The following is a 49,937-nucleotide window of genomic DNA, read 5'->3' as shown; positions in this document are numbered from 1 at the left end:
TAAAAAAAAACAACTTCTAAATTGTGAGTATAGTTTGATCCATAAGTTCAGAGTTAAATACTATATAAACGACTTGTGTGAATATATCGGAATTAGTAGGAGTGGATATTATAGATGGTTAATGAGAATAGATATTAAAACACCAAAACAAGAAACAAAAGAAACACTCAAACAGCTCATTAATAATTACCATACTATCCATCCTGAAAAAGGGTATAGAGCAGTTAGAAAAGATATATTCAATGATACAGGATGGATAGTATCAAGTTACTTAATGTATCAGTGTTTTAGAGAAATGGGCATCTATTCTAAAGCGCGTAGAAGAGCGTTTAGAAGACCAAAAGGTGTATCGGATAAGTTTCCAAATGTCATAGGTGGAAATTGGCAAACAAGAAGACCATTTGAGAAAGTATGTACAGATACAACCATAATTATACATCAGAAAAAGAAATATGATTTAAATCTTCACATCGATGTTTTTAATAATGAGATTGTAGGATATGACCTAGCTAATTATCATCATGGTAATGGTGTGATGAATCATTTAAGAAGTTTAGAAGATTTCTTACGCATCAAAGAACAAAGGGGATATGGTGAACACCATACCATCCTACATAGTGATCAAGGTAGAGTTTATTCATCCGTTAAGTTTGAGAAGACACATCAAACATATCCAATCACCAGATCAATGAGTCGAGCAGGAACGCCTACAGATAATCCAGTCATTGAATCACTTATTGGATGGATCAAAGGTGATTTGAAACACTATCTAAAATTACATGACTTTGTTGATATCAAAAAAGCTATAGAAATCTATGTAGATTATTTTAATCATCATAGAGTAGCTTATCGATTAGATTACTTAACACCAGTTGAATATCGAACTATAAAAGGCTTTAATTAAAAAAGCCACACATCTAGAAAATGATGTATGATAAAATATAAGTATCAAGGATATAATAATATCACTTTTTATTTCTCAAAGGTGGTACCTATGTGTCCTAGAAAATCATAGCAGTGCAGAGGATTTTGAATCATGGTTTATAAATGCTATAAATGGTTTAGGGTCTTCTTCAGGAGAATTAAACATTCCTGCAGAGCATAGACCTGATCTGAGTAGGGAATATAATTATTTAGTTTTACAAGGAATGAATGGAATTCGCTATTCGTATTTCTATTTGCTATTCTATCCAGAAACGATGACAGTTATCATCTGTAGTGAAATATCTCAGTATCAACATCAAACAAAGATAGGTCCATAAAAAGGAGTAATCTAATCAGCATTGTGCAAGAAATGTTAAAGTTTTAGATTTGCATTATCACACGATTTTAAAAAAGATGAAATCCACCTTACTTGACTAAGACTGAGATTATACAGCAAGTTAACGTGATACTTTATAAAATTTTATATATAAGATTCTACGATATGATAGAATAATCTTAAAGAAAGATGGTCAATTAAAGTCATATTATGTAAGCTCTCAAGAAGATACTATTGTATTTTGTGTTTAAGAATTGTTTTCCTTTTATTTTTGCAGATGATTGAAGACAATAATGAGTAATAATAGTATTAATATGCTTACGATACCGGGAGATAGGTTTTAATTTTAATAGGTTAATTATTTATTAAGATAAAGTTTACATTAAAGCGAGGATGAGTAATGAAAAAGATAGTTAGCGCAATAATGTTTTGCATGTTTCTAGGTTTGTTAACAGGATGTGGTCTCACAACAGATAATGATAAAGTCTATGATATCTTTTACTATAAAGAGGTTAATGGATATGCTGAAGTATATAAATTAACAGATGATGGATTGGAACGAACATTCATTGATTTTCCAACAGAAATAAATGGATTACCGGTCAAACTCGGATCAGTAGTCAGTTTATTCTTTACTGATAGTCATAAAAGTATTGAAAGCGAAAAGCTAGAAGTCATCATTGTCAGACGGGGTATAAAGATTTTATTGGGTGCATTTTCAAAATCACCTAATTTAAAATATGTCATTTTGCTAGATGATGAAAAAATTGATATAGAAGGTTCATTTGAACTAGATGCTGAAGTTATTGTTGTTGAATCATTACTTGAGATATATCAGAAAAGTCATCCGGTTTACTTCACTGCTTCGAAAGCAGCATTCTATGATGGTAATGAACTTTATTTTCTAAGTTATGATGATGAAGATCACGTTAAAGAACCAGAACCACCAACAAAAGAAGGATATACTTTTATAGGTTGGTCACAAACCAGCAGTGCTGATAACTTATATGATTTTACTAAACCCGCACCGAGAAGTAAATCCATTACATTATATGCCGTGTGGACGAATAATGAATGAAATCAATACAGTCCTTCAATATTTGAGGAGGTAACTATACATAATTGACTTAAATAGACCTGATAATACTATCAAGTCTTTTTTTTGCGTTTGAATTCAGAGAATAAAGTCAAATTTGATTATTCTACCTTTACATAATAATCAATTGAAAAACTATAGAGTATTATTATTTATTGATTTTGACACCGTGTTATTATGATGCGTTTATAGAATTTCATATCATATACTAGTGGTATATGTTAAAATATTAATAAAGATTACGATCATATAATTTTTATTATTACTATTATTATGTAGGGGCATAATGAAAAAAACAATTTTTGTTTGGATGTACATGTGATTTTATCATTGTTAAGCGATTTTTATAGAGGTGCTAAAATAGCTGTCAAGGGTGCTAATTTTCATTGAATTAGGTAGCATCACACTTGTTATGAATAAAATTATGGGGTACGATTTTTTTGAAGGGGTACGAAAATGCATCAAAATAGTCGCCCTAACACATTAGACAATGAAATAGTTTCCAAATCTTGGATAAAAGGTATAATAATACCTTCAATCTAAAGAGAAGGGGACTTTTTTTTATGAGAATCACACAAGCGTTAAAATTAAAGGATAAATAGTTTAGATTGCATTCAACTCTATTTAAAATTATTGAATATCGTAATTTATTTGGATATGAACTCTTTAGCGAAGTTAAGAAGATGAATCGGACTTATCACAAATTATCAATACATTATTGAATATTATTTATATATTGCATAGACCATTTACAGAGAAGAGTTATGATAATTTTTTAATGGATATTGATTTTAGTATTTTGTCAGACCAAAAAGAGCTTTAATCACTATCAACGCAATCACTGAAATGTTAGGAACGGTTGGTGGTAAACAATAGAATAACAACTTTAGATGATGATTCCACTTTTCATGTAACAGCATACATTATTTTTAATCTGACACATCTAGGAATATTAATTACTGATACTAAATATTTTGATATTTATATAAAACTTATTGAACTGGAGACTAAAGTGATAAACAGAGTTGAAGATACTAGGTATGATACTCAAATAGATATAGATTTATTCTTAAGTTAATATGGACTCTTTATTAAGATATAATCAGATTTATCAAAATAGTATGATAAAATGACGTAAATAATGAAAAGTTGTCACAAAAATCTCTCCTTGATTGTTTTATAGGTGAAGAAAGGTGAAAATGGATAAATGAACGAGAACATTTTTAGGGAAAAGTATCATAAGTATAAGCAGATGATCTTTAATATATGCTATTCATATTTGAAAATGCATGATGATGCAGAAGATGTAATGCAAGATTCATTCATCAGTTTTTATCATCTCAATAAATCATTTATAAATGATGATCAAGAAAAGTATTACTTAATTAGGATGACAATAAACAATTGTAAAAACATGATTAAGAAAAATAAGCATATTTATCATTTTAAAGATGACGAAGTGAACAATCTTAAATCATCGAACATTATTGAAGAATCAAATATTATAGATATAATTAGTTTCCTAGACAATAAATTCAAGGAAGTTATCATTTTAAAATATGCAGAAGCATTGTCCAATAAAGAAATTGCTAGTGCACTAAAAATTTCAGAAGAGAATGTTAGAAAGCGACTCGAAAGAGCAATTAAAACACTTAAAAATAAGTGGGAGGTAACTATCAAATGACAATCGAACAGAAATTAATGAATTTTAATAAAGAGATTCCATTAGTTTCAGACTATATGGAGCAAAGAATTCTAGAGAAAATTGGAGAATTAACACCAAATAAAATGAAATATCCCAAACTAAAATTGAGATATGCTTCATTGATAGTTGTATTTATTTCAATACTATCAGTTGGTGTAGTATTACTATTAAATAATGGTGGAACAGCAACTGGGGGTTTATCAGCTGGCTATAAAGTTGGTGGTGGAGCTCCAGAACTCTTTCCAGGCTATGTTGGTTTAAAGATGGAAAAGACAGAATATGAATTGAGCACTCCAGTTCTAGTTACTTTCAACTATGGACATCTATATAGTAATAACGAAGAACCTGAGATTTTGAACCATAAAATTACGGTTTATGTTGCAAATTATTTCACAGTAAACCCAGATTATACTCCTCAGCACCTATTTTCTCAATACGAAATGTACTTTCCTAATAGAAGTTTTTTAGATGAAGAAAATGAAATCTTAAATCCCAGACCATTAGCGTGGGGATCGACAATCGAATATCAAAAGGAGTTTAGTTTAGATATTGATTTTAAAGATATTCCTTTAGATAGGGGAGTGATTGCAATTGAAATTAGACGTACAATTGTTGAAACAGATGATCTACTAGGTGATTACGAAATAGAAGAGATTGACGTTTCATTTTTATTCTTCCTAAAAGAAGATGACACAATCAAGTTTGATTGGAGACAAATGCCTTATTGGTGGGAAATAGATTAAGCAAAAGATTATAATGAGTATTTTACATAATAATCAAATTTAACTGCGTTTTAAGATCTTTCTTCTAGAAAGTGAGTGTGGTTTATATGAGGGTTTAATATAAATAATATGATTACATTAAGGGACTTTGATTTAGTCAAAGTATAAGTGTAAGTTTCATAATGTTAGGAGATTTATATGGTTTACATGATTTTTGGCCGTCAAATCATAGCGCTGATATGAATTTAATCGATACTGAAGGAAAAAACATAGGTAGTATGTTAGCATGGGTAGAGGGATTTGGATCTTATTACTCCGTAGTTTCACAGCTAAGATATGGAACGGGATATGTTGGCGTTAGAAATGCAGGTGATAGTGCCTGTATGACTAGAAACATAGAAACTCACGGTAGTTATTTATATGGCGAAGGAAACGAGTGGGTAGTATCTAGATTATTATATGATTTGATGGATGATAGTCCATCAGAAACACGAGATTCTGTATACTATGGAGAAATAGGATTATTTAATAAGGTTAGGGATGCCGTTCCATTCTTTCCACCAATACTATGGAACCTGTCAGATTTTATACAAACTTTAGGAATTGATGAAAGTGATGAATCTCTAGGAAAATTGTTATCATACTATAATATTGCTGCTCAACCAATAAGTCCTGCAAACAATTCGACTGCAACTTTCTATCGACCAACATTGACATGGGATAATTATAACGGAAGTACTAACCATCCAAATAACCAATTCACTGTATATGTTAAAAACTCTGATGGAACGACTATATTTTCTCAAAATGTTGGAAATACTACAAGTTACACATTATCTACTACACAATGGCAATCCATCTTAAATTCAAACGCTGCTTCAATAAAGTGGAACGTTAAAGCAGAACAAACAGACTCACCTCATACTGGTCCATATTTTTCTGAAACATTCGTTTTAAATCTACCTACAGTAACAACTGTTTATGCTGGATCATCAACTTCAACTTTATACATTAAAGGTACGAGTTATTTGCATTGGTTTAAGTTCACTGCACCATCAAGTGGTCACTATACATTTAATACAACTGGAACAACTGATACATATGGTGACGTATTTAATAACATTGTGGCAGGTGAAAGCACCACTGGAAGAATAGCATATGATAATGATTCTGGCGTTGATACTAATTTTAGTATAACAATGTCATTAATGAACGGTCAAACTATTTATATCAGAGTAAAAGGATATTATTGGGAATCAACTGGTCCATTTGTATTTCATGTTTCTCCTAACCCACATGTTCACTCTTATACACATCATTATGTTAAATATAATAATCTAAAACATCGTTCTTATTGTTCAGATGGAGCATATATCTTAGAAAATCACGATTGGATTATGATACCTTATGATGATGGAGTTAATCAGGGACTCCGACAGTATTGTCCGGATTGTGGTGCAACTGGATTGATAATGTTAATGAGCAGGGGAGTAGTTAATCATATAATAGAAACAGAGCAGTCTCATTAAGGTAGTTTTTACTCAACACAAATACCCACAAACAGTTATTTTCAAGACTCCGCTTCGTTAAACCGCTTTTATAGGGTGCTAAAAAATAATGATGTGGTGCTAATTTTTTTCAATATAGGTAGCATCACACATATTGAATGCATAGGTTTGATACATTATCAGACCTTTCTTTTTTAGATTCACTTGGCTGCTTTAAAAAGAGCCAAATAAATCATCTAGCTATGCTATAATTAGGTAATAAACCTAAGTGTTAAATGATTTAGTTATAGTCTAAGTAGATTTTACTAGCAATTACTAATGATGTATAAATTTTCATGTAACACATCACTTAAAATACTATAAGATAATATTATAATGGGGGAATTAAAATGAAGAAAATCATAATTTGTTGTTTTTCGGTATTAATTATTGTTATTTCAGGTTGTACTCCTAAGGAAAATCTATTGGAGTCTGAGTTATTTTTTTATACAATTTATGATGAAAAAGCTACAATTATGGGGTTAACAGAAGCTGGACAATCATTAGAAACACTCATCATACCCATTGAGATAGACGGTTATAGGGTTACTGGCATAGGTAAAGAACCATCATTTATGTCAACTGGAGGAGGAAGTTTAAGTAGTAAAACAATAAAACGATTATACATACTTGGTAATATCTATATCTTTAGATATGCCTTGTCATTAGAAAACATTGAATACATTTTTAGTAATTATTATTTGCATGTATCATCACTTTATACAGGATATGACAGTAAATATATTGATATATTTTATCCTAGCTACGTTAAAACCGATTTAGATTTTTTAAATCGAGCTAATGTTCACTATTATTTCAATTTATTTGAGGATTCAAGTGAAGACTTATATTTGATTGATCACTATGAAAATCAACTTATTGAATTTATCCCTAATAACCCTAAAATTAGTAATAAAACATTTTTGGGTTGGTACAAAGATAAAGATGGTTTAATCCCATGGGATTTTACAAATGATATAGTAGTTTATAATGAAGAGGAACCTATATTAAACCTTTATGCCAAGTTTTCATGGTGAAAAATACCTTTTTAGTGCCAATCTATCTATCATATAAACTGTTAAATAAGACACATTCTTATGTTGACATTTATAGTTTCTATCGGTTTAATCATTGAATAAATTAAGAAACACAGATAATTGCTATTTACAGCCTCAGATGTTTTATAGGGGTGTTAAAATAATGATGTAGCGCTAATTTGTATTAAAATAAGTAGTATCACACATATAACAATGAACTGACTCCAAAAAGTTAGAGAGAAGGTATAGTCATAATACCTAATCTTGAGCAAAGGAGTCTTTTTTGTATATAAAGCAAACTAAACTAGTTTTTTTAATTTTTATTATTTTTAACCTTAACTACTCAACAAAATCTTGATTTAGGTCAAGGTTTTTATTTTTTAATATAGATATACTATAGGTAGAAAGGGTGAATAAAAAATGAAAAAAACGATGATACAATTAGAAACATTAACATGTCCATCATGTATTAGAAGAATTGAGGGAACTATGGGTAAACAAAAAGGTGTTAGTAGTGTTGAAGTGAAATTTAACGAATCAAAAGTAGAAATTCTCTATGATCCATCCATCACATCATCAGATGATTTAGGTCATACAATTTCTAATCTTGGATATAAAATACTCGAGATCAAATGAAATATCTAACGTGGACTAAAAAACATGTATATATCTTGAGTTTGTCCATCTTGTTCCTGATTTCAATCGTCTTCAACAAATTCGAGCAATCATTGATAGCGATTGCCTTAATGAGTGTACTGACGATACTTGCAGGATATCACATATTTAAGAAAGCTTTTATGGATTTATGGTATAAAATGATTGGTATTGACTTACTCGTAACCATTGCGGTTGTTGCTGCTTTTATAATTGGTGATTACTTTGAAGCAGCAGCAGTCACTTACCTGTTTACATTAGGACATATCTTGGAAAAATCAGCACTAGAGAAAACGAGAAGTTCATTAAAGAAATTATTAGATTTAAAACCGAGTGAAGCAAGAAGACTTCTTGATCATCAAGAAGAAATCGTTTCATTAGATTCTCTAAATATTGATGATATCTTGCTAGTTAAACCTGGTGAAAAAATACCTACAGATGGCATTATCATTGAAGGATCTGTCTTGATTGATGAGCAAATACTCACAGGTGAGTCCGTACCTGTTGAAAAAGGCATAGGGGATGCTATCTTAGGGTCCACATTGCTTCAAACAGGATACATGAAAATGAAAGTTTCTCATGTTGGAGAGGATACAACCTTAGCAAGAATGATTCATATGGTAGAAGAAGCTCAAGATAAAAAAGCTAAAACTCAAAAATTTATGGAAGTATTCTCAAGATATTACACACCACTGATTGTCATATTATCGATTGTGCTCTATTTTTTAACAAAAGATATCCGCTTAGCCATAACAGCGCTTGTTATTGCATGCCCTGGCGCATTAGTAATCGCTACTCCTGTGTCATTTGTTGCAGGTATTGGTCACGCTGCAAAGAAAGGTATCTTGTTTAAAGGTGGCGATTCGATTGAAAGATTAGCGAAGGGTAATCTATTATTTTTTGACAAAACGGGAACGTTAACTCAAGGAAAACCTGAACTGAAAAAGATTTACACCTTTGATTATGATGAAAATGAACTGCTTAGAATAGCATCGATTGGTGAATCATATAGTGAACATCCCTTAGCATCAGCTATCATTGATGAAGCAAGAAGAAGATCTTTAACAACTCATGATCTACCAAAGGAATCGGAACTCATCATTGGAAAAGGCGTCAAATTCAAGTATAATAACATTAGGTACATGATCGGTAACAATAAAATACTTGAATTTCCATTAAAGAATGAAGTCGCATCAACAATTGATGCATTTGAAGATATGGGCTATACTACATTAATCATGGCAGATCCACAAAGAGTTTTAGGTTTGTTTGCGATTGCTGATGGATTAAGAAATCATGCCAAGAAGGTTATCTCAGAAGTAAGATCATTAGGTATTAAAGATATTATCATGCTAACAGGCGATCAAGATCGTGTTGCTAAGCAAGTTTCAGATGAAGTCGGCATTAAGACATACCATGCAAAACTGTTACCCGAAGATAAAGCAAATATCGTAAAAAGTTATCAAGAACATCATCAAACCATTTTCGTTGGCGATGGCATCAATGATGCGTTAGCTCTTTCATATGCTACTGCATCTGTTGCAATTGGTGGTGTGGGAAAAGACTTGGCGATGGAAACTGCAGATGTAGTGTTGATGAGTGAAGATTTATCTAAATTATCAACTGCGATTAAAATCAGTAAAAAGGTTAAAATCAATATGTTTCAAAATATCATCTTTGCTTTAGTTATCGTTTCCTTTTTAATGATTGGTGTTTTATTTAAAAAAGTCACCATGTCAATGGGGATGTTAGTTCATGAATTATCAGTGCTTGTTGTGATTCTTAATGCAATACGATTATTAAAACATAAATCTAAGAAGTGAGGTTACCATGAGAAAAGATTTAGAGCCTAGCAACTGCATCAAGGCAGTCCCTATTTTCAAAAATTTATCAGTGGATGAACTCGATAAAATCATTATGATTTCAAAACACAAAAGATTAGAAAAAGGGGATTTCATCTATCAATCAGGGGATGTGCTGAATAGTTTATATGTGATCCATCAAGGTAAAGTTAAAGTTACTAGATATTCAGATGATGGTAAAGAACAAGTGATTAGGATATTATCTCATGGTGATTTTTTAGGTGAACTTGTATTATTTAAAGAAAATTCAGTTTCAACATATGCTGAAGCGATTGAACCCACGGTAGTTTGTTTGGTAGAAAATAGCAGTTTAAAAGAATTAATGGGTCAAAGTCCTGCATTAAGTATTAAGATGATGAATGAGTTATTAAGTAGACTCGATCGTGCTGAATCGATGATTGAACAAAGCAATCTTTATTCTGCAGATGCAAAGGTTGCAAGATTGCTTTTAGATCTTCAAATGCATGATTTAGTTTATTTTAAAACAACAAAGATAAATCTGTCCTCACAACTAGGGATTACACCAGAAACATTCAGTCGAAGACTTAAGAAATTTGAAGAATTAGGATATATTAAAATTATTAATAATAAAACGATTAAGATATTATCTAAAAATAAACTTGAATTGATTATTAATCCAGATTTAATTTAGTTGTGAGGAGGGTTGTCATGGGTATCTATTTCTATGGATGTATGACACTAGATGGCTATTTAGCTGATAAAAAACATAATCTCGAATGGCTTCATGAATCGGGTTCAATAGAAGAAACGAGTTTTGAATCATTTTATCAATCGATGAATATCACAGTGATGGGTAAAACATTTAATCTTTCTAGGGTTTTTCTTATGTTTGCATGATTTTTTATCAGTAGTTTTATAATAAAACTGTCCAAAAAAATAAATGCTTTTTACTAAGCTATAGTTTTGGGGTGTGCAAATTCATGCAGGGGTGCGTAATTGTATTAAAATAGGTTACACAACCCATATTGAATGCATAGGTTTGATACAATATCAGACCTTTTTTATTTGGTAATAAAAAAGATTCTAATTATCAGTTTAATAAAACTGTGTACTAAAATTAGTTTATGATGATGTGCAAGAAACTATTCGTTTTTATAGTTAAGGTGTGTATATAAATTAGAAAATAATTTGAATATCACGATATGATGGCTATAAATTATTGTGTTATAATGACTGTATATTTACGACTATTTTGGGGTAGTATATGCAAAGATTAATTATGCTTATATTTTTAATTTTAAGTTTGCTTACAATGATTGCTTTTACTGTAACATTAGATTCAGTATTTATAGCTTTTGGCATATCATTTGATTGGAATAATTTTGTAGAGTCACTAAAAACCGTTAATAATTTTAGAGCGTGGATGGCTGTATTTACGTTGATACTTGCACCATTCTTTAGAGTTTATGGTATACCACTTATTATTTTTCTAATAAGTTTCAATGGACTTTTTCAGGTAAAAAGAAGTCATTTAAGATGAAAAAAACATAACCAATTTAATCATTCCGATAGGTTTCATATAATTAAAGAATTAAGGTTTTTACAATAAAAAGATCAAACAACTTAGTTAATAAAAAACTTTATTGTTGGAAACGGATACTAAATGGAAGATTTAATACTTTTTATATTACAGTTATTTTTTGAGGTTTTTGGTGAACTTATTTTAACATTGATTGCTAAAGTATTCGGTTATTTCTTCAAAAAAATAAATTCCAATGTTATATTGAGAAGACGATTGAAATTTATTCTAACTTATATTTTTATTGCTTTTGTTATAACATTAATTGTAATATCAATGATTAACAGCACTAGATTCTTAGTTATTATCTCACTTTCATACCTTTTATTCCAAACAGTTATGTCACTTCTAGAGATTATTAATGTACATTGTGAAAGAAATTTTGGTATTAAGACAATTAAATATTTGAAAAAGATAAGTCATTATGCATATCCAATATTAATCATCATATTTACATCAATATATTTATCTAGTGTTTCATTAAAAACCAGTGTGATAGTTTTATCGAGTATCTGTTTAGTAGTGTTTTTATTTATTGATATCTTTAGAATATGGAGATATCAAAAGCATAAAAATAAATGATATTTAATTTACTATTGTCTAAACTTAATTTCAATTAACATATTGTAATTTGTATGATAAACCTAAGTAAATTATGTCTAGAGAAATTGCACTAAAAAATTTGATTTCACATTAAATTCAAAAATAAAAATAAGGTCTGTCAATTTACTTGTTAGACCTTATTTTGTTTTATATAAAAACTGTTTTAAAAATGCTATAATATGCTTATGTAAAGAGGGTATAAATATGCTATCATTAAGATCACTTTATCAAATTGGACACGGTCCATCTTCATCACATACTATGGGTCCTGCAAAAGCAATGAAAATTATTAAAGATGAACATCCTGAAATCACACACTTTCGTGTGACTTTATATAATTCATTAGCCTTAACAGGTAAAGGACATTTAACTGAGGATGCAATGTTACAATCAGTAGCACCAAGAACAATTGAGTTTGCAACAAAAATAGATTTAGAAAAGTTTGCAAATACAATTGTTGTTTTTGGATATAATGGTGATAAATTGATTTCAACTGATGAGGTTAAATCTACAGGTGGTGGCAGAATTGTCTTTGTTGGTAGAGAATCAGAAGAAGTACAAGTTTACCCACATAAATCTTTTAATGAGATTAAGGCTTATTGTAAAGAACATAAATTAAGTTTATATGATTATGTATTAAAATTTGAAGGTGAAGGAATCGTTGATTTTCTAAAAGAAATTTGGGAAGCAATGAAAGCTGCTGTTGAACGAGGAATTAAAACAGATGGTGTACTTCCTGGACCATTGAAAGTTCAAAGAAAATCAAAGACACTTTTTGAAAAAGCAATGAAGAATGAACCTGCTGAAATCACTGAGAATCGCTTAGTAAGTGCTTATGCATTTGCAGTATCTGAAGAAAATGCAGCCGGCGGAATCATTGTTACGGCACCAACGTGTGGTGCTTGTGGTGTTTTACCTGCTGTCTTATATTATATGAGACATAAACATAAGTTTATTACGGATGAAAAAATCATTAAAGCATTAGCGGTTGCTGGATTATTCGGAAATTTAATCAAACATAATGCGTCTATTTCAGGTGCTGTTGCTGGCTGCCAAGCAGAAGTTGGTTCAGCATGTTCAATGGCTGCTGCAGCACATGCTACATTATTTAATTTATCACTTAATCAAGTTGAGTATGCTGCAGAGATTGCAATGGAACACCACTTAGGTTTAACATGTGATCCCATTAATGGATTTGTTCAAATTCCATGTATTGAACGAAACGCAGTTGCAGCACTTCGTGCGATTGATGCATGTGGTTTAGCATACTTTTTAAGTGATTCTAGAAAGATTTCATTTGATACTGTCATTGAAACGATGTACCAAACAGGGTTATCAATGCACACTGATTATAAGGAAACATCCATTGGTGGACTTAGTAAGCATTATAAAGGAACAGATGAAAACTGTTGGTAATTAGAATCAAATACCTAAAAAAACAAGCTTTTGACGGCTTGTTTTTTATTTAAGTTTTAGTTTTTTGGTGCTAATGTGTAATTATCAATGTCAATTAATATTGAATTACTGAATTGTGTAACTTCTTGGTAGAAACCAACTGAAGCTTCATTTGACTCAAGGAAGTTAATTGCTGTAAATCCATTTACTTCATGTGATCTATTAAAGAAGTTATAGATGCTAGAAGAAATATGGATCGCATTCCAGGTTTGGAAAGATTCAAATGTACCATCTCCTTTGATAGCATTCGCTTGTCTTGTTGTGTGAGTTGTTGAATCTATACTAATTAAATAATCTAATAACCAAATCCATTTTGAACGATATATTGAATCATTAAAGAATTTGTAGATATTTGAAGCTGATAAATTGTAGTTGGCACTATTACCATCTGTTAAGCCAACTTTCATTTGATTATGGAAATTTGTAATGCTTGCACTACTATTTAAAGTATTTCCAAACTTCGTATTCCAGTCTTTAATAAATTCGGCTTTAAGTTTTAATCTATCCACTTCATATATTGAACCAGATACACTGATACCATCAACAGTTATTTGAGTTACATTAAAGTTTGCTGCTAATGATGCAATAATCGCGGAAGTTGTTGATGAAACATTGCCTGATTTTTCCATATTTATGGCAACTTGTCCAATTGAACGTGTTGATGATGAATTACTTAAAACTTCAACACCATTTTTAACATAGTAAGCGTACGCGGTAATCTTAGTTGCATAACCAATCTCAGGAATACCTGTTAAGACAACACTGTATCGATTATCCTCATCTAAACCACCTACATTTACTTTAAATACTTGCTTACTATTTACGATAATTTTTCCAGAAACTGGATTGTTAATAGCATTTTGAAGATTTGCGAATGTTGTAGCACCATAAACTAGGTAGAAGCCTTTAGAATCAACTGTTTGACCTTCAGCAAGTTCTGCGTAGAATCTTAAACCTTGAGAAGCTTCAGCACTTTGATTTCTAATTGAGGCACCTTCTACGACTGAAATAATATCAGCAACAGTTGGTCCTAAGTGATTTGTTACAGATAATGCTCTAACACCATAGTTATAGTTATTTGAATTATCACCGGTTGCGAATGTTAAAGTAGGTTGGTCTTTGTCACGAACTACACCAATGATTTCAGAGTTTGAATATGTTAATGAACCATTTGAACGATATATATAATAAAATTTAGCGTTATCAACAGTATTAAATGTTAGTGTACCAGCATTATGAGAAATATAAGAGATACCATCTACTTGTACTGGATCTTCACTCTTTAATTCTGGAAGAATTGAATATTCATTCCAATGATGTGCTGCATTAGCTATTTGTTGTGCACTCTTTGCGGTTGGGTTATTTCTTTGGTTATAACCTAATCTTAAATATTGATAACTATAAACACTAATACCCTGAGTGTTTTCAAGTGTTTCTAAGAAATTAAATTGTTTATTTAAATCATACATGTCAGTTTTCCAAGTATATGTTTCGCTGGCTGAATCTGCCATATAAACTCCGATACCAGAATAAAGGTTAATATCTTTATACTTAACAACTTTATCCCACCAACCCATAACATTATAATAACCTGCAATTGGGTGACCGATTGCCCAATAACTTTGTGGCATCATGTAGTCAATCCAACCTTCATTGATCCATTTTAACGAATCAGCAAATAAATATGAAGAATAATGGGCTTGACCATTGGTGGCAGAACCAGTAGTTATTGCATTTCCATTAGCATCATATGTAACAACACCATTTCCGTTTTTATAAATACCAGTTGGTGCAATACCAAATTGAATATGTTTATTGTGAGTAGTGTTATAAGTTTTTATTCGATCGTGAATCATTTCAACCATTAAGTTTACTTGATGACGACGCCAGTCAGCTTTTGATGTTGCACTTGTTGTATTATAACCAGCACCGTAGGTAACAAAAGTTGCTTGGTCTGGCTCACTAAGAATTGTTGTATCACCTGAAGTTGCACCATTTGCACCTAAATTAATGTAGAAGTAGTCATCAAAGTGAATACCATCAACATCATATTGGGTAATGATTTCTTCAACTACGTCAGCGAAAAAACTTCTAACTGCTGGTAAACCAGGGTTTAAAATTGTAGCACCGTTATATGATAGTAAATTAGCTGTATTATTTTGAGGATTTGCAGATGGAATTGTACCAGACTTATATTGCATTAAGTCAGTAGAACCAGATGCAACACGATATGGGTTTAACCATGCATGTACTTCAATACCTCGATTATGAGCCTCTTCAATCAGCCAAGCCATTGGGTCAAATGTATTAAAGTTTACATTCGCAAACCAACTTGCTTTAGGACTTAATGTTGATTTATATAACGCATTATTATGTGATCTAAAATGAATAATAATTGTATTAAATTTATAGTATTCAAGGATTGGGAAAGTTTCATTTAAGAATTGATTTTTCCAAACGGATTCAGTGACATTGCCAGGAAGTTCTCCTACAAGTGGTGTCATCCAAACTGCACGTAGACTTTGGTCAATATCAGTTTCCATAATACTTTCTTCACCTACACTATAGGTTTGATCGATTGATACAAGAAATGAGATTGCTATAAGGAATAGACAAGCTGTAATTTTTTTCATTATGGACATATTCATAATTCCTTTCTTGTGAATATTTTGTTAACTTTTCTTTTTACTGCTCTTATGAATCTTGTTTTAACAATTTGATGGACATATTTTTGATACTCTTTATTTGTGCGATCAATGGTTATGCCATCCTTAATAAAGTTAGTAGCAACCCCAAGTATTTGATTTTTATGCACTTTTTCTAATTTGTACTGATTGTCACCAGTAATGTAATAATAATCTATTTTTTGTTTAATTATTCTATGAATAACTAACTTATCCTTACTCCTAAATAATACCACATCATAAAGATTTACATCTTTATTTTGTTCAATCATGACTTGATCTATGGATTCTTTTAGAAGCGGTAACATACTAGAACCTTTAATATTTGTAACAACAAAACCCTTAGTTTCAAGTGTGTATTCTAAGCCACTGATTAAACCTAAACCATGAAGTGATGTATAAACTGCATCTTTTGAAATATCAACATTTACTTGTTTGAATGGATGTGTAGCTTTCAATTTTTCATAAAGTAGAAGCACTTTATCCATTTTATCTTCTTCATAAGGTCTAACAGTTTCTCTTAAAAAATTCTTTAATGAATCTTTTGGATTTAAATCTATCATTTTATTTTTATCTGTTGCTCTTTGGATAAATACGATATTACCAAGTTTATACTTAGCGTTGACACCAGTATCGGTTTTACCAGTAAATGGTGTACCATATACCCAAAATTCATTATTTATAAATCTAATTGCTGGTTTATCATCATTCAAAATAAAAGCATTTAAGTACTTAACCCAAAGACTTGTATGGGTTGATTTTCCTGTACCTGAAGGTGCAGAGAATAAATATGCTTTATCCTTGTATATAACTGCTGATGCATGTAAGAGAATAGCATCAAACTCTATAAGTTTAGTATAGAAGTATGAACCATAAATGATGTACTCGCATTCACCAATTGATAGGTGAGTATTTTCATGGTGATATTTTTCTACATAAGTAGTTAAATCTGGAATACTAATATCAACATGAAAATGCTCACTTGATAAATAAGGTATTGATTGAGATTTGAGTGGTTCATATTGTGGATTCATTTGAATGATTAAATCTGCAATTTTATATAACATATTGTTCCTTTAGTTTGAGGGGAAAGGCGCTATAGATTTCTATAACGCCTTTTTGATTAAATAAGTTGTTACTTTAATTGATAGCGAGCATATAATGTGATGTTTGAGGTTAATTCAGTGATTTAAGTGATTTGATTTCCACCAACTGCTGCGTCAAACCATCCGACAAATTCATAATTTGGATGCCAAATTGAGAATGATGAAGATCCTAATAAAGTAAATGATTCATCAAAATCCATTTTAATTTCATGATATTCTGGAATGAATTTCCAGAAACTTTGATTTATATCGATAGATGTAAAATTCATAGTAATTGGGAAAGTTGTTCTATAAGTGTCATTCCAAAATGCCCATTGGTTATATCTCCATAAATTTTCTACTGGATCAGTAGTCACTGCAGCTTTGCTAGTATAATTTGTTAGGGTTGCAATATGACTCAAGTAATTTAAAAACCATCCCCATTTAATTCCGTATACTGAATCGCTGTATATAGTCCAAGGTTGACCGGCGTATGTTCCACTTGAAACTTGTCCATAAGTATTGAAGTTAGCTTTATTCTTGAAATTTGCTAATGTAGGTTTTTGTGCTAAATTATTTTGACCATAAAATGTCCAATAATCTGTCGCAAAATCATTCCATAGATCATCTTTAGTCTTTGTCCCTGTATAACCATAATCACCAAGGTTAAATGTCACACTATAAGTTTGAAGTTCTTCGAATTTAGCATGATAAACTTTGTTTCCAGTTGAACCAGTCATAATCTTAGTAATTGGTGATCCATCAAATGAAGGATTATCATACCAACCAAGGAATTGATAACCTTCTTTTATAGGTGTTGGTAATGTTATTTCTTGTGTAACTGTATATGTTGATGGATTCAATGATAATTGAATATCTTCATCAAAATAAGAAATTTGATATTGAATAGCTGAAGTATTTACTCTAATTGGATAAATTCCATTTAATGTATAGTTAGATCCAACATTGTAGTTTGTTCCATTGATTGTTAATGTTGATGCAACATAACCAGCCTTTACAACAGGAGTTGGTAAAGTTATTACAGTATTTTTAGGTAAAAGTTCTGTAACATCCTTCATTATTGAGTTGTTATATGTGATAACTTTGAATAATCTATCTTGAGTTGTGGTACTTGTTTCATAGTCAGCAAACTTTATTGTGGATGAGTCACTATTATTAAATTTATTATCTAAACAGAATAAATTATAGATTGAATGAATTAGCATATCGCCATAATATAAATTATCTGAAGTTAATGTTGGGTGAGTCCCACCATTTTTAATTGCAGTTGCTTGTTTAGCAGTATGGACTGAACCTGCTCCGATATCAATAAACAAATCTAATAACCATGACCATTTTGGACCATAGATAGGGTCACTGAAAAATTTTTGTAGATTCGTACCAGCAATCGAAGTATTAGATTGTCCACTGCCTGTTTTAGCATCTGGTGCGAACGTTAAATGATTTAAGTTAACATAAGATTTGCTGAATTTAGTGTTCCAATCTTTAATGAATTCGGTTCTGATTTTAACGATATCACCAGTATATAAACCTGTCACACCGTAATGACCATAATTATATTGTTCTATTGAGTGATAATTAGCATGAACGTAATCTAAAATAGCTTGAGTTTCAGGTGTTAGATTATTTGCTTGATGCATTTTTTGAGCAACTTTAGCAACTGATCTTACAACTGGTGCGCCAAAGTATTCTTCACCTTCAACCACTGCAAATGGAATTGCAGTAATATCTTGCATATATCCAACATTAGGAATTCCAGTTAATACAACACTGAATTGATTATTTTCATCAATACCATTAACTTCAGTTCTAAAGACTTGTTTACCTTCATGAACTAAATCATTTTCAATCGCAATTTCTAAATCTTCTAACGAAGCATCTCCGTATAGAAGATAAAAACCATGTGATTGAGCATCCACATCGATTAAGTTTGCATAGAAGCGTAAACCTTGTACACCTTGTGTACGAATACTTGCTCCATCAATACTTTCGATAGGTCCAACTGCATATGCGATAGATAAACTACCAACAAATGCCACCATGAGAAGTGCTACTAGTCCCCATATTTTTTTCATGTGGTACGCCCCTATCCGTTCCACCATGAATCAACATTCACAGATGTTGAATTAGCATGCACTTTTTCGTCGAACTCGATAACCTCGATTTCAGGCGAAACATAAAAACGCTTAAAAGAATTTTCCATAATAATCCTCCCTTTCTTATCTATATCATTATGAATATAAAAGCGTTTACATTTATATTTGATAATAGTATACAAGAGAAAGTTTGCTGTTCAAAGTGTTAAACTGTTAGGATTGTTGTATTTTCTGATTCTGAAAATAAGTTTCTGTAATTGAGGTAAAAAAACACCGATTTTCGGTGTTTAGTAAATGCCTGACCAGTTTGTATCATTGTAAATGATAGTAATAAAGTTTGGGTTGAATGAAATAGATTTAATAGAAATATTTTTTGTATTCACATTCAATGTAATGTTATTACTAAATCTATAACCCGTACTTTTGATTTCTATTCCGAGTTCAACAGTCTTGTAATCAGTTGTTAAATTGACATTTAAATATTCAGGAGCAGAAGTTACTATATAAGGTGATTTAGTGTAATCAATCGTTAACTCGATGGTATCGATAATGGTTATATTAAGAACTTTATCAATAATCTTTAATGCAAAAGCATCTGTATCATTTTTCTTATTTTCGAATAAATTAAATACCACTGTATCTGAATATAAAATCGTTTTTTCTTCGTTATCAAGTCTTACAAAGGATCTTGCATATAGATCGGTGTTGTACTCATCAGGATGTGGTACGACAGCAAGTATATTATCAAAGGTTAAAGCATAATAAGTAACTTTATAGATTGAATCTCTATCCACATGTAAATCAATTACTTCATCACTAAATTCAGCAATAATACCATATGATAAAACGTTCTCGTCATTAAATCTTTGATCCAAATGTTGAATAAGCTCAATTTGTTCTTTTTCGTTATTAACGATTATTTCAATTGATTGAGTATAGTTTGTAATGTCATCTTCTATAGGTGTACATGCGAAGAAGAGTAATGATAAACCTACTAGAAGTGATGTTTTTATTAAGTTTTTCATTTCTTAACCTCACATTGTATAAATCTATATAACTAGTATAACAAAATTGTATATAATTTAAACTTGATTACTCAATCATGGTATAACTTACAAATCTAATAGAAAAAGATATAATAAATGGTTTTGTTAGATATGTTATAATTTTCATGTAATTTAGATTCAAAGGGGATAAAATTTATGCAAAAAATTATTGAATTAAATTTGAGGTTTGGTCAAACTTTTATTCATCCAACTTTAATTGTTGATAATAAGCAATTGATTCTAGTTGATTGTGGACATAGTTATTCATTAAGTGATCTGATTAATAGTTTCAAGTTGAACAACTTAGACATTAAAAATCTAACGGCGTTAGTGTTAACACATCATGATCACGATCATATGGGAACAGCTAAAGAATTAAAAGAAATGATGCCTAATTTGAAAATATATGCATCAAAAATTGAAGCGCCATTTATCTCTAAAAAAGTAACACCTCCAAGACTTCGACAAGCTTATGATTCTTTAATTCATATGAATGATGATGAAAAGAAATTTGCGATGGGATTTATTAAGACTTTAGAATTATTAAAACCTGTAGAAGTGGATTATTTATTAGAAGAAAATAATATATTACCTTGGTTAGGTGGCATAAAGGTTTTATCAACTAAAGGTCATACACCAGGGCATATTTCATTATATATACCAAAACTAAATTCAGTAATCACTGGTGATGCAATGGTCTTAGAAGATGGCTTTCCAGAAATTGCTAACCCTCGTTTTACGTTGAATATGGATGATGCAAAACATTCTTTTGATATGTTATTAGGTTTAAAAGTTAAAACATATTACTGCTATCATGGCGGTAAATATAGTCGTTAAAATTTTAAAATATAAACGAAATAATTACGAAAATGCATTTTGTTTTGCGAAATGCATTTTTTTCAATGAAAACGTTTGCTATTATATAAAAATCACATATAATGGAGTTAGGAAATCGTTTTCGATAATTAATTTTGAGGTGTACGATTATGCAAAAAAACATGAATAAAATTATTCAACAAGACATGACACCACTTAAAGAACTTGCTAGTTTTTCTAAGCATGTAGCTAGTGAAGGTATTGTTTTATTAAAAAATAATAAAGTTCTACCATTGATTGGAAAGAAAATCGCAGTTTTTGGTCGTATTCAATTTAACTACTATAAATCTGGTACAGGTTCTGGTGGACTTGTAAATGTTCGACATGTACCTTCATTAATAGATGCTTTAATAGAGGATCCATGTATTGAAGTAAATATGGATGTTTATGAAGTATATAAGAAATGGACAGATGAATTTCCTTTTGATTCAGGTAATGGTCAATGGGCATCAGAACCATGGCATCAAAAAGAAATGCAAATCGATCGAAACATTGTAGAAAAAGCCGCTAAAAAGAGTGATATTGCAGTGGTTGTTTTTGGACGTACTGCAGGTGAAGATAAAGATAATCATCGTACAAAGGGAAGTTACTATTTAACTGATGATGAAAATCAGTTAATAAATGAAGTTACTAAATTTTTCAAAAAAACAGTCGTAATATTAAATGTTGGTAATCCTGTTGATTTATCTTTCATGGATACAAATAAAGTAGATGGTCTTGTAATGGCATGGCATGGTGGTCAATATGGTGCACTTGCCTTAAAGGATGTATTGGTTGGCTATAAAACACCATCAGGAAAACTGCCAATGAGTATCGTCAAAGATATTAAATTAGATCCGTCTGACAAAAACTTTGGTCATCACACTAAGGTTGTTTATGAAGAAGATATCTATGTGGGATATCGTTATTTTGAAACATTTGATAAAGATGCAGTGAGATTTCCATTTGGATATGGACTTTCATACACAAAATTCAATATTAAACCAATAAAGTTTGATGTAGTTGATGAACAAATTAATTTTGAAGTAAATGTTCAAAATATTGGGCAATTTATTGGTAGGGAAGTTGTACAAGTTTATATGGAGGCTCCTCAAGGAAAACTAGGTAAACCAAGAAGACAATTAGTTGGGTTTGTTAAAACTAAGGAACTTGCTCAACTTGAACAAACGAACGTTCAAATTTCAATAGATCTCTTTAAACTCGCAAGCTATGATGATTCTGATGCTATTTACAAATCAGCATGGGTTTTAGAAAAAGGTATTTATCATTTCTATATTGGTAATTCTGTAAGAGATAATAAACAATATGGAACGATTGAAATTACAGAAGATATCATCACTGAAATTTCAAGAGAACTTTCAGCTCCAAATGAACCATTTAAACGAATTAAACCAACTAAAGATTTCAAAGTATCCTATGAAGATGTACCTTTAAGAACCGTCCCTTATAATGAACAACTTAAAAAAGATACACCAAAAGCGTTAAAAACGAATGAAAAGAAATATACATTATTAGATGTGTACAATAAAAAAGTAAGTTTGGATGAATTTGTCGGTTCACTACCGGTTGATCAATTAATTGAATTGACACGTGGTGAAGGTATGTCATCACCTAAAGTAACTCCAGGTACTGCAGCAGCATTTGGTGGTGTTACAAACGACTTATTAGAACGAGGTATTCCGGTTGCTTGTGCTGCAGATGGTCCATCTGGTATTCGCATGGATTCTGGATTCTATGCTTCAAGTCTTCCAATTGGAATTTTATTGGCATCCACATTCGATCCAGAATTGGTTAAAACTTTGTACCAATTACTTGGTAAAGAAATGAAGAATTACAAAATTGATGTCATTCTAGGACCGGGAATGAATATTTTACGTCACCCATTAAATGGTCGTAATTTCGAATACTTCTCGGAAGACCCATTATTAACAGGTATCATGGGGGCATCTGTAGTAACTGGCCTTCAAAAAGAAGGTGTTACTGGTACATTAAAACACTTATTTGCTAATAACCAAGAAACAGACCGTTTCAATGTCAATGCGGTTATTTCAGAACGCGCTCAAAGAGAAATTTATTTAAAAGGATTTGAAATTGCGATTAAAGCAGGTAAAGCCAAAGCTATTATGACCTCATATAATCCAGTCAATGGATTATGGACTGCATCGTTATATGATGTTAACAAATTACTTGTTCATGACGAATGGGGATTTAAAGGTATTATCATGACTGACTGGTGGGCTAAAATGAATGATTTTGGCAAAGAAGGAGATAAAACCAATACAAAAGCTATGATTATAAGTCAAAATGATTTGTATATGGTTATTCAAGATGTTAAATTAAATTCAAATAATGATAATTCTAAAGAAGCATATTTAGCAGGTGAACTCAAACTTGCCCACTTACAAAAAGTAGCCAAAAATATTCTAAGTTATTTACTTACAACACCTGCATTTGCTAGAATGCATCATTTAGAATTTAAAAAAGAATTAAGAACGCCTAATCCTTGGTTTAATGCAACTGAAACAAAAATAGATTTACCATTATTAAAATCTATCAAAATTGATGGTAAAACTTATGATTTAAATGCATTAAATTTCCTACAAGAATTTGATCAAATAGTAAACTTTGAAAAAATAGAAAGTATAAATGGCAAGAAACGACTTGCAAATTATATTGAGTTTAACAAAGATAAATCATTTGGATTAGTCACTCTACAAAATATGTCGTCTAGTCATATTTATTACTTAAGAACTAAATCAAATAATTTTGTTTCAACTGACTTGATTGATTTAAACACTTTAGAAAATCAATCATTTGATAAAGTTGGTGAAAAAGTTTGGACACCAATTGTACTTAAACTCAATGAAGCAATTTACAACCCATCCTTTGTATCAAACGAAGATGGTGTATTAAGTATCAATCAAAAGGATGCAGTTATTTCATTCCCACTTCATTTTGAACAAAACGGAAAATACTTGGTCGATTTCTCATTATCAAGTAATGCATCAAACTTAGCACAATTACCATTCTCACTTTATGTTGATAATTCATATAAAACAACAATTACAGTCTCAGGAAGTAACGGTGAAAAGATTTGGGCCAGAGCTTCGATGTTGGTGGATGCTAAAAAGTCAGCACTTTCTATTAAGTTTAATAAATCTGATTTAAAGATTTATGAAATAAAAGTCATGAGGCACGGATAAAATGAATGAGAAGAAGATTAAAATAACTAAAAATCATGCTCAATATATACCACTTTTTAACAAGAAGGGTTTAAAGTCTTCGATTACTCCATTCTTTGGTGGTGATATTAAGTTAGATCACCATCATTATTTGTTAGAGCCAACAACAGAACTTGATCTATACCAAAATAATCTTTCGAGAAACATTATTTTTTCGATTGATGGTTCGATGTATTTTTTAAATGGTAACACATCGCTACAACAAAACGATGAACTAACAGCAACCTATGGACTTTTATACCAAAAAGTTGAAAGAATAAATAAATTATTTACATTAAATACATTATCCTTTATTACATTGAATGATGATATTGAAGTTTTAAAAGTAGAAATAAAAAATACCTCCTCAAAGCCATTTTTATTAGATACGATTACTGCAATTCCAATTTATGCGCGTAGTGCTGATAATTTAAGAGACCATCGTCATGTAACATCTTTATTAAATAGAGTATCAGTTGCTGAAAATGGTGTTTTAGTTCGTCCATCTTTATCTTTTGATGAAAGAGGACATAAAGAAAATCATCACACATATAGTGTTTTTGCTTACCAAAACAAACTTAAAGTTACTCGAATGATTACCACGCTAGAAGATTTCTTAGATGGTGGTTCTTTTAGTTTTCCAAAAGGTATTTATAAAGAACAGACAAAACACAAAGATGGCTACGAAGTGATTGCCGGGATTGGTTTTGAAAAAACGATTTTAAAACCAGATGAATCATTGACGTTTATTGTCACAATGGGTATTTTTGATGAAGGAGTAGATGCGAAATCCACACATGAAAAATATCAAAATTTAAAACAAGTAGATGATGCATTTAATGAAGTTGTGACATATTTTAATAAAGAAAATGAAAAGTTAAAGTTTGAGCTTTTTGATAAAGATACATCAACTCTACTTGAATGGGTAAGACTTCAACCAGTTTTTCGCAGATTCTTTGGTAACTCTTATTTACCACACCATGATTATGGTAGAGGTGGTCGTGGATGGCGTGATTTATGGCAAGATCTTTTAAGTCTTATTATGTTTAATGACAAATCAGTTGAATCATTATTATTGAATAATTTCCAAGGAGTTAGAATTGATGGTTCAAATGCAACCATTATTGGAGATAAACCAGGTGAATTTTTAGCAGATAGAAATAAGATTGTAAGAGTTTGGAGTGACCATGGGGCATGGCCATTATTAACTGTCTTAAGCTATATAAATCAAACTGGAGATTTATCCTTCTTATTTAAAAAACAATATTATTTTGATGATCAATTTACACATTACACAAATAAAACTAAAGATAGATTTAGCTTAGAACATATTTTAGAAAACAAGGGTTTGAAATATCAAGGGACAGTCTTAGAACATTTATTACTTCAAAATGTCATTGCACATTTCAACGTTGGTGAAAATGGTTTTATCAAATTGGAAAATGCCGATTGGAATGATGGGCTTGATATGGCTAAAAAGTATGGGGAAACAATAGCTTTCACACACTTTTATGCTAAAAACCTAGAAAGATTAGCAAAAATAATTAAAGAAACAAATGAAGATATATACTTATTCGAAAGTTTGAAACAACTTATTTTTGAAGAAATAACACTTGATGCGTATTTTATCAAGGTATCTAACTTTGATGAAGATGTGATTCAAGTTGACAAAAATCAATTAGTTCAAAAATTAGAATTATTATGTAGAGCACGTATTAAGAAGATTAATGAAACTGCATGGATTAATAACTCTCATCTTCAAAGTTATGTTACTGAAAATAAGGTGTTTTTAGATAATAACAACACAATGAATTTAACAGGACAAGCAATGGCTCTATTAAATGAAACACTCACTATAAAGCAAGCTAAACTTATAGCAAACAAAACAAAAGAACTTTTATTTAATAAAGATTTAGGTGGGTATCATTTAAATACAGATTATAAAGAACTCAAATTAGATTTAGGACGTGCCTTTGGATTTGCATATAACCATAAAGAAAATGGGGGAATTTTCTCTCATATGGCGATTATGTATGTTTATGGATTATATAATTATGGATTAGTAAAAGAAGGTAATGAAGGCTATAAAGCATTAATTCAACGTGCGATAAATCCAGATAGTTATACACTTTTAGGTATTCCAGAATACTTTACTGATCAAGGTGTTGGAAAATATCTTTATCTAACAGGTTCAGCATCTTGGTTATTAAAATTATTAATCGAACAAGTTTTTGGTATAAAGTACACGTTTGGAAGATTAAGTTTAGAACCAAAACTTGTTAAAGATGATTTCATTGACGGTAAAGCATCCATTCAAACATATGTTAGAGGAAATTTAATTAAGATTACATATGTGAATGAAAATAATTTAGATTATGGTGAATATAAAGTATCAAGAATAATTAGTCAGGAGAAAGAGATATCAATTGACCAAATAGGGGATTCTGATATCTTAGTATACTTAGATGCAATTTGAAACATTTGACTTTAATGATGCTGGGTTTAAAGTACTTATGCATTATGACACATGGAGAGTAGCTATTCTAAATTTTGTTGATGATTGTAAATTAGATGGATTACGTTATGTTGAAGCACATTTAGAAACAGATGAGGTCTTTGTCTTATTAGAAGGTGAAGCAACGCTAGTTTTTGCTGATATTAAAAACGATGTGATTACACAAATCAATGCAGTGAAATTGGAAAAGAATAAAGTATATAACATTAAAAAAGGTATATATCATACTCAACTTTTATCAACTGATGCAAAACTCTTAATTGTTGAAGCAAAAGATACAGGGGATAGTAATTCAATCAAACACTATCTTTCAACCAATGACCTAAAGTTAATTAAGGAGGCTTTATGAAAAAAGTAATATTTTTTGATGATTTTAATCAAGGTGATCAACCAAATCCTGAATATTGGACGATTGAACAAGGTGGAAATGGATTTGGTAATCAAGAAGATCAATTCTATACAGATAGATTAGAAAATATTTATCAAAAGGATTCAATTTTACATATCGTAGCTAGAAAAGAAGATTTTGAACACAGACATTACACATCTGCTAAGATTACCACAAGAGGTAAAGTAGGTCTTTTATATGGAAAAATTGAAGTCAAAATGAAACTTCCAAAAGGCTTAGGAACTTGGCCTGCTGCATGGTTATTGGGTACAAATATTAAAGAAGTTGGTTGGCCTGCATGTGGTGAGATTGATTTAATGGAATTTGTTGGAAAAGAACCAGATCGACTACATTTTTCATTACATTCAAAAAACTTCAATCATGTAAAAGGTAATAATCTACATTTGGCAGAAACAATTCAAGGTTTATCTGATGATTTCCATATCTATACATTAGAGTGGACGAAGGATGGATTTAAGTATTACTTAGATAATAAATTAACATTTGTAGCTCCAAGGGATGGTGAGGAAGGTCCGGATAATTGGCCATTTGATGCACCACATTTCATGATTTTCAATTTAGCAATTGGTGGAACATGGGGTGGAAAGATTGATGATTCTATTTTTCCGGTTGAATTTTTAGTGGATTATATCAAAGTTACTGAAATTTAAAGGAGAGTTTGAATGTACAAAAAATTAGCAATAAGTTTTATCTTTTGCTTAAACCTAATCATGCTTGTAGCATGTGGAAAAACCGAACCACCTGAAGAGGAAGAACCAGTGAAAAAAACGTATACTGTTGAATCTTATGTAACATTAGGGAATAAGGAAAAACTTTTAAATAAAGAAGCAGATAAACAAACGGATCTAAATCTTAAAGCAAATGGAACAAAGATTCGATTAGACCCATCAAAACTGTATCAGGAAATGGACGGTTTTGGTGCTGCATTAACTGAATCTAGTGCAGTAGTTATTTCAGGGTTAGATGAAACTTCTAAACAACAAGTCTTAGAAGATTTGTTTGGTGATTCAGGTATTTCGATGTCTTTCATGAGATTAACAATTGGTGCATCTGATTTCTCTTTAAATAACTATACATATAATGATACTGAAGATAATATACCTGATTTAGAACTTGCGAACTTTTCTATTGATAGAGAAAAAGAAAAACTCATTCCGTTGATTAAAGAAGCAGTTAGCTTAAATCCAGAGTTGAATATTATGGCATCTCCTTGGAGTGCACCAGCTTGGATGAAGGGGAATAAGAGTTTAAATGGTGGATCACTTTTAGATCAATATATTGATGTTTATGCTGAGTATTTTGTTAAATATCTAAAATCAATGGCAGAAGAAGGTGTTGAAATTTATGCTGTAACACCTCAAAATGAACCATTGCATCAAACTTCTGGTTATCCTTCAATGTATATGCTACCTAATCAACAAATTAATTTAATTGTTGCGATGGGTAAGCGTTTCGTTGAAGAAAACATTAAAACTTTAATTATGGCATATGATCATAATTGGGATCGTATGGATTATCCAATTACTGTAACAAACTCAAAAGCTAAAGACTATGTTGCTGGAGCAGCATTACATGGTTATGGTGGCGAAGTTAAAGATACTGGAAGATATCAAAATGCATTTCCTGACAAGGGTATCTGGTTTACTGAAATATCAGGTGGATTATGGGCAACAAACTTTGCTGATAATATCACCTGGAGCATGGAAAATATTTTTATCGGTTCAATTAAGTATGGTGCCAAAGGTGTCTTAATGTGGAACATCGCATTAGATGAAAACCAAGGTCCTAAAAATGGTGGTTGTACAAACTGTCGAGGTGTTTTAACAATTAACTCACAAACAGGTGAAGTGATTAAGAATGAAGAATATTATACAATTGGACATTTTTCAAAGTTCATTAGAAATGGTGCTAGAAAAATTGAATCGACAGTAAGTAATCAACAACTTTTACAAGCAGCATTCTTAAATCCTGATGGATCAATCGTTCTTGTTGTTCATAATAAAACAAAGATTCCACAAAGTTTTTCTATTTCGATTCACAGTGGAGAAGTTGTATATTCACTGCCTGGACAAGGTACTCAAACATTTATTTTTTACGAAAACTAGTTTACGAAAATTAAGAAAATTTTAATGAAAATCAGCAAAAATAAAGAAAATGATGCGTTTTTTAAATAAACACGAATTATATTACGAAAACGTTGTAAAACGCTTATTATTTTTGTTGAAATCGTTTTCATGAAGTGTTATAATGAGAATGTGATAAAACACACATTCCAAATAGGAGGAAAGTATGAAAAAAATATTTGTGTCAGTATTTCTGGCAATGGTAGCTTTTCTTTTGGTAGCCTGTGGACCTGGATATGAAGGTCTTCCAACAGATACTGAAGGGGAACTTACAATTATGCTTTGGTCTGGTGACGGTAATTTCTATGAAAATATCGGGAAACAAACATTAGCACCAGAAGATCTTGTTTCACAAAATGCTGCAACTATTTATGCTGTAGCAAAAGAGTTTAACAAAGTATATCCAAATGTAAAAATTAATGTTATTACTAAACTTAATGGTCCAGATGATGACGGCGTGAGCTGGGATCAATTTAAGGAAAATTTCGTTTTAGAACATAACAAGACAGTTGACATTTGGGCATCTACTAACTTAGTAGGTGAAGTACAACGTGGTTTAGTTGCTGACTTATCAGTATTTGCTAATGACCCAATGTATCAATCATTCAACCCTGGTATCATGTCAATGATGAACTATTATGGTATCCAAGCTGGTTTACCACAGTTCTTACAACCATGGGGCGTGTACATTAATAAAGAATTAGCAGACAACAATAACATCGACGTTCCAGAACCAAACTGGACAATTGATGAATATACTGATTTTGTTTCACACTCAAACCCAGGTGTATGGTATGGTTCAATGGATACTCCTAAGAGTTTCATCTTTACTGGAACTACTACAATGGCTCAACAATTAAGAAACCAAAGTGGTGACAATCCATTCATTAACATGAACTCAACAGAAGTTAGATCATTAATTCCATATATCGCTGAATGGGCTGATCATTCTGTATGGCCACAATGGGATAAGGTAGCTGGTACAGAACAAGAATCAATTATGTCAGGTTTCATGAATGACAATGGTTGGTGGAGTTTCAACTTCTTCAAGAACGGTACATTATTAACTCTTGATGGAGACCCTTGGATGTTAGGGGATGCTGCAAATCCAAATGAAACTCACTGGGGTAGAGTTCAATCTGACAACTGGGATATTTATCCAAGACCTTCAACAGATTATGTTGATAACACAGTTGGTGTTGTATTAGACCCTCTTGCTATTCATAACTATGCGTTAGAAGATGAAAACCCAGAATTAAGTGATGAAGAATATGCTAAGCTACAAATCGCTTATACTTTCGCATCATTCTGGATTGGTGATGACCGTGCTTGGGAAGCTCGTAGAGATCAAATGTACAAGAATGGTGATACTATCAAGACTGCTATGAACGACTCTGTTCCTCTAGTAACTGGTGATGCATTCACTCGTCAAATGGAAATTTGGTTTGAAGCTGAAAACCATGCTATGTTAGCTGATAAAGAAAAGTTCCCTGGATTCCACTACATGATGGAAGTATTTGCTGGCGGTAATGTTCAAGACGTTTCTGATAAAGCTTATCCTTGGTATTATGATGATAATGGTACAAGAAGAGGTATCTTATATGAATGGGATAACTTCAACTTACCAGAAGTCTTAACAGGTACTCCAGGTGCTACATCACCTCGTAGAACCGATGCTGGTTTCACAACTGCTGTATTAGCTAAATTACCTGAATGGAATACTCAAGCTAACGCTCGTTTCAAAACAGAAGTTGATAAATTAAAGGCTGCATTAAAACTTCATTATGGCTTAACTGATGAAGACTTTGCTTAATATATCAATATATTAACTATTATAAAAAGATAATTTTTTAATATCTTCCGTTGTGATGGCACTAGACGTCTTGTTTAGTGCCATCATAACTTAAAAAGGAGTGGATTTTCACATGATGGGTAAAATAAAACGTACCATTCGTTGGACATTAGCGGGGATAATTGCGTTAATTTTAATTATACTTTTAGCGACTGGTAAAGACATATATATTCCAGATGGCAGCATTACCCAATCTGAAATTAATACAGCAATGATACTACTTGATTCAACCACCAATAATGCTAGATACACATATGTCGATTATTTACGCGAGAATCAATTACAAGTTGATTATGGCGTAAATAGTATCATAGCAGAACTTGATAATGTTGAAGCAGGAACAGATCCTTCAAATGGTCACTTAAGTTTAGATATGCCGAAGAATACGACGGCAATTTATACTGTTATAGTACCGGAAGATGGTTTCTATCATATTGGTGCTCATTATAAAGTTGCTAATGCAACCTTAAATCAAATTACGATTGACTTAAAAATTAATGATCAAACATATTATGAAGAAATGAAAACCATTGAACTTCCTATTATTTGGCAAGATCAAACAAAAGATTATGCTAAAGATCGATATGGAGATGAGGTTTTACCAAACCAAGTGATTGTAGATACTTGGCATTTTACACCTTTGTATAACAATACTTATGTAAGTGTTGATCCATTACTTTATAAATTTAATGCTGGTTTAAATACAATTCAAATTACGAATACTTCATCATCAGTTTTTAGAATTTCAAATATTGAAATCTATCAACCAACCAAGTTGGATTCATATCAAGCATATAAAGATAAACAAACTGGTAGTGAAGTGAATGGTGTCATTGATATTAAAGCAACTGACTATATTGAAAAAAACACATCATATGTTCAAGCGTTTGCTGAAATGAATCCAAGCTTAGCACCGTTTGACCCAGTTTATAAAAAACTCAATGTTGTTGATGGAAATACATGGAGATTACCTGGTCAATCTGTAAGTTATGAAGTAGAAGTTTTACAGGCTGGGTTATATCGATTAGCATTCCGTTATGCAAACTTTAAATATGATTATCCAGTTTTTAGATCGATTTATATTAATGGAGAAATTCCTTTTGAAGAAGTAAAAGCTTACCAATTTAGACCAACAACAAGTGGTAATTGGAGAGTTGAAACTTTAGGGAATAGTGAAACTGATTTCTTATTCTATTTAGAACAAGGAATAAATACAATTACATTACGCGCTGAAGTAGAACCACTTCAAAGTGCAATTCGTAAAATTCAAATGTTAATTGACCATATTAACACTTTTACCCTTGAAGTTAGAAAAATTACCGGTAAAGATATCGACAAAGACCGTACATGGCGTTTTAGTGAATTAATCCCTGAAACTAAATCATATATCGAATCATATATCTTGCTTGTTAAAGCATCAATTGATGAATTATCAATCTATGCACCAAATGGAGCAGCATCTACGACACTATCATCCTTACAAAAGTCGCTTTCAAGATTAGAAAATATTTATGAAGATTATAATCGTTTACCACTTTATATGGATGATTTAGTCGGTGGATCAGGTTCAATTAATCAATTTTTAGGTGATATTTTAGATACACTTAAGAGTCAACCACTTTATTTGAATCAAATTCATGTATACAACAATGTTGAATTAAGAAAAGCAAATGCGAATATTTTTGAATCATTCTGGGCAACAATTCAAGGTTTCTTTGCATCATTTACTTCTAATAAGTACAAACTTACAAAAGAAGAAGGTGTATTAGATATTTGGGTTAACCGACCAATTACTTATGTTGATATGATGCAAAAAATGGCTGACCAAACATTTACACCTGCAACTGGTGTACCGGTTAAGATTTCAGTTATGCCGGATGCAACCAAATTAGTTATGGCATCAGCGGCAGATCAACAACCAGACGTCGCATTAGGTTTAATTTCTTATATGCCATTTGACTTAGCAATAAGAAATTCAGCATATGACTTATCATCATTCCCAGATTATTGGGAATTCGCTAGTCAATTTGCTCCGGGTGCATTTGTGCCTTATATCTTAAATGATAAAGCTTATGCACTGCCTGAAACACTTGATTTTAATGTCATTATTTATCGTAAGGATATCTTTGATTCACTCAATTTCATGGTTCCAGACACTTGGGATGAAGTTATTCAAATCTTACCGGAACTTCAAAAATATGGTATGAATTTCTATCACCCAATCGCTGGTGGTACAGCGATTAAATGGTTCTACCAAACATCTGGTTTTATTTATCAATTTGGTGGTGACATTTATTCACAAGATGGACTTAGAACTGCAATTAATGAAAAAGGTGCAGTTGATGGTCTGACATTCTTAAATCAGTTATTTACAAACTATGCTTTACCTGAACAAGTAGTTTCATTCTACAATTCATTCCGTTATGCAACTCTACCAATTGGTATTGCAGATTTTGCAACATATCAATTAATTAAAAATGCTGCACCTGAATTAACCGGTATGTGGGATATTGCTCCATTCCCTTCTGTTACAACAGATGAAGGAACAAATCGTCACTATATTGCTAATGGTACTGCTGGAATGATTATGGCTGATACTGATCAACCAGATGAATCATGGGAATTCTTGAAGTGGTGGATGTCAACTGAAATCCAGTCACAATTCTCATTCAATCTACAATCTACTTATGGTCCAACATACACTTGGATTTCAGGTAATATTAATGCATTTATTGAATCACCATTCCCAGAAGAACATAAAGAAGTCATTCTAGAACAAATTAAATGGTTAGTTGACGTGCCAAGAACTCCAGGTCAATATATGCTTGAGCGTTCATTATCAGACATTTGGAATACAGCCGTATTTGATGGAACACCAACCGGGATTGCTGTTGACCAATATGTGATTCAAATTAACCGCGAAATGCGTAAGAAGATGATTGAATTTAAATTCTTAGACATTGATGGTACAGTCTTACGACCATACAGTATCAGAGATATTCACTGGGTAAGACAACAAATGCTAGATGCAGCAGGAGGATATCATGGATACGTTGAATAAAGTTACAGGAACTAAAAAACACTTCCTAAAAGATGCTAAATTCAAAGATGCAATGACTGTTTTCTTCATGTTATTACCGTATGTCTTATTATTCTCATTATTCATTGCATTTCCGGTTGCAATCGCAATATTCTTATCACTAACATCATTTAACGTGATTGAAACACCTTCATTCTTAGGATTGACAAACTATATAAATATTTTTACGCAAGATCCTGTCTTCTTAAAATATGTACTACCAAATACATTGATGTTTTCACTCCTCGTAGGTCCTGGTGGTTATATGTTATCTTTCTTACTTGCATGGTTGCTTGCTCAAATCCAAGCACTTCCAAGAACTATCATTGCCTTAGCAGTTTATTCGCCTTCAATGGTCGGTGGTGTCTTCATTTCAGTTGTATGGCGTACCTTATTTTCAGGTGATGAATCAGGTTACATTAATGCCCTTTTAATGGATTGGGACATTATCGACAGACCAATCCAATTCTTGCAATCTCCTGAATACTTAATGCCAATTGTTATTGTTGTTGCGTTATGGAGTTCAATGGGTGTTGGTTTTCTTGCCATGCTTGCAGGTATTTTAAATGGTAATGAAGAACTTTATGAAGCAGCATATATTGAAGGTATCAGAAATAAATTTCAAGAAGTTGTACATGTAACGATTCCAATGATGAAACCACAAATGTTATTCGGTGCTGTTATGGCAATTGTTGCAACCTTTACAAATGGTTATATCGGCGTTGCGTTGTCTGGTTCGAACCCAACACCGCAAAACGCAGTCCAGTTAATAACAAACCATATTGACGATTATGGCTTTATTCGTTATGAAATGGGTTATGCAGCTGCATTATCAGTTGTGTTACTCTTAGTCATTTGGATATTCTCTAAAGTAGCCTATCGTTTATTTGCGGAAAAAGATTAGGGAGGAGGCACATATATGAGTTTTCAAGGTACAAAAATAAACCCTACTTCATTCTCTAAATCACAAATACCGTTTTATATTGTTTTAATTCCAATGGCAACTTTTATGTTGCTTCCGGTATTATTCATTTTTAACCAAGCATTTAAACCACTTGATGAATTGTTCTTATTCCCACCAAGATTCTTCGTACAGAATCCAACTTTTAATAATTTCACAGAATTATTTAGAACAGCAACATCAACTGGTGTCCCACTTGTCAGATATTTATTTAACACATTGGTCATCACATTGATTATGGTCTTTTTAACAATCCTAATCAGTACAATGACTGGTTATGTCTTAAGTAAGAAGAAGTTTAGAGCGAAAAAAGCACTCTTTGGTTTAAACCAAACAGCCTTGATGTTTGTTAGAACTGCAGTGGTTATCCCAACTTACTTTATTATTGTACAAATTGGGTTAAATAATAATCCACTTGTTCATATCCTCCCATACTTAGCAGTTCCTGTAAATGTCTTCTTAATGAAGCAATTTATTGATCAAGTTCCAGATGCGTTAATTGAAGCTGCAAGAATTGATGGTGCGAATGATTTCCAAATTTTATTTAAATTAATTTATCCACTAACAAAGAATGCGATTGCAACAGTTGCAATCCTTACATTCCAAGCGACGTGGGGTGCGGTAGAATCATCTTCATTATATATTCAAGATGAAACCATGAAATCATTTGCATTCTATTTGAATACTTTAGCATCATCTAATACTGGTTCCGCACTTGCTGGGGTCGGTATGGCTGCCGCTGCAGGTTTAATCATGTTTTTACCTAACCTAATTATCTTTATTATTATGCAATCACGTGTCATGAATACAATGGCACATGCCGGCATTAAGTAGGTGGTTATATGAAAACATTGAAAAGAAGTTTAACCCTTATTTTGCTACTATTTACATTATTCTTATTAATTCCACAAGCAAATGCATCAAGTGCAACATCATATACATTAACAATTAATGCTAAAGGTCAAATGGTTAGAACTCAAGATGCATATTTACCACTTAGAACAACAATGGAATTAAACCTAAAAAATCCAGAAGATATGATCTTTGATGACGAAGGTTATTTATGGATTGCTGATACTGGTAATAAAAGGATTCTAAAATATGATTCTATATCAAATACACTTGTAGATACCTTGACATATCCAGAATTTGTTTCTCCTCGTGGGATCTTTGTTTCAAGTCGTGGTATTTATGTTGCTGACTCAGCAGCTGGTGCTGTATTTAGATTTGATGATGATTTCAACTTTATAGAGAAGTTTACAAGACCAGATTCAGTTTCTTATGCAGATGCAACATTTGAACCTTCAAAAGTTGCAGTCGATAACAGAGGTAATTTATACATATCAGCACTTGGTGTCTCAAGTGGTATCATCCAATTATCAAATATTGGTGAATTTTTAGGTTTCTTTACAACCAATAAGATTCAATTAACACTTATTCAACAATTCCAAAAAATCATTTTATCAAAAGAACAATTTGACAATTTGTTAGCTAGAACACCAAATCCATTCTCATCAGTTTTCATTGATAAGAACTCAATGGTTTATACAACAACGATGTCAGTAAGATTTAACGCAGTTAAAAAGCATAATACACAAGGTGGTAACATCTTCCAAGGAACATTTGCTTTTGATGATGCAAGAGACATTTATGTTGACAAAGATGGGATTGTTTATGCTGGTATGCAAGGTGGCGAAATCTTTGTTTATGATGCAACTGGTGAGTTTATTTACTACTTTGGTTCATCCAATTCAGATGCGACAAGTGGTCAAGATGTTTCAGGGGTATTCTCACGCTTATCAGCTATTGCAGTCCGTGATGATGGCGTAATCTTTGCACTTGATGATAATAAATCATTTTTACAATCATTTGAACCAACCGATTATGCAAAAGAAGTATATAACGCAATCGGTTTATATGAAGATAGAGAGTACTTACAAGCAATTGAAGCTTGGCAAGAAGTCTTAAAACTAAACCAAATGTCAGTTTTAGCTCATAACTACATAGCTAAAGCTTATTTACAATTAGAAGATTATCAAAATGCTATGGTTCATTTTGAATTAGCAGGTAATCGTGCTGGTTATTCTGATGCTTCATGGGAAGTTAGAAATGTAACCATTCAAAGTTATTTAGGTATCACAATCATTATTATGATCTTAATTTATGCAGCATCCGTTATCTTAAATAAAGTGGATGCTAAAACAGGTAAGATTAGTGAATTTACACATCCTATGAAATCATTCTTTGATCGTAAATTCTTAAATGATTTAACATTTACCTTTAAGATAATGAGACATCCAGTTGATAGTTTTGAAGATTTGAAGCATGGTCATAAAGGTTCGTTCTTAGCATCATTCTTAATATATCTTGCAACATTTATTGCATTTATCATCTTTAATACTTCAAAAGGATTTATTTATCAAATTATTTTAGTAGAAGATATCGATTTAACGGCATTAGTTTTAGGATTCTTTTCAGTAACTTTACTATTTATTATTTGTAACTACTTAGATACATCAATTAATGATGGTATTGGTAAACTTAGACAAATCTTTACAATGTTTAGTTATTCATTAGCTCCATTATTGTTTGCAATGATTTTAACAACAATTCTTTCACATGTATTAACCTTTAATGAAGTATTTTTCTTAGACTTCATCATGAGTGGTGGTGCGTTATGGAGCGGTATTTTAATTTTCTTAGGTACATCAGAAATTCATGAATATAGTGGTAAACAAACAGCTAGAAGTATTATCATGAGTTTACTTTTTGCTTTAATCATTGTGGTGGTTTTAATCATCATCATTACTATGTGGCAACAACTTTACTTATTCTTAGAAGCAATTATTAAGGAGGCGTTAAGAAATGTTTTCCGTTAAAAGATTACTCATTTTATTCTTTATGATTGTCATTATCGGCTATAACGTTAATGCCATTTATGTTGAGACAAATAAAGATACTAAACTACCTCCAGATGAAACAACAATTGTTCCTTTAAATAAGGAAGGTTATACTTTACTGCAAGAAAATGAAAATTATGAGTATTACTATAAAGCACATAATGGTATTTTAGCAGTTTATGATAAGCGAAATGGTTATACATGGAAATCAGGTATTGATCATGATTACGATTCATATATTGAAGCAGTAACTGAATTATTTATTGAAAACAATCCAGATGCAATTGATGAAGAGATTTTAGCATTAGCTAAACCTTTTGAAGAGCAATTAAATGACTCAAGAGAAGGTATCGCAAATTCATTGATCGTTCTTGAATATGTGAATAGATTGAATGTATCTCGTCCATCTGTTCAAGCTGGTTCAAGTTTTAAACAATTTATTATTGCTCCAGATCTTGAAAACCCTGGACAAGACTCAGTTCAAGAAAGAGTTGCAAACTCAGTTCGAACTGATGATATTAAAATGGTTAACAATGACCCTAATCATTATCGAATTGACTTTAAATTTAAAGCAGTAGATATTGAAGTTAGAGTTCACCTTCATTTTTCAAAAGATGGATTTGCCATTGAAATTAAAGATGAAGAGTTAGATGGTGATGATTTAGATTTACTTATTTCTATTTCATTAGCACCATTTATGGCATCAAATGGTGGTAAATTAGGTGAGCCTAGAGTAGAAACCAGAAATATGGGGACTGAGGAAGAACCAATTTGGGAAAAACGAGTCCGTTGGGATCAACCAACAATTAGTAAGACAAGATATCCAGGTTATATTTTAGTACCAGATGGTTCTGGGGCACTCATTAGATTTAGCGATTATGAAGCATCATTAAACGGATATACTGGTACAGTTTATGGTCAAGATGTTTCTCAAAATCAAACTCAGTATACAAGAGAAACAAATATGGTACCAGTTAAACAACCAGTGATGCCTTTATTTGGTGTTTCATATGGTGATGGTACTCAAGCTGCATTTATTAGTTATACGACTAAAGGTGCCGAATATATGCAAATATATGCAAGACCTAGAAACTCAGCTGACTCATATAACTTAACTGATTATCAAATTGCACATACAAGATACTTATATAACAGACTTTATACCCAAGTTTATAACCAAAGTGGTGCTGGGTATCAATCATTATTCGAAGAGCGTAATCACTTTGATATTTATCAACAATTTGATTTCTTAGCAGGTGATGGTAGTTCGCTTGCCAACCCATATAGTGCAGATTATGTTGGTATGGCAAGAAAATATCGAGATCATCTCATTCAAACTGGTGTATTAGTACCAAAATCAAATGAAGAAGTGAATGTCCCAATTAGAATTGATTTCTTAATGAGTGATGCTAAAAAGTCACTTGTTGGAACTGAAGATGTTGTTGTAACAAGCATTTATCAAGTAAGAGATATCCTAACTGATCTGCAAAATAATGGTGTATATAACATCAACTCTGGATTATTAGGGTATCAAAAAGGTGGCGTCACTTTAGGGCGTAAAAATGAACCTGAATGGAGTGATTCAATTGGTTCTAAGAATGCCTTCCAATCTGTTGTCAATGAGTTGAAAGAACAAGGAATTGATGTATCACTTTATCAAAATTACACAACCCTTTATGAAGAAAACAACTTATTAATTGGTAATGCAACTAAGCATGTAGGAGGTTGGTATAATGAGTATCTTTACTCGAGAGTTACTGGTCCAGTTGAAAAACAATATTTTGCAATCCCTTCTGTTGCTGCAAGTTGGATGAATAATAATATATATAAAACACATAATATGGGGTTTATCTCATATACAATTGATGGTATTTCAAATAGATTATATTCACACTATTATTCATCAACTGAAATTATGTCTGTTACAGATACGATAAACATCTATCAAGAAGCATTTGCTCATATGGATTCATCGATTGTAATTAATGCTGTTACACCGAATCAATACTTATGGAAATATGTCGATAGATATTTAAATACACCAATGTTTTCTAGCCAACATTTAATCGAATCTGACACGGTTCCATTCTTACAAATCGTTTTACAAGGTTCAATGGAATCATATGCTACTTATTCAAACTTCTCATTCTATCAACCAAAAGATATTTTAAGAATGATCGATTATAATACATATCCTTCATTTGTCTTAACGAATGATCCAAGTTATAAATTAGTTGCAACGCATTCATCAAACTATTATTCAACTGAATATCAACTATATTCAGAGATGATCAAAGATATTTATGAGACTGTAAATAGTGCTTTAGCACCAACTATAAACGATATATGGACATCTAGAACAGTATTAGCACCTGGTGTGATTGTTAATGGTTATTATAGTGGTTTAGAGATTGTGATAAACTACACCGATAATCCATACACATATAAAGGTGTAGAAGTAGCACCAATTAGTTTTGGAATCATTGTATAAGGAGGAAAGTATGACTAAGATAAAGAAAAGAAAAGCAAAAAGTGAAAATATAGCATACTTTTTCCTATTACCTTGGTTAATTGGATTAGTAGCATTTGTTATCTATCCTTTTATTAACACTATTTGGCTTTCATTTAATATCGTTTCAAAAGATATTTATGGTTGGACGTATCAATTTGTTGGTGGTGAAAACTATGTCACTGCCTTCTTAAAAAATACTGAGTTCAATCAATTGCTAGTATCATTTATTACAATGGAATTTACATATGTTCCAATGATTCTAGTTATTTCATTAATTCTAGCAGTTTTATTAAACACTAAGATTAAATTTAGAGCTGGATTTAGATTGATTTTCTTCTTTCCAGTGGTAGTGATGTCTGGACCTGTGATGACTCAATTAAGAAGTAGTAATGCGGTCCAATTAATGGATATTTCTGATTTATTAGTTTTTAGAATGATTGAAAATATTTCACCATTCTTTAGTGATTTATTAATTACTGTATTTGATAATTTCACACTTATTTTATGGTTTACAGGTATTCCAATTGTTCTCTTCTTAAATGGTCTACAAAAGATTGATAAATCGCTTTATGAAGCCGCTCAAATTGATGGTGCATCATCATGGCAAATGCTTTGGAAGATCATGTTACCTAATCTAAAATCAACCGCATTGATCGTTGCAATCTATACCGTTGTTCAAATTGCTATTTTTGAAGTGAATCCGATTTATAATTTCGTTATTTCAACCATTTCATCAAACTATACATCTGGTTTAGGTTTTGCTGCTGCAATTGTTTTAATCTACTCAATGGTTGTACTAATCTTTATTGGTATTATCTTCTTACTATTAAAGGGTAAGAATGAGTCAAAATATTTAGATACAATTCAAGAGAAGAAACAAAAACAAATAGCTAAGATTAATAAGCAACAATTACGAAGAATGCGTGATAATGAAACATTTACAGAGTGGCGTGATCGTGTTTTCAAACGTAAAAAGAAGGATATAGGTGATCAACATGAAAGCTAAGTTAATCAATATATTCCAAAGCATAAAAGATTTCTTCACTAAAATTAGTGATTTCTTCAAAAGTGATAAATTTAAAAAGTTGATTTTTGGTCACCAAGCGACTAAAGGTTTTATCGGCAAATTGATTGTTTATGTATTATTGATTGGGATTTCATATGTATTCTTATTCCCAATTATTCGAATGATCTCATTGTCTTTCATGACAAGAAATGACTTATTAGACCCGGAAGTTGGTTGGATTCCAACTGGTTTGACATTTACCAATTTCACTGTTTCAAATCATGTCTTACAACTTTTACCACCAGCTTGGTTTAGAGACGGACTTTCATTTTGGGACCGTGTTGTAGGTACTTTTACTGATCCAGGTAATCTATGGAAGAGCATTTGGAACATGGGTACATTAGCAATTGTTCAAACTGTTATTTCAGCATTAACTGGTTATGCTTTTGCAAGATATAACTTTAAGTTTAAAAATGTACTTTTTGTCTTCTTGTTATTATCATTTATTATTCCATTACCGATGGTCACAGTACCTAGAATTATGATGATTTCTGGGTTACAAGAAAACTTTTGGACACCAATTTATGATGCATTGTTTGCAAATACATTCTTAAAAGATTTCTTTAACAGAACCTTATTCTCAACATTAGCACCTCAAACAATATTTTCATTTTTTGGTCAAGGTGTGAATTCTGCAATCTTAATTTTAATATTTTATAACTTCTTTAAAATGATTCCAATTTCACTTGATGAATCAGCTCGTATTGACGGTGCATCAAGTCTTCAAGTGTTCTGGCATATTTATGTTAAGCTTGTTGTTCCAATTATTTTAATTGTTTTCTTATTTTCATTCATTTGGAATTGGAACGATATTTATTCAGCAACCATATTCTACGCATCAAATAATCCACTTGTGATTATGAGATTATCAATGTTTGACTCAATCTTCGCTGATATGGCTCCAAGTGCACCGGGTGATGTTGGGGTTGGCTTAATTAGTGAAGGTTATAAGTCGGCAGCTACATTCTTAGCGATTATGCCATTATTAATACTATATCTAGTTGCTCAGAAACAATTCATTGAAGGTATTGAGCGTACTGGTATGACAGGAGAATAATATGAAAAAAATAGTTGTATTAATGATGGGGTTCTTTTTTATCACATTACTTTTAGCGTGTGATGAGAAAAAAGATCCACCAAAGGAAGAAGAACCTCCGAAACAATACTCAAAAATTGATGGATATACCTATCAAACACCTGTTACAGATTATGAACTCGTATGGAGTGATGAATTTGATTATGAAGGCTTACCTGATTCAACTAAATGGGGTTACGATTTAGGTCAATCAGGTTGGGGTAATAATGAACTTCAAAATTATACAAATGATGCGAAAAATGCTCGCGTAGAGGATGGTGTTTTAAAAATTGAAGCCATCAAAGATGAAGTAGGTTGGACATCAGCTCGTCTCGTCACTCGTAATAAAGGTGATTGGAAATGGGGTAAGATTGAAGTTCGTGCTAAAATTCCAACTGGTCGAGGTACATGGCCAGCTATTTGGATGTTACCAACCGATTGGGCATATGGTTCTTGGCCGAACAGTGGCGAAATTGATATCATGGAACACGTTGGTTATGATCAAAATAGAATTCATGCATCAATTCATACACAGGCTTACTACCATAAGATTGGTACTCAAAAAAGTGGTAGTAAAACGATTCCTACAGCAAGTGAAGAGTTTCATGTATACGCAGTTGAATGGTTCCCTGATAAATTAGTTTTCACAATTGATGGTTCAGTGTATTTTTCATTTAACCCATTTAACTTTGTTCAAACACCGATGAATCAACATTGGCCATTTGATAAGAGATTCCATCTTTTATTAAATATTGCTATTGGTGGTGACTGGGGTGCTGCGCAAGGAATAGATCCTAATTTAGACTATGCACTAATGGAAGTAGATTATGTTCGAGTATATCAATCTCCAACGATTCAAAATTTATTAAGAAAGTTATATTAATATGAAATTCTATAACGAGCAAACTAAAGAATTTATATTTGAAAATTATCATAAACAAAAACCATTTGCATCATTCTTACCAGGTGTTGCTGGTAAGAATGGTGTTCCAATGTGGACATATTATGTCAATCGCGGCCAATTAATTTCATCCTTTGGTATTGAAAGTAAAGAGCATGCGATTATGGATTTTACACCAGCAAATTTAAGTTATAAATACACACCAATTAATGGTTTTAGAACATTTGTTAAAGTAAATGGTAAATCGTTTGAACCATTTGGAACTAAAGACCAAAAGAGATTGTTAAAAATTGGTAAGAATAAAGTTTCTATAGCTGAATCAACAAAAGATTTAGATACTGAAGTTAAATACTTTAATGTGACTGGTGAAAACTATCCAGGTTTGGTTAGAAAAGTTATTTTTACTGCTAAAACTGATATGGAATTAGCTTTTGTTGATGGTCTTGCGAATTTTTGGCCATATGGTACAGGACTTTATGCACAAAAGAATATGGCAAATCTTGCGGTTGCATGGTTTGATGTTTTTAATCTTGAAAACAGAATACCATTTATGAAAAACCGCTCAACAACAGAAGACACTGAAGAAGTAGGAACGGTTGAAGCGGGTAATTTTTATATTACAGTTGATGAAAAAAACGAAAAGTTATTTCCGGTTTATGACCCTAGTTGTGTATTTGACTACTATAATGATTTATCTATACCATATGCGTTTAATCAATTAAACTATGATGACTTTATAAAACAACCTCAAGCTTCAACAAACCAATTATTAGCTGGTTTTTCTACTGCTAAAGTCTATCTAAAATCAGGTGAATCATATAGTTTTTATACATTGATGGGAAGTTTTAATAGCCAAGATACTTTAAATAAAGTCTCACAAAACTGGACTTTTAGTTATTTTAAAGATTTAGAACAAAGAGCAGAACAATTTATTGAATCGTTAGTTTCACCGATGCAAATTGAAACTTCAAATCCACTTTTTGATGCCTATATGGAACAAGCGTTCTTAGATAACTTATTAAGAGGTGGTTTCCCATATATATTTAAATCAAAAGATGGCGTTCATGTTTACCATACATTCTCAAGAATACATGGTGACATGGAACGTGAATACAATAATTTTTATGTTGAACCAAAATATTATTCACACGGGAATGGAAGTTACCGTGATGTTAATCAAAATCGACGTAATGATGTTTACTTTGTTAAAGAAGCAGGGCTATTTAACTTAAAACAATTCATTGAATTGATTCAAACAGATGGTCATAATCCTTTAACAATTGAAGGTTCTAGATTTGAATTTGATCAATCAAAATTAGTTGAGATTAAAAACCTCGTATCTTTAAATTTTGAAAAATTAGAGAACTTCTTGAAATCTAGATTTACTCCTGGTGCACTTTTAATGTTTATTGAAAGTGAATCATTAACAAAAGATAGCAAAAGACTTTTAGAAAATATTTTATTTTATAGTCGTCAAATAACTCAAAGTAGCTTTGGTACAGGTTATTGGAGTGACCACTGGATTTATAATCTAGATTTATTAGAACTTTATTTAAATGTTTATCCAGATAAATTACAAGATTTACTCTTTAATGAAAAAGTTGCTTTTTATCAATCACATATGAGTGTATATCCTAGAAAGGTCAAATATGTATTGAATCATCAAGGTATGCCTCGTCAATTAGGTCCTTTATATCATGATCAAGAAAAGATAGATAAATTGAAACTTAAACAAGGTTCTAATTTCCATAAAAATGAGTTAGGTGAAGAAGTAAAAGTACAACTTTATACGAAGTTTTTACACTTAGCTTTAATTAAAACTTCAAGTCTTGATCCATATGGTATGGGTGTTATGATGGACTCTGAAAAACCAGGCTGGAATGATGCTATGAATGGTCTACCTGCTATTTTTGGTTCCGGTTTAACTGAAACGATTAATTTAAGTAAATTATTAAAACAACTTTTAACATGGACTAATCAGTTCAAAGATGAAAAAGTCTATATACCAAATGACATTTATCAATTATTTAATCAATTAGTTAAACATATTCATGATGGCTTTAATGTTATTCAAGATATAAGAGAATCATTTGATCAAAAGACTAGGTTTTATTTAGATAGTAAGATGGTTGAAATTAGTTTATCACTACTTGAAAAAGGTATTAAAACTTTAGATGCTTATGTTGACAAAGGTATTGATCAAGCATTTAAATTAGGAAATGGTTTAATTCCAACATACTTAACATTTGAAGCAGTTAAATATGAAAAAAATGGTTTAAAACATCCACACTTAAAACTTGATTCAATCAATGTTTTAGAATGGAAAGTAAGACCATTGCCATACTATTTAGAAGCACCAGCACATTATTTAAAATCAAAAGCAACCACGAAGGAAGCTAAAAGTATTCATCGATTAGTCCATCAGTCAGGTATCTTTGACGAAAAATTAGGTTTATACAAAACATCTGCATCACTTGAACACGAAACCTTAGAAATTGGACGTGCAAGAGCCTTTACAGAAGGTTGGCTAGAGCGTGAAGCATCATTTGTTCACATGAGTTATAAGTATTTAATTGGCATGTTTAAGAGTGGATTATATAAAGAATTCTATCAAGATATTAAATCTGGTATGCCACCTTTTATGAATCCACTAGTGTATGGTAGATCAACATTAGAAAATGTTTCATTTATTGCAACATCTAATAACCCTAATCCAAAAGTACATGGTAGAGGTTTTGTTGCAAGATTAACCGGTACGACCAGCGAAGCATTAACTCTGGCATATTTAATGTTTATCGGTAAGCATCCGTTTGAATTTATTAATGATGAATTAACTTTTAAAATTGAACCAAAACTTAAAAAGTCATTCTTTAAAAATGGATTAGTTTCGATTAAATTTTTAACTCATATTAAAATTATCATCCATAATGAGTATCAAGAAGATACCTTCAATCAAAAAGTGACTAAATATGTTTTATATGCTAAAGATCGAGTAGAAATGGTTGAATCTTCAATTATTAAAGGCAAACTTGCAAAAGATATTAGAGATTTAAAATATGAAGAAATTCATGTTTACTTAGGTAAATAATTATGATGCATAAGAAAATTTTAAGTTTATTAAGTATCATCGCTCTAATATTCATTATCGTTGCATGTGAGAAACAAACAGATGAACCACCAATTGATGATGGTAAATACCCACCTGACTCATATACACTTGATGAAAAATTAAATTGGTGGTTAGAAAAACTCACACTTGAAGAAAAAACTGGTCAAATGATCCAAGCAGAAAGAAAAAATGGTTCAAATGGTGTGACACCAGCTGAGGTAAAGAGTTTAAATCTTGGCTCTGTATTAAATGGAGGTGGTAATGTACCAAATCCAAATACTTTATCTAACTGGCAAAATATGGCAAAAACTATGTATAATGCCGCATTAGAATCATCCTCAGGCATCCCTTTAATTTATGGTGTTGATGCTGTACATGGACATAATAATTTACAAGGTGCAACTATATTTCCACATAACATTGGTCTTGCTGCTGCCAACAATCCAGATTTAATGAGAGAAATTGGTAAATATACAGCTTATGAAGTTTCTCAAACTTTTATAAATATGAACTTTTCGCCTTCAATAGGAATTATTAAAGATAAAAGATGGGGAAGAACTTATGAAACCCTAGGTGAATCAAGTGAACTTGCACAAGGATTAATTGGACCATATATTGAAGGTATTCAAGAATATGGTGTGATTGGTTCTGCAAAACACTTTTTAGCTGATGGTTACACAACTTATGGCACAGGTTTAAATGGGAAGTTAGATCGCGGTAATTCAGAAGTTACTGGTTTTGAACTCTATGAATATTTCATACCTTTATATGTTGAAGCAATCGAAGCAGATGTAAAAACAATCATGGTATCTTATAGCAGTTTAAATGGTATTAAAATGCATGAAAATAAGGAATTAGTAACTGAAGTTTTAAAGGAAGATTTAGGTTTTGAAGGATTTGTTATTGGAGATTATAACGGTATTGATGAACTTAATGCATCTACTTTTGAAGGTAAAGTTGCTCGGGCAATTAATGCTGGTATAGATATGTTGATGCAACCGCATAACTATAAACAAGTTTATGATGCAATTATTTATAATGTTAATAATGAAAAAATTCCAATGGAACGTATTGATGATGCTGTAAGAAGAATTCTTAAAGTTAAATACGAAATGGGATTATTTGATAAAGTTTTAGAAGCTAAAAATGATTTACGAAGTGAAGAAGCGCTTGCTGTAGCGCGTCAAGCGGTACGTGAATCTATGGTGTTATTAAAAAATGAAAATAATGCCTTACCACTATCAAAATCAGATGATATTTTACTTTTAGGTGTAGGTTCTGATAATCTAGGTATTCAATCTGGTGGTTGGACAATTAGTTGGCAAGGTGGCGATAATATCAACGTTACTGGAACAACAATATATGAAGCAATAAAAGCTGAAACAAGTGGTAGTGTATATCGTTCAATATCAGATTTAGACAAAGTTGATAAAGTAGTTGTTGTATTAGCGGAAAAGCCACATGCTGAAATGAATGGTGATAGTTCTACATTATCATTAACTTCTGATACAGCATATAGAGAAAATTTAGAAGTGCTTGAGATGATCAAAGATATCGATAAACCAGTAATTGTTTTATTGATTGCTGGTAAACCATTATTGATTGAAGAATTTATTGATGAAGTTGATAGTTTTGTTATGTTATTCTTACCAGGTTCTGAAGGTCTAGGTATAACAGATGTTTTATATGGTGCGTATGATTTTAAAGGAAAATTACCATTTACTTGGCCAAAGACTGTAAATCAATCAAACCATACATTATATAAAGAAAATTATAATGAATTAGAATATCGTTATCCATTTGGGTATGGTTTAAGATATAATAGTTAATATATTTTAGAGGAGGGGTATTGTGGTAACAATCAGTGAAATCGCACGCCGAGCAGGTGTATCTATTTCTACGGTTTCAAAATCACTGAATGGATATAGTGAAATTAGTGAAGAAACTAGAAATAAAGTCAAACAAGTAGCAGAACTGTTAGGTTATACACCAAACGCTTCAGCTCAAAGTTTGGTTTTAAAGAGAACAAATACTTTAGGTGTCGTTTATGAAGTAGAACATGGTTTAAAAAACCTCTTTTTCGCTGCAGTTTTAGAATCTTTTAGAAAATACGTGCAATCCAAAGGTTATGATATCTTACTCCTTTCTAATAATACTGAATCTAAATTAGATTACTTAAAGCATTGTTATTCTAAAAATGTTGATGGTGTCTTAGTTGTTTCTACAGGTTCATCATATGATGCGGTTAAAAAACTCTTTGATAGTAATTTAGCTGTTTTATCATTAGATCCAGAAGATGCAATTCCAAACTCTATTTATTCAGACTCATATAACTCAATTAGAAAGTCATGTAATTACCTTTATGAATTAGGTCATCGTAAAATCGCCTTTGTAAATGGTAGTTACACCAATTTCATTGGGAAAGAACGTTTACTTGGATATTTAGATTTCATGCAAGAAAAAGGTTTAGAACCACTTTATATTAAAGAAAAAAGTAATGAGTCTTATTCTTACCATGATGGTTATCAAACCATGAAGGAACTTTTTGAACGATATGGTTTACCTGATGCAGTATGTACAGTATCTGACCTAATGGCAATGGGGGCAATTCAATTTCTTCATAATCATGGCTATAACGTTCCAGAAGATGTATCAGTAATTGGATTTGATGACTTAGATATCTGTGAAATCTGTACTCCGCAACTGACAACGCTTCGTCAAGATTACGAGTACATTGGTACTAAAGCAGGTTCGGTATTAATTGATATGTTAGATAACAAGGATAGTAAACTAGATCCAATTGTTGTTGATACAAAAATAATCGTAAGAGATTCTTGTAAAAAAAATAAGGCCCTTTAAAATAGTTGGTGTAAAATCCAAATAGGGCTTTCCAAAAGATGGTGTAAAAAACACCTTTCAATTAG

General features: G+C 31.4%; 33 protein-coding genes and 1 pseudogene. 30 read left to right on the top strand and 4 right to left on the bottom strand.

Annotation, left to right across the window (positions count from 1 at the left end; all coding sequences use genetic code 11):
* Positions 1–34 precede the first annotated feature (34 nt).
* From PG914_RS05740 to PG914_RS05685, 12 genes and pseudogenes are all read left to right on the top strand, one after another.
* A complete protein-coding gene (locus PG914_RS05740) occupies positions 35–904 on the top strand; it encodes an IS3 family transposase (protein WP_488822756.1) in 870 nt (289 codons plus the stop codon).
* Positions 905–1,694: 790 nt separating this feature from the next.
* Entirely contained in the window at positions 1,695–2,339 is a 645-nt protein-coding gene (locus tag PG914_RS05735; RefSeq protein ID WP_488822755.1) for an InlB B-repeat-containing protein, read from the top strand.
* A 1,225-nt stretch (positions 2,340–3,564) separates the two neighbouring features.
* Positions 3,565–4,041 carry an RNA polymerase sigma factor gene (locus PG914_RS05730; protein WP_488822754.1) on the top strand — a complete coding sequence of 159 codons (477 nt, stop codon included), beginning with the start codon at positions 3,565–3,567 and terminating at the stop codon, positions 4,039–4,041.
* Positions 4,038–4,805: a hypothetical protein gene (locus PG914_RS05725; RefSeq protein WP_488822753.1), complete on the top strand. Its 768-nt coding sequence runs from the start codon at positions 4,038–4,040 to the stop codon at positions 4,803–4,805. Before PG914_RS05730 ends, PG914_RS05725 begins: the two co-directional genes overlap by 4 nt.
* Positions 4,806–5,023: 218 nt before the next feature.
* Positions 5,024–6,313: a hypothetical protein gene (locus tag PG914_RS05720; protein WP_488822752.1), complete on the top strand. Its 1,290-nt coding sequence runs from the start codon at positions 5,024–5,026 to the stop codon at positions 6,311–6,313.
* A 368-nt stretch (positions 6,314–6,681) separates the two neighbouring features.
* Positions 6,682–7,368: an InlB B-repeat-containing protein gene (locus PG914_RS05715; RefSeq protein WP_488822751.1), complete on the top strand. Its 687-nt coding sequence runs from the start codon at positions 6,682–6,684 to the stop codon at positions 7,366–7,368.
* 420 nt (positions 7,369–7,788) lie between these two features.
* Positions 7,789–8,004: a heavy-metal-associated domain-containing protein gene (locus PG914_RS05710; RefSeq protein ID WP_488822750.1), complete on the top strand. Its 216-nt coding sequence runs from the start codon at positions 7,789–7,791 to the stop codon at positions 8,002–8,004.
* A gap of 110 nt (positions 8,005–8,114) precedes the next feature.
* Positions 8,115–9,845 (top strand): heavy metal translocating P-type ATPase, encoded by a 1,731-nt coding sequence (locus PG914_RS05705; protein ID WP_488822749.1) that lies wholly within the window; start codon positions 8,115–8,117, stop codon positions 9,843–9,845.
* A 7-nt stretch (positions 9,846–9,852) separates the two neighbouring features.
* Complete coding sequence (locus tag PG914_RS05700) at positions 9,853–10,536, top strand: Crp/Fnr family transcriptional regulator (RefSeq protein ID WP_488822748.1); 684 nt, start codon at positions 9,853–9,855, stop codon at positions 10,534–10,536.
* A 17-nt stretch (positions 10,537–10,553) separates the two neighbouring features.
* Positions 10,554–10,709 (top strand): annotated as a pseudogene (locus PG914_RS05695) (dihydrofolate reductase family protein); the annotation flags it as partial.
* A gap of 400 nt (positions 10,710–11,109) precedes the next feature.
* Positions 11,110–11,385 carry a hypothetical protein gene (locus PG914_RS05690; protein WP_488822747.1) on the top strand — a complete coding sequence of 92 codons (276 nt, stop codon included), beginning with the start codon at positions 11,110–11,112 and terminating at the stop codon, positions 11,383–11,385.
* 846 nt (positions 11,386–12,231) lie between these two features.
* Positions 12,232–13,443 carry an L-serine ammonia-lyase gene (locus tag PG914_RS05685; protein WP_488822746.1) on the top strand — a complete coding sequence of 404 codons (1,212 nt, stop codon included), beginning with the start codon at positions 12,232–12,234 and terminating at the stop codon, positions 13,441–13,443.
* A gap of 56 nt (positions 13,444–13,499) precedes the next feature.
* Here the strand turns inward: PG914_RS05685 and PG914_RS05680 are convergent, their stop codons facing one another.
* The 4 genes from PG914_RS05680 to PG914_RS05665 all read right to left on the bottom strand — a co-directional run bounded on the left by PG914_RS05680 (position 13,500) and on the right by PG914_RS05665 (position 20,393).
* Entirely contained in the window at positions 13,500–16,115 is a 2,616-nt protein-coding gene (locus PG914_RS05680; RefSeq protein WP_488822745.1) for a glycoside hydrolase family 10-like protein, read from the bottom strand.
* Positions 16,116–16,126: 11 nt separating this feature from the next.
* Positions 16,127–17,233: a S24/S26 family peptidase gene (locus PG914_RS05675; RefSeq protein WP_488822744.1), complete on the bottom strand. Its 1,107-nt coding sequence runs from the start codon at positions 17,231–17,233 to the stop codon at positions 16,127–16,129.
* A gap of 122 nt (positions 17,234–17,355) precedes the next feature.
* Complete coding sequence (locus tag PG914_RS05670; protein ID WP_488822743.1) at positions 17,356–19,347, bottom strand: InlB B-repeat-containing protein; 1,992 nt, start codon at positions 19,345–19,347, stop codon at positions 17,356–17,358.
* A gap of 308 nt (positions 19,348–19,655) precedes the next feature.
* Positions 19,656–20,393: a hypothetical protein gene (locus tag PG914_RS05665; RefSeq protein ID WP_488822742.1), complete on the bottom strand. Its 738-nt coding sequence runs from the start codon at positions 20,391–20,393 to the stop codon at positions 19,656–19,658.
* A gap of 177 nt (positions 20,394–20,570) precedes the next feature.
* Between PG914_RS05665 and PG914_RS05660 the strand changes: the two genes are divergently transcribed.
* From PG914_RS05660 to PG914_RS05575, 18 genes are all read left to right on the top strand, one after another.
* Complete coding sequence (locus PG914_RS05660) at positions 20,571–21,251, top strand: MBL fold metallo-hydrolase (RefSeq protein ID WP_488822741.1); 681 nt, start codon at positions 20,571–20,573, stop codon at positions 21,249–21,251.
* 149 nt (positions 21,252–21,400) lie between these two features.
* Entirely contained in the window at positions 21,401–24,493 is a 3,093-nt protein-coding gene (locus PG914_RS05655; RefSeq protein ID WP_488822740.1) for a glycoside hydrolase family 3 protein, read from the top strand.
* Between the two features lies 1 nt (position 24,494).
* Positions 24,495–26,987 (top strand): GH36-type glycosyl hydrolase domain-containing protein, encoded by a 2,493-nt coding sequence (locus tag PG914_RS05650; protein WP_488822739.1) that lies wholly within the window; start codon positions 24,495–24,497, stop codon positions 26,985–26,987.
* Complete coding sequence (locus PG914_RS05645) at positions 26,977–27,375, top strand: cupin domain-containing protein (protein ID WP_488822738.1); 399 nt, start codon at positions 26,977–26,979, stop codon at positions 27,373–27,375. Before PG914_RS05650 ends, PG914_RS05645 begins: the two co-directional genes overlap by 11 nt.
* The gene (locus PG914_RS05640; protein ID WP_488822737.1) at positions 27,372–28,085 is read left to right on the top strand and encodes a glycoside hydrolase family 16 protein; all 714 of its coding nucleotides are present in this window, start codon (positions 27,372–27,374) and stop codon (positions 28,083–28,085) included. The genes PG914_RS05645 and PG914_RS05640 overlap by 4 nt, the downstream gene beginning before the upstream one ends.
* Positions 28,086–28,097: 12 nt before the next feature.
* Entirely contained in the window at positions 28,098–29,540 is a 1,443-nt protein-coding gene (locus PG914_RS05635; RefSeq protein ID WP_488822736.1) for a glycoside hydrolase family 30 protein, read from the top strand.
* A 184-nt stretch (positions 29,541–29,724) separates the two neighbouring features.
* Positions 29,725–31,371: an ABC transporter substrate-binding protein gene (locus PG914_RS05630; RefSeq protein ID WP_488822735.1), complete on the top strand. Its 1,647-nt coding sequence runs from the start codon at positions 29,725–29,727 to the stop codon at positions 31,369–31,371.
* Positions 31,372–31,483: 112 nt separating this feature from the next.
* Complete coding sequence (locus PG914_RS05625) at positions 31,484–34,471, top strand: extracellular solute-binding protein (RefSeq protein WP_488822734.1); 2,988 nt, start codon at positions 31,484–31,486, stop codon at positions 34,469–34,471.
* Complete coding sequence (locus PG914_RS05620) at positions 34,455–35,393, top strand: carbohydrate ABC transporter permease (RefSeq protein ID WP_488822733.1); 939 nt, start codon at positions 34,455–34,457, stop codon at positions 35,391–35,393. Before PG914_RS05625 ends, PG914_RS05620 begins: the two co-directional genes overlap by 17 nt.
* 15 nt (positions 35,394–35,408) lie before the next feature.
* Positions 35,409–36,284, top strand: coding sequence for a carbohydrate ABC transporter permease (locus PG914_RS05615; protein ID WP_488822732.1), 876 nt, complete (start codon positions 35,409–35,411; stop codon positions 36,282–36,284).
* Between the two features lie 8 nt (positions 36,285–36,292).
* Positions 36,293–38,329, top strand: coding sequence for a YIP1 family protein (locus PG914_RS05610; RefSeq protein ID WP_488822731.1), 2,037 nt, complete (start codon positions 36,293–36,295; stop codon positions 38,327–38,329).
* The gene (locus PG914_RS05605) at positions 38,316–40,841 is read left to right on the top strand and encodes a DUF5696 domain-containing protein (RefSeq protein WP_488822730.1); all 2,526 of its coding nucleotides are present in this window, start codon (positions 38,316–38,318) and stop codon (positions 40,839–40,841) included. The genes PG914_RS05610 and PG914_RS05605 overlap by 14 nt, the downstream gene beginning before the upstream one ends.
* Before the next feature lie 10 nt (positions 40,842–40,851).
* The gene (locus tag PG914_RS05600) at positions 40,852–41,868 is read left to right on the top strand and encodes a carbohydrate ABC transporter permease (RefSeq protein ID WP_488822729.1); all 1,017 of its coding nucleotides are present in this window, start codon (positions 40,852–40,854) and stop codon (positions 41,866–41,868) included.
* A complete protein-coding gene (locus tag PG914_RS05595; protein ID WP_488822728.1) occupies positions 41,858–42,985 on the top strand; it encodes a carbohydrate ABC transporter permease in 1,128 nt (375 codons plus the stop codon). The genes PG914_RS05600 and PG914_RS05595 overlap by 11 nt, the downstream gene beginning before the upstream one ends.
* A 1-nt stretch (position 42,986) precedes the next feature.
* Complete coding sequence (locus PG914_RS05590) at positions 42,987–43,886, top strand: glycoside hydrolase family 16 protein (RefSeq protein WP_488822727.1); 900 nt, start codon at positions 42,987–42,989, stop codon at positions 43,884–43,886.
* A gap of 1 nt (position 43,887) precedes the next feature.
* Positions 43,888–46,992 carry a cellobiose phosphorylase gene (locus PG914_RS05585; protein WP_488822726.1) on the top strand — a complete coding sequence of 1,035 codons (3,105 nt, stop codon included), beginning with the start codon at positions 43,888–43,890 and terminating at the stop codon, positions 46,990–46,992.
* Positions 46,993–46,994: 2 nt separating this feature from the next.
* On the top strand, positions 46,995–48,842 hold the full coding sequence (locus PG914_RS05580) for a glycoside hydrolase family 3 protein (protein ID WP_488822725.1): 1,848 nt from the start codon (positions 46,995–46,997) through the stop codon (positions 48,840–48,842).
* Between the two features lie 22 nt (positions 48,843–48,864).
* Complete coding sequence (locus PG914_RS05575; RefSeq protein WP_488822724.1) at positions 48,865–49,872, top strand: LacI family DNA-binding transcriptional regulator; 1,008 nt, start codon at positions 48,865–48,867, stop codon at positions 49,870–49,872.
* Positions 49,873–49,937 lie beyond the last annotated feature (65 nt).

This window comes from Acholeplasma sp. ORD1043, assembly GCF_057808485.1.
The sequence above is the reverse complement of the archived record's forward strand: the minus strand, read 5'-3'. Positions and strand labels throughout refer to the sequence as shown.

Excerpts from the sequence above, each read along its gene's own strand:
- PG914_RS05735 (WP_488822755.1), top strand. The coding sequence starts at position 1,695 with ATGTTTCTAGGTTTGTTAACAGGATGTGGTCTCACAACAGATAATGAT.
- PG914_RS05730 (WP_488822754.1), top strand. The coding sequence starts at position 3,565 with ATGAACGAGAACATTTTTAGGGAAAAGTATCATAAGTATAAGCAGATG.
- PG914_RS05725 (WP_488822753.1), top strand. The coding sequence starts at position 4,038 with ATGACAATCGAACAGAAATTAATGAATTTTAATAAAGAGATTCCATTA.
- PG914_RS05720 (WP_488822752.1), top strand. The coding sequence starts at position 5,024 with ATGAATTTAATCGATACTGAAGGAAAAAACATAGGTAGTATGTTAGCA.
- PG914_RS05715 (WP_488822751.1), top strand. The coding sequence starts at position 6,682 with ATGAAGAAAATCATAATTTGTTGTTTTTCGGTATTAATTATTGTTATT.
- PG914_RS05710 (WP_488822750.1), top strand. The coding sequence starts at position 7,789 with ATGAAAAAAACGATGATACAATTAGAAACATTAACATGTCCATCATGT.
- PG914_RS05705 (WP_488822749.1), top strand. The coding sequence starts at position 8,115 with ATGAGTGTACTGACGATACTTGCAGGATATCACATATTTAAGAAAGCT.
- PG914_RS05700 (WP_488822748.1), top strand. The coding sequence starts at position 9,853 with ATGAGAAAAGATTTAGAGCCTAGCAACTGCATCAAGGCAGTCCCTATT.
- PG914_RS05690 (WP_488822747.1), top strand. The coding sequence starts at position 11,110 with ATGCAAAGATTAATTATGCTTATATTTTTAATTTTAAGTTTGCTTACA.
- PG914_RS05685 (WP_488822746.1), top strand. The coding sequence starts at position 12,232 with ATGCTATCATTAAGATCACTTTATCAAATTGGACACGGTCCATCTTCA.
- PG914_RS05680 (WP_488822745.1), bottom strand. The coding sequence starts at position 16,115 with ATGAAAAAAATTACAGCTTGTCTATTCCTTATAGCAATCTCATTTCTT.
- PG914_RS05675 (WP_488822744.1), bottom strand. The coding sequence starts at position 17,233 with ATGTTATATAAAATTGCAGATTTAATCATTCAAATGAATCCACAATAT.
- PG914_RS05670 (WP_488822743.1), bottom strand. The coding sequence starts at position 19,347 with ATGAAAAAAATATGGGGACTAGTAGCACTTCTCATGGTGGCATTTGTT.
- PG914_RS05665 (WP_488822742.1), bottom strand. The coding sequence starts at position 20,393 with ATGAAAAACTTAATAAAAACATCACTTCTAGTAGGTTTATCATTACTC.
- PG914_RS05660 (WP_488822741.1), top strand. The coding sequence starts at position 20,571 with ATGCAAAAAATTATTGAATTAAATTTGAGGTTTGGTCAAACTTTTATT.
- PG914_RS05655 (WP_488822740.1), top strand. The coding sequence starts at position 21,401 with ATGCAAAAAAACATGAATAAAATTATTCAACAAGACATGACACCACTT.
- PG914_RS05650 (WP_488822739.1), top strand. The coding sequence starts at position 24,495 with ATGAATGAGAAGAAGATTAAAATAACTAAAAATCATGCTCAATATATA.
- PG914_RS05645 (WP_488822738.1), top strand. The coding sequence starts at position 26,977 with ATGCAATTTGAAACATTTGACTTTAATGATGCTGGGTTTAAAGTACTT.
- PG914_RS05640 (WP_488822737.1), top strand. The coding sequence starts at position 27,372 with ATGAAAAAAGTAATATTTTTTGATGATTTTAATCAAGGTGATCAACCA.
- PG914_RS05635 (WP_488822736.1), top strand. The coding sequence starts at position 28,098 with ATGTACAAAAAATTAGCAATAAGTTTTATCTTTTGCTTAAACCTAATC.
- PG914_RS05630 (WP_488822735.1), top strand. The coding sequence starts at position 29,725 with ATGAAAAAAATATTTGTGTCAGTATTTCTGGCAATGGTAGCTTTTCTT.
- PG914_RS05625 (WP_488822734.1), top strand. The coding sequence starts at position 31,484 with ATGATGGGTAAAATAAAACGTACCATTCGTTGGACATTAGCGGGGATA.
- PG914_RS05620 (WP_488822733.1), top strand. The coding sequence starts at position 34,455 with ATGGATACGTTGAATAAAGTTACAGGAACTAAAAAACACTTCCTAAAA.
- PG914_RS05615 (WP_488822732.1), top strand. The coding sequence starts at position 35,409 with ATGAGTTTTCAAGGTACAAAAATAAACCCTACTTCATTCTCTAAATCA.
- PG914_RS05610 (WP_488822731.1), top strand. The coding sequence starts at position 36,293 with ATGAAAACATTGAAAAGAAGTTTAACCCTTATTTTGCTACTATTTACA.
- PG914_RS05605 (WP_488822730.1), top strand. The coding sequence starts at position 38,316 with ATGTTTTCCGTTAAAAGATTACTCATTTTATTCTTTATGATTGTCATT.
- PG914_RS05600 (WP_488822729.1), top strand. The coding sequence starts at position 40,852 with ATGACTAAGATAAAGAAAAGAAAAGCAAAAAGTGAAAATATAGCATAC.
- PG914_RS05595 (WP_488822728.1), top strand. The coding sequence starts at position 41,858 with ATGAAAGCTAAGTTAATCAATATATTCCAAAGCATAAAAGATTTCTTC.
- PG914_RS05590 (WP_488822727.1), top strand. The coding sequence starts at position 42,987 with ATGAAAAAAATAGTTGTATTAATGATGGGGTTCTTTTTTATCACATTA.
- PG914_RS05585 (WP_488822726.1), top strand. The coding sequence starts at position 43,888 with ATGAAATTCTATAACGAGCAAACTAAAGAATTTATATTTGAAAATTAT.
- PG914_RS05580 (WP_488822725.1), top strand. The coding sequence starts at position 46,995 with ATGATGCATAAGAAAATTTTAAGTTTATTAAGTATCATCGCTCTAATA.